Origin of the sequence: Amycolatopsis pigmentata (assembly GCF_042684065.1) — a bacterium.
GTDB lineage: Bacteria > Actinomycetota > Actinomycetes > Mycobacteriales > Pseudonocardiaceae > Amycolatopsis_E > Amycolatopsis_E pigmentata.
Window position 1 is genome coordinate 389,537 of sequence record NZ_JBHUKR010000020.1, and the last position, 57,671, is coordinate 447,207.

Annotated in this window: 42 protein-coding genes (2 of these 42 running past the window's edge); 23 read left to right on the top strand and 19 right to left on the bottom strand. The window is 68.8% G+C overall.

What is annotated here, in order from left to right; translation table 11 throughout:
* Both eccB and eccD read right to left on the bottom strand, forming a co-directional pair.
* Nucleotides 1-148, bottom strand: the 5' end (the start) of a protein-coding gene (gene eccB / locus ACFSXZ_RS31060) for a type VII secretion protein EccB (RefSeq protein WP_378269007.1). Its footprint begins 1,193 nt before the window's first position; 148 of the gene's 1,341 nt are visible here — the first part of the coding sequence; it begins with the start codon at nucleotides 146-148; the stop codon falls past the left edge of the window.
* A 59-nt stretch (nucleotides 149-207) separates the two neighbouring features.
* A complete protein-coding gene (gene eccD, locus ACFSXZ_RS31065) occupies nucleotides 208-1,569 on the bottom strand; it encodes a type VII secretion integral membrane protein EccD (protein ID WP_378269009.1) in 1,362 nt (453 codons plus the stop codon).
* Between the two features lie 280 nt (nucleotides 1,570-1,849).
* On the opposite strand from eccD, the gene eccCa reads away from it, so the two are divergent.
* The 8 genes from eccCa to ACFSXZ_RS31105 all read left to right on the top strand — a co-directional run bounded on the left by eccCa (nucleotide 1,850) and on the right by ACFSXZ_RS31105 (nucleotide 13,719).
* Nucleotides 1,850-5,797 carry a type VII secretion protein EccCa gene (gene eccCa / locus ACFSXZ_RS31070; protein ID WP_378269010.1) on the top strand — a complete coding sequence of 1,316 codons (3,948 nt, stop codon included), beginning with the start codon at nucleotides 1,850-1,852 and terminating at the stop codon, nucleotides 5,795-5,797.
* On the top strand, nucleotides 5,794-6,942 hold the full coding sequence (locus ACFSXZ_RS31075; RefSeq protein ID WP_378269011.1) for a S8 family serine peptidase: 1,149 nt from the start codon (nucleotides 5,794-5,796) through the stop codon (nucleotides 6,940-6,942). Before eccCa ends, ACFSXZ_RS31075 begins: the two co-directional genes overlap by 4 nt.
* Before the next feature lie 174 nt (nucleotides 6,943-7,116).
* Entirely contained in the window at nucleotides 7,117-7,623 is a 507-nt protein-coding gene (locus ACFSXZ_RS31080) for a sigma-70 family RNA polymerase sigma factor (protein WP_378269012.1), read from the top strand.
* A 144-nt stretch (nucleotides 7,624-7,767) separates the two neighbouring features.
* Nucleotides 7,768-8,283, top strand: coding sequence for a hypothetical protein (locus tag ACFSXZ_RS31085; RefSeq protein ID WP_378269014.1), 516 nt, complete (start codon nucleotides 7,768-7,770; stop codon nucleotides 8,281-8,283).
* On the top strand, nucleotides 8,280-8,615 hold the full coding sequence (locus ACFSXZ_RS31090; RefSeq protein WP_378269015.1) for a winged helix-turn-helix domain-containing protein: 336 nt from the start codon (nucleotides 8,280-8,282) through the stop codon (nucleotides 8,613-8,615). Before ACFSXZ_RS31085 ends, ACFSXZ_RS31090 begins: the two co-directional genes overlap by 4 nt.
* The gene (locus ACFSXZ_RS31095; protein ID WP_378269017.1) at nucleotides 8,608-9,744 is read left to right on the top strand and encodes an amidohydrolase family protein; all 1,137 of its coding nucleotides are present in this window, start codon (nucleotides 8,608-8,610) and stop codon (nucleotides 9,742-9,744) included. Before ACFSXZ_RS31090 ends, ACFSXZ_RS31095 begins: the two co-directional genes overlap by 8 nt.
* A gap of 365 nt (nucleotides 9,745-10,109) precedes the next feature.
* On the top strand, nucleotides 10,110-11,159 hold the full coding sequence (locus ACFSXZ_RS31100) for a methyltransferase domain-containing protein (RefSeq protein ID WP_378269018.1): 1,050 nt from the start codon (nucleotides 10,110-10,112) through the stop codon (nucleotides 11,157-11,159).
* A gap of 235 nt (nucleotides 11,160-11,394) precedes the next feature.
* A complete protein-coding gene (locus tag ACFSXZ_RS31105; RefSeq protein ID WP_378269019.1) occupies nucleotides 11,395-13,719 on the top strand; it encodes a hypothetical protein in 2,325 nt (774 codons plus the stop codon).
* A gap of 115 nt (nucleotides 13,720-13,834) precedes the next feature.
* Here the strand turns inward: ACFSXZ_RS31105 and ACFSXZ_RS31110 are convergent, their stop codons facing one another.
* Nucleotides 13,835-14,023 carry a hypothetical protein gene (locus tag ACFSXZ_RS31110; RefSeq protein ID WP_378269021.1) on the bottom strand — a complete coding sequence of 63 codons (189 nt, stop codon included), beginning with the start codon at nucleotides 14,021-14,023 and terminating at the stop codon, nucleotides 13,835-13,837.
* A gap of 122 nt (nucleotides 14,024-14,145) precedes the next feature.
* On the opposite strand from ACFSXZ_RS31110, the gene ACFSXZ_RS31115 reads away from it, so the two are divergent.
* On the top strand, nucleotides 14,146-15,501 hold the full coding sequence (locus ACFSXZ_RS31115) for an HNH endonuclease (RefSeq protein WP_378269022.1): 1,356 nt from the start codon (nucleotides 14,146-14,148) through the stop codon (nucleotides 15,499-15,501).
* 415 nt (nucleotides 15,502-15,916) lie between these two features.
* Entirely contained in the window at nucleotides 15,917-16,549 is a 633-nt protein-coding gene (locus ACFSXZ_RS31120; RefSeq protein WP_378269023.1) for a tyrosine-protein phosphatase, read from the top strand.
* Between the two features lie 34 nt (nucleotides 16,550-16,583).
* Here ACFSXZ_RS31120 and ACFSXZ_RS31125 read toward each other — a convergent pair whose 3' ends face one another.
* The 4 genes from ACFSXZ_RS31125 to ACFSXZ_RS31140 form a co-directional block, all read right to left on the bottom strand.
* Nucleotides 16,584-17,405, bottom strand: a complete 822-nt coding sequence (locus tag ACFSXZ_RS31125) for an alpha/beta fold hydrolase (RefSeq protein ID WP_378269024.1) — start codon at nucleotides 17,403-17,405, stop codon at nucleotides 16,584-16,586.
* Between the two features lie 223 nt (nucleotides 17,406-17,628).
* Nucleotides 17,629-18,156, bottom strand: a complete 528-nt coding sequence (locus ACFSXZ_RS31130; protein ID WP_378269025.1) for an IPT/TIG domain-containing protein — start codon at nucleotides 18,154-18,156, stop codon at nucleotides 17,629-17,631.
* Nucleotides 18,157-18,745: 589 nt separating this feature from the next.
* Complete coding sequence (locus tag ACFSXZ_RS31135; protein WP_378269026.1) at nucleotides 18,746-19,126, bottom strand: IPT/TIG domain-containing protein; 381 nt, start codon at nucleotides 19,124-19,126, stop codon at nucleotides 18,746-18,748.
* A gap of 141 nt (nucleotides 19,127-19,267) precedes the next feature.
* Nucleotides 19,268-19,921 (bottom strand): TetR family transcriptional regulator, encoded by a 654-nt coding sequence (locus ACFSXZ_RS31140; RefSeq protein WP_378269027.1) that lies wholly within the window; start codon nucleotides 19,919-19,921, stop codon nucleotides 19,268-19,270.
* 244 nt (nucleotides 19,922-20,165) lie between these two features.
* Here ACFSXZ_RS31140 and ACFSXZ_RS31145 point away from each other — a divergent pair, with 244 nt between their 5' ends.
* A complete protein-coding gene (locus ACFSXZ_RS31145) occupies nucleotides 20,166-21,497 on the top strand; it encodes an MFS transporter (RefSeq protein ID WP_378269029.1) in 1,332 nt (443 codons plus the stop codon).
* 61 nt (nucleotides 21,498-21,558) lie between these two features.
* Complete coding sequence (locus tag ACFSXZ_RS31150; RefSeq protein ID WP_378269030.1) at nucleotides 21,559-22,782, top strand: serine hydrolase domain-containing protein; 1,224 nt, start codon at nucleotides 21,559-21,561, stop codon at nucleotides 22,780-22,782.
* A 28-nt stretch (nucleotides 22,783-22,810) separates the two neighbouring features.
* On the opposite strand, the gene ACFSXZ_RS31155 is transcribed toward ACFSXZ_RS31150, so the two are convergent.
* From ACFSXZ_RS31155 to ACFSXZ_RS31175, 5 genes are all read right to left on the bottom strand, one after another.
* On the bottom strand, nucleotides 22,811-23,188 hold the full coding sequence (locus ACFSXZ_RS31155; RefSeq protein WP_378269031.1) for a VOC family protein: 378 nt from the start codon (nucleotides 23,186-23,188) through the stop codon (nucleotides 22,811-22,813).
* 119 nt (nucleotides 23,189-23,307) lie between these two features.
* Nucleotides 23,308-24,078, bottom strand: coding sequence for an ATP-binding cassette domain-containing protein (locus tag ACFSXZ_RS31160; RefSeq protein ID WP_378269032.1), 771 nt, complete (start codon nucleotides 24,076-24,078; stop codon nucleotides 23,308-23,310).
* On the bottom strand, nucleotides 24,075-25,046 hold the full coding sequence (locus ACFSXZ_RS31165; protein ID WP_378269033.1) for an ABC transporter permease: 972 nt from the start codon (nucleotides 25,044-25,046) through the stop codon (nucleotides 24,075-24,077). The genes ACFSXZ_RS31160 and ACFSXZ_RS31165 overlap by 4 nt, the downstream gene beginning before the upstream one ends.
* Before the next feature lie 5 nt (nucleotides 25,047-25,051).
* The gene (locus ACFSXZ_RS31170) at nucleotides 25,052-26,071 is read right to left on the bottom strand and encodes a substrate-binding domain-containing protein (protein WP_378269035.1); all 1,020 of its coding nucleotides are present in this window, start codon (nucleotides 26,069-26,071) and stop codon (nucleotides 25,052-25,054) included.
* Nucleotides 26,072-26,163: 92 nt separating this feature from the next.
* A complete protein-coding gene (locus tag ACFSXZ_RS31175) occupies nucleotides 26,164-26,577 on the bottom strand; it encodes a cold-shock protein (protein ID WP_378269037.1) in 414 nt (137 codons plus the stop codon).
* Nucleotides 26,578-26,838: 261 nt separating this feature from the next.
* Between ACFSXZ_RS31175 and ACFSXZ_RS31180 the strand changes: the two genes are divergently transcribed.
* The 5 genes from ACFSXZ_RS31180 to ACFSXZ_RS31200 are packed head-to-tail and all read left to right on the top strand — an operon-like array spanning nucleotide 26,839 to nucleotide 31,474.
* Nucleotides 26,839-27,627, top strand: coding sequence for an ABC transporter ATP-binding protein (locus ACFSXZ_RS31180; RefSeq protein WP_378269038.1), 789 nt, complete (start codon nucleotides 26,839-26,841; stop codon nucleotides 27,625-27,627).
* Complete coding sequence (locus ACFSXZ_RS31185) at nucleotides 27,614-28,471, top strand: ABC transporter permease (protein WP_378269040.1); 858 nt, start codon at nucleotides 27,614-27,616, stop codon at nucleotides 28,469-28,471. The genes ACFSXZ_RS31180 and ACFSXZ_RS31185 overlap by 14 nt, the downstream gene beginning before the upstream one ends.
* A gap of 31 nt (nucleotides 28,472-28,502) precedes the next feature.
* Nucleotides 28,503-29,615, top strand: coding sequence for an ABC transporter substrate-binding protein (locus tag ACFSXZ_RS31190; protein ID WP_378269042.1), 1,113 nt, complete (start codon nucleotides 28,503-28,505; stop codon nucleotides 29,613-29,615).
* 20 nt (nucleotides 29,616-29,635) lie between these two features.
* Nucleotides 29,636-30,814 (top strand): CaiB/BaiF CoA transferase family protein, encoded by a 1,179-nt coding sequence (locus ACFSXZ_RS31195; protein ID WP_378269043.1) that lies wholly within the window; start codon nucleotides 29,636-29,638, stop codon nucleotides 30,812-30,814.
* A gap of 51 nt (nucleotides 30,815-30,865) precedes the next feature.
* Entirely contained in the window at nucleotides 30,866-31,474 is a 609-nt protein-coding gene (locus ACFSXZ_RS31200; RefSeq protein ID WP_378269044.1) for a TetR/AcrR family transcriptional regulator, read from the top strand.
* Here the strand turns inward: ACFSXZ_RS31200 and ACFSXZ_RS31205 are convergent.
* Nucleotides 31,471-33,090, bottom strand: coding sequence for a long-chain fatty acid--CoA ligase (locus ACFSXZ_RS31205; RefSeq protein ID WP_378269045.1), 1,620 nt, complete (start codon nucleotides 33,088-33,090; stop codon nucleotides 31,471-31,473). The genes ACFSXZ_RS31200 and ACFSXZ_RS31205 overlap by 4 nt on opposite strands.
* A 202-nt stretch (nucleotides 33,091-33,292) precedes the next feature.
* Between ACFSXZ_RS31205 and ACFSXZ_RS31210 the strand changes: the two genes are divergently transcribed.
* Together ACFSXZ_RS31210 and ACFSXZ_RS31215 are read left to right on the top strand one after the other, a co-directional pair.
* Complete coding sequence (locus tag ACFSXZ_RS31210) at nucleotides 33,293-34,177, top strand: SMP-30/gluconolactonase/LRE family protein (RefSeq protein ID WP_378269047.1); 885 nt, start codon at nucleotides 33,293-33,295, stop codon at nucleotides 34,175-34,177.
* Nucleotides 34,178-34,215: 38 nt separating this feature from the next.
* Nucleotides 34,216-34,647 carry a hypothetical protein gene (locus ACFSXZ_RS31215; protein WP_378269048.1) on the top strand — a complete coding sequence of 144 codons (432 nt, stop codon included), beginning with the start codon at nucleotides 34,216-34,218 and terminating at the stop codon, nucleotides 34,645-34,647.
* Nucleotides 34,648-34,651: 4 nt separating this feature from the next.
* On the opposite strand, the gene ACFSXZ_RS31220 is transcribed toward ACFSXZ_RS31215, so the two are convergent.
* Complete coding sequence (locus ACFSXZ_RS31220) at nucleotides 34,652-35,518, bottom strand: NAD(P)-binding domain-containing protein (protein WP_378269102.1); 867 nt, start codon at nucleotides 35,516-35,518, stop codon at nucleotides 34,652-34,654.
* A gap of 161 nt (nucleotides 35,519-35,679) precedes the next feature.
* On the opposite strand from ACFSXZ_RS31220, the gene ACFSXZ_RS31225 reads away from it, so the two are divergent.
* Entirely contained in the window at nucleotides 35,680-37,230 is a 1,551-nt protein-coding gene (locus ACFSXZ_RS31225; RefSeq protein ID WP_378269050.1) for a S53 family peptidase, read from the top strand.
* A 41-nt stretch (nucleotides 37,231-37,271) separates the two neighbouring features.
* Here ACFSXZ_RS31225 and ACFSXZ_RS31230 read toward each other — a convergent pair whose 3' ends face one another.
* A complete protein-coding gene (locus ACFSXZ_RS31230; protein ID WP_378269052.1) occupies nucleotides 37,272-38,891 on the bottom strand; it encodes an arylsulfotransferase family protein in 1,620 nt (539 codons plus the stop codon).
* A 593-nt stretch (nucleotides 38,892-39,484) separates the two neighbouring features.
* Between ACFSXZ_RS31230 and ACFSXZ_RS31235 the strand changes: the two genes are divergently transcribed.
* A complete protein-coding gene (locus ACFSXZ_RS31235) occupies nucleotides 39,485-42,580 on the top strand; it encodes an ATP-binding protein (RefSeq protein WP_378269053.1) in 3,096 nt (1,031 codons plus the stop codon).
* 567 nt (nucleotides 42,581-43,147) lie between these two features.
* Entirely contained in the window at nucleotides 43,148-44,557 is a 1,410-nt protein-coding gene (locus tag ACFSXZ_RS31240) for an FAD-binding oxidoreductase (RefSeq protein WP_378269055.1), read from the top strand.
* 61 nt (nucleotides 44,558-44,618) lie between these two features.
* Here ACFSXZ_RS31240 and ACFSXZ_RS31245 read toward each other — a convergent pair whose 3' ends face one another.
* Together ACFSXZ_RS31245 and ACFSXZ_RS31250 are read right to left on the bottom strand one after the other, a co-directional pair.
* Nucleotides 44,619-53,894, bottom strand: coding sequence for a WXG100-like domain-containing protein (locus ACFSXZ_RS31245; RefSeq protein ID WP_378269056.1), 9,276 nt, complete (start codon nucleotides 53,892-53,894; stop codon nucleotides 44,619-44,621).
* A 235-nt stretch (nucleotides 53,895-54,129) separates the two neighbouring features.
* Nucleotides 54,130-54,969, bottom strand: a complete 840-nt coding sequence (locus ACFSXZ_RS31250; protein ID WP_378269058.1) for a TauD/TfdA dioxygenase family protein — start codon at nucleotides 54,967-54,969, stop codon at nucleotides 54,130-54,132.
* A gap of 197 nt (nucleotides 54,970-55,166) precedes the next feature.
* Between ACFSXZ_RS31250 and ACFSXZ_RS31255 the strand changes: the two genes are divergently transcribed.
* Nucleotides 55,167-56,168, top strand: coding sequence for a methyltransferase (locus tag ACFSXZ_RS31255; protein ID WP_378269060.1), 1,002 nt, complete (start codon nucleotides 55,167-55,169; stop codon nucleotides 56,166-56,168).
* A 7-nt stretch (nucleotides 56,169-56,175) separates the two neighbouring features.
* Here ACFSXZ_RS31255 and ACFSXZ_RS31260 read toward each other — a convergent pair whose 3' ends face one another.
* Both ACFSXZ_RS31260 and ACFSXZ_RS31265 read right to left on the bottom strand, forming a co-directional pair.
* Nucleotides 56,176-57,423: an FAD-dependent oxidoreductase gene (locus ACFSXZ_RS31260; protein ID WP_378269061.1), complete on the bottom strand. Its 1,248-nt coding sequence runs from the start codon at nucleotides 57,421-57,423 to the stop codon at nucleotides 56,176-56,178.
* On the bottom strand, nucleotides 57,420-57,671 hold the 3' portion of the coding sequence (locus tag ACFSXZ_RS31265) for a prenyltransferase/squalene oxidase repeat-containing protein (protein WP_378269063.1). The gene runs 1,404 nt beyond the window's last position; only the last 252 of its 1,656 coding nucleotides appear in the window; its start codon lies off the right edge, out of view; its stop codon occupies nucleotides 57,420-57,422. The genes ACFSXZ_RS31260 and ACFSXZ_RS31265 overlap by 4 nt, the downstream gene beginning before the upstream one ends.

The window sequence follows — 57,671 nt, forward strand, 5'->3', positions numbered from 1 at the left end:
GAATGGCGATGGCGACACCACCGAGCATCCCGGTGGAGGTCCGGCGCAACGGGCGTTCCGGCGCGTCCGGCTCGGCGCGCAGCACGGCCGCGACGAGCCTGCCGGCCAGGAACGCATGCGCGTCGGCCTGGTCACGCCTGTTGTACATCGCCAACCTCCCTTCTCTTCCGCACACGTGTCCGGTCGCGCGGACAGTTCACGAGGGCCTCACAGCCACGTACTCGCCCAGCCGTAGAGACCGGTCACCGCCAGCACGAGCGGCATGATCGCGAGCGCGCACGCCCAGTGGAGGATGTCGCCCCAGCGGCCCCAGCGCGGCACGAGACGGCGCCCGGGGAGCATCTGCGCGCCCGCGAGGCCGAGCCCGGCCAGTGCCAGCAGACCGACGAGTACGCACAGCCGTCCCAGCAACGGAAGAGCCATGCTCCAGCCCAGGGTGAGCGCGACCAGCGACGCCGCGGCGGGGACGAGCGCGGAAAGGCGGTGCCAGATCCCGGTGAACTCGCGTGCCTGCAACAGAAGCAGCACCGCGGTCACGCCTGCCAGCGTGCTCCGGTCCCATCGCGGCACCGGCGCGAGCACCAGCAGCGCGCTCGTGTTCACGGCGCCGAGCACCGCGAGGAACGCGGTGAGATGGACGTCGGCGAGCGCGGCGCGGTCGAGAACATCCTTGCTGGGAAACGGATCGAGACCCTGCTGGAACTCGTCCGGCGTGGTCGGGACCGGTTCCACGGACAAGCCGCCGAGCCAGGCGGCCAGTTGCGGCGCGAGTTTGGTGAGCGCGAGGCTCACGGCCATCACGACGGACGCCGTGGCGGGCGCGTCCAGTCCCGCCAGTACCGCCAGCAAGCCGCCCAGCGCGGTGAGCACGCCACCCGCGGCCAAGGCGAGGAAGACCGGCCGGGCCGAGCCGAGCAGCGCGCGGGCGAGGACGGCGGCCACCGCGACGGCCGTACCGGCGGTGAGCACGCCCGGACCGCCGGAGATCTCCGGCGGGGCCCCTCCGCTGGGCATCGCGAGCCCGGCGACACCGGCCGCCACCACCGCCACGGTGGCGACCGCGGCCGCGCCGCGCCGCTCTCCCGCCAGTTTGGCCAGCATCGCCGCGGCGGCCAGCAGCAGCAGGCTCAGGCCACCCGCGCCGCCCGCGATCATCGTTCCGGTCCCGGCGAGGGTGGTGATGAACACCGCGAGCAACCCGCACAGCGCCGCGACGACCAGGCAGGCCCGGCGGGTGAACGCGGGCCGCCACCGGTCGTTGCGCGCCGACAGTCCGGTGTGGACACCGTCGATGAGGTCGTCGAAATCGGCCAGCGGCAGTTGGTCGTCGCGGGGCCTCAGGTAGAGCACGTCGCCGTCGTAGAGCCCGGCCGCCGCGGCGCCGAGATCCTCGTCCAGCGGGACCTCGCCGAGCCGTTGCAGCACCCAGCCGTCGTGCGCCATGCCGGTGGTGGCCAGCGCCGGATCGAGATGCCCGAGCACGGTGGGCATGAGGTCGGCGATCGGCACGTGCGCCGGCACCGCCAGCTCGACCCGGGACGAGGGGCCCCAGATCGTGAGCCGGCACATCTCACCCGAACCGCCACCGGTGGCCGGTGGACTCGGAGCTGGTTTGGTGACCGCCATATTCCGTACACGCCGGACGCGGCGCCGGGAGTTCACTGGCCGGACGAGACGGCCGCCGGGGTGAAAAAGCCGTGCCGCCAAGGAACAAAGGGTGGGCGTAGGTGATCCGGTGACCGGCGGGAAACCCGGCATTACACCGGAATTCACGCATAAATGAACCGTGGAGGCCACCCGGCACCGTGTATTGGAGCGAGCAGAGGATCGACGAGGAGCGCTCGCGTAGATGACCACGACGTTGTTCCGCCGGCCGGCCAGGGAAAAGCCGCCGGAGATGCCGGCCGGGGAATTGTCCCTGCAGGAACCTCCGGCGTTGCCGGAATCCGTCGGCCGGGACTTCATGTCGGCGCTGATGATGCTGCCGATGATGCTCGGCAGCGGCGTGTTCATGCTGGTCTACCTCGGCCAGACCAAGCCGCTGCTGGGCCTGGGCATGTTCGGGCTGATGGCCGTGATGGCGGTCGGCATGTTCCTGACCCAGATGGCGCGCGGGGGCGCCGAGCGCCGTCAGCGCATGCGCGGAGAACGCCGTGACTATCTGCGTTACCTGGGACAGGTCCGGGCGCAGGTGCGCGCGGCGGCGGTGCAGCAGCGGGAAGCGCTGACCTGGCGTCACCCTGACCCGTCCGGGCTGTGGTCGGTGGCGATGACGGGACGCCTGTGGGAGCGACGGGCCTCGCACGCCGACTTCGCCGAGGTCCGCGTGGGCACCGGCCCGCAACGGCTGGCGCTGACCATGGGACCGCCCTCCAGCAAGCCGATCTCGGACCTGGAGCCGTTGTCGGCGCGGGCGCTGCGCCGGTTCACCAACGCCTACACCACGGTGGCGGGCCTGCCGACCGCGGTGTTCCTCCGTGGCTTCACCAAGGTGCGGTTCAGCGGGGACGAAGAGGCCATCCGCGGTGTGGTCCGGGCTCTGCTGGCCCAGCTCGTGATCTTTCATTCGCCGGAGGACCTGCGGGTGGTGTGCGCCGAATCCGGTCGCGTCCCGTTGTGGGACTGGGTGAAATGGCTGCCGCACGCGCAGCACCCGGTCGAACAGGACGGCGCGGGCCAGGTGCGGCTGCTGGCCGATGGGGTGGACGCGCTGACCGAACTGGTGGACGCCGAACTCGACGAGCGGGGCCGGTTCGAGCCCGCGGCCTCGCCGAGCCGCGAGGAGCCCTACGTGGTGATCGTGCTCGACGGGGTGACCGTGCCCGGTGAGTCGCGCCTGGCCGGTACGGGCTACCGCAACTCGATCGTGCTGGACCTTTCCGACGCGCTCGAAGGCAGCGTGGCCGGCAGTTCCGCGCTCCGGCTGGACGTCACGGCCGAGACGATCGAGATGGTGCGCACCGACCGCAACGGCCAGGAGATCCGGACCCTGCTGGGCGTGCCCGACCTGCTGAGCCTTCCCCGCGCGACCTCGCTGGCGCGGGTGATCTCGCCCTACCGGCTCGGCGGCACCTCCGAGGTCGCCGAGCCGATGGTCGGGGATTTCGAACTGCCGCGCCTGCTCGGGGTCGCCGACCTGGACACCTTCCAGCCGCAGACGCTCGCGCGGACCGCGCTGAACCGGGAGCGTTTCCGCATCCCGGTGGGCGTCGCCGAGGACGGCTCACCGGTCGAGCTCGACATCAAGGAGTCCGCGCAGGGCGGGATGGGCCCGCACGGGCTGCTCATCGGCGCCACCGGTTCGGGCAAGAGCGAACTCCTGCGCACGCTGGTGCTCGGCATGGCGATGACGCACTCCTCGGAGATCCTGAACTTCGTCCTGGTCGACTTCAAGGGAGGCGCCACCTTCCTTGGTCTGGACCAGTTGCCGCACACCTCCGCGGTGATCACGAACCTGGCCGACGAGGCGCCGCTGGTGGTGCGGATGCAGGACGCGCTCAACGGCGAGATGATGCGGCGGCAGGAACTGCTGCGCGCCTCGGGCAACTACAGTTCCCTGCTGGACTACGAAAAGGCCCGGCTGTCCGGAGCGCCGCTGGACCCCCTGCCGACGCTGTTCCTGGTGGTCGACGAGTTCAGCGAACTGCTGGCGTCCAACCCCGATTTCGGCGAGTTGTTCGTCATGATCGGCCGACTCGGCCGGTCACTCGGAGTGCACCTGCTGCTGGCCAGCCAGCGCATCGACGACGGCCGCATGCACAAGCTGGAAAGCCATCTGTCCTACCGGATCGGCCTGCGGACGTTCTCCGCGATGGAAAGCCGCGCGGTGATCGGTGTGCCGGACGCCTACCAGCTTCCCAGCGCGCCGGGCAACGGCTACCTGCGCAGTGACGTGGCGACCCTGATCCGGTTCAAGGCCGCCTACGTGTCCGGGCCGCATCGCCGCCGGACCCGCGAGCAACGGCAGGAGGAGGTTCGCCGTCAGGTCGTGCCCTTCGGCGTCGGACGGCTCGCCGCGCCCGCCGAACCCAAGGCCGAACAGGCCTCCGACACCCGGGAAACCGGCGAGTCGGTGCTTCAGGTCGCGGTCGAGCGGCTGGCCGGGTTCGGGCCGCCGGCGCACCAGGTGTGGCTGCCCCCGCTGGCCGATCCGCCCGCGCTGGACCAGCTTCTGCCACCGCTCATCCCGGACCCGCGACGGGGGCTCGTCGCGCTGGACTGGCCGGGCGCGGGGCGGCTCACGGTCCCGGTCGGCGTGGTGGACAAGCCGTTCGAACAGGCCCGGGACCTCTATCAGGTCGACCTGTCCGGACCCGGCGGGCACGTCGGCATCGCCGGCGGCCCGCAGTCGGGCAAGAGCACGCTGCTGCGCACCCTGATCACCGCGATCGCGCTCACCCACACCCCCGCCGAGGCGCAGTTCTACTGCCTGGATTTCGGCGGCGGCACCCTGGCCGTGCTGGAGAACCTGCCCCACGTCGGCGGCATCGCGGGACGGTTGCAGGCGGAACGAGTGGCCCGCACGGTCGCCGAGGTCCAGACCATCCTGCGGAGGCGGGAACGGGTCTTCGCCGAGCACCGGGTGGAGAGCATGGCCGCCTACCGGGAGCGCCGTGCGGCGGGCGAGTTCGCCGACGACCCGCACGGCGACCTGTTCATCGTCGTGGACGGCTGGGGCTCGCTGCGGACCGAATTCGAACAACAGGACCTCGCACTGCGCCAGCTCGCCCAGCGCGGCCTGTCCTACGGGGTGCATCTGGTGCTCACCACCAACCGGTGGTCCGACGTACACAGCGCGCTGCGCGACCAGCTCGGCACGCGGCTGGAACTGCGGCTCGGCGACGCGATCGACTCGGTGATCAACATGCGGAAGGCCGCGGAGGTGCCGCAGTCGCCCGGTCGCGGACTCACCCCCGACCAGACACACTTCCTCGCCGGAGTACCCCGGATCGACGGCGTCGCCGGCGTCGAGGACATCGCCGAGGCGACCACGGACTGCGTGCACGCGATCCGGGAAAGCTGGCCCGGACCCGCCGCGCCCGAGGTCCGGATGCTGCCGGCGGTGCTGCCCGTGGACGAGCTGCCCGCGCCCGGACCGGGCCCGAGGGTGGCGCTCGGCTCGGGCGAACTCGACCTGCAGCCGGTGTGGCACGACTTCGGCGATCGCCCGCACCTCACCGTGGTCGGCGACAGCGGCAGCGGCAAGACCGCGGCGCTGCGCCTGATCGCCCGCGCGATCACCCGGGTCCATCCCCCGGACCAGGCCAGGATCGTGGTGATCGACCCGCGCCGGACCCTGCTCGACTCGGTGCCGGAGGCCTACCGGCACGGGGTGGCGGTGTCCGGTCCCGCCGCGGCCCAGCTCATCCTCTCCGTCGCCGGGCCGCTCAAGGAACGCGTGCCCGGCACCGACATCTCCCCCAGCAGGCTCCGCAAACGGGACTGGTGGCAGGGCCCGGAGATCTTCATCCTGGTCGACGACTACGACCTGATCCTGGGCGCGCGGAGCGGGCCGCTCGATCCCCTCGTCGAACTGCTGCCACAGGCGGGAGACGTGGGCCTGCACGTGGTCCTCGCCCGCGCGGCCGCCGGGTCGGGCCGCAGCAGCATGGAACCGGTGATCCGGCGGTTGCAGGAGTCCAACACCCCCGAACTGGCGTTGTCCATGCCGCCCAACGAAATGCCGTTGCTCAACGGGGTGCGGGGCAAGCAGTTGCCGGCAGGCCGGGCGATCCTGGTCACCCGCCGCGACTCGACCGGTCTGCAGATCGGCTGGGTCGAGGAGACGACATCGTGACAAGACCGCGACCGCTCGCGGCGCTCGTCGTCCTGGCCGCGCTGGTGCTCGGCGTGCCGGTCCCGGCGAATGCGGCGGAGCCCACCGGCGCGTGCACGCCTCCGGCGGAACGCGCGGTGGACCACAAATCGTGGGCGCAGGTGCGCATGGCCGCTGACCGGGTGTGGCCGCTGACCAGGGGCGATGGCATCGTCGGAGTGGTCGACACCGGGGTCAGTGCCGCCGCGCCCGCCCTGGCGGGCGCGGTGCTGCCCGGCACCAACCTGGCCGGTGGCCGGGGTGACGACGACTGCTTCGGACGGGGAACGTTCATCGCGGGACTGATCGCGGCGCGCCCCGGCAGCGCGCCGTTCGCCGGGATCGCGCCCGGCATGCGGATTTTCCCGGTGCGGGTGACCGACGACCCACCCAAGATCATCGACCACGCCGCCCTGGCTCGCGCCATCGCGAACGGGATCCGGGCGTCGATGGACGCCGGTGCCCGGGTCGTCGCGGTCGGCCTGGTGGCCACGCTGGACGTACCCGAACTGCGGGACGCGGTGGCCGAGGCGGCACGGCGGGACGTGCTGGTCGTGGCGTCGGCCTCGGTGCCGAGGAAGGGGCAACTGGCCTTCCCCGCCAGGCTGCCCGGCGTGCTCGCGGTGGCTCCGCTCGGACGGAAGGGCCCGCTGTCCGATCCGGTGTACGGGGCGGATCCGGGCTTGGCCGCGCCCGCCGACGACCTCGTCAGCATCGCCCCGCGCGGCGCGGGTCAGCGCTCTGGGTCCGGTGCCGAACTCGCCGTGGCCTACGTCGCCGGCGCCGCGTCGCTCGTCCGCGCCTACCACTCGACGCTGTCCGCGCCCCAGGTCACCGCCCGCCTGCTCGCCACCGCGGACCAGCCGGCGAAACCCTTGCCGGACAAGCTGGTCGGGTACGGCGTGGTCGACCCGTTCGCGGCGGTCACCAAGATCCCCTCCACGGACGCGCCCAAACCGCCCGTAGCCGAGCACCTCGCACTGCCGGTGGTCAAGCAGCCGGACCGCGCGCCCGCTTACCGCGCGCTCGCCTTCGCCGGCGGTGCCGCCGCGCTCGGGCTGCTGATCGCCGGGCCGGTGCTGATGGCGGTGTCCGCGCGGCGCCGCGGCTCGTCCGGCGCGCCCTGACACGCCGGAGGAGGGTTATCCCTACCCGATCATGGACGGGACAGCCCGCCGGAATCAGCGGGACGGCACCCCGCGGGAGAGGGACAGACCCGACGACTTCGGCGGCTCCAGCGGACACGATGTCTGAGCGAAATCAACGTTCTCTCCCTCGAACGAAGCTGGAATTGGACCGAAATGCCTATCCTGGACGAAGTCATTCGGGCTCATGGCGCCGCCTTGCATTCCTACGCCTCCCGGCTGACCTCCGATCGGTATACCGCCGAGGACATCGTGCAGGAGACCTGGCTTAGAGCCTGGCGCAATGTCGACCGCCTCACCGAAGATCGCGGGTCGGTGCGCGCCTGGCTGATGCGGGTCGCCCACAACGTCGCCGTCGACCTCTATCGAAGCCGTCAGGCGCGGCCCACCGAGGTCGAACTGCCCGAGCAGGAACTGGAAAGCGTCGCGGTGATGCCGAGCCCGAGTGAGGAGGTGGAAACCCGCATCGTCGTCGGCAAGGTCCTGGACCACCTTTCCGCCGTGCACCGCGCGACCCTGGTGGAGGTCTATTTCGCCGACCGGACAGCGCTTTCCGCCGCGTCGGTGCTCGGCGTTCCGGTGGGCACGGTCAAGAGCAGGGTGCACAACGCCTTGCGCCTCATTCGCGAAGACCTGCGGGTCCCCCTGGCCGAGGCCGCCTGACGAGAGGTCACCCGCGCTCCTCCAGGCCTGCGACCAGGCTCGATCCACGCACCCCAGGCAAGTACTTGCCTCGACGGAAAGTGACATGGTACTTTCCTCTCAGGAAAGAGATTGCACGTCGAGAAAGCACCTGGGAGGGCACCGATGAACTCGCAACCGTCACCCGAAGAAGCCGCCGAAGCGCTGCGCACCGTGAGCCAAGGCCGCGAGCGGGCCTTGACCTCGGGGCAGCGCGAGGCGCGCTGGTTGGACGTGGTCGCGGGCGTGATCCTGTTCCTGTATTCCGCGTCCGTGGACTTCTTCCCCCAGAGCGCACCCTGGCGCGACATCGGCCTGGCCGTACTGGTCGTCGGTTACGTCGCGCTGCTGCGCACCCGGCGCGGCTCCGCGCTCCTGGGGCAGCACGCCCGGTTGTCCCGCCGGGACGTCTGGCCGCGGTTCGCCGTGGGCGTGTGGCTCGTCGGGGGCCTGCTCGTGGCCGGTTCGATGGTGGCCGTCTTCGTGCTCGGGCGGACGGGCACGAGCATCCACGTGCCCTACCTGAGCACGGCGCTCGGCGCGGTCATGGCCATCGTGCTGATCGCGTTCGGGCCGCAGCTGCGTGCGGGCATGAACCGGCTGGCCCGGCGGCGCAGTGGCACCGGAGACGTCCGGCCATGACCGGTCCCGGACTGTCCACGCTGCTCCTGGATCCCACCCGGCTGGCGATCGTGTCGCTGCTCGCGGCCACCGAATGGGCCGAGTTCGGCTGGGTGCGGGACTCGGTGGAGCTGTCGGATTCGGCGTTGTCCAAGCAGGTCACCACGTTGAGCAAGCCCGGTTATCTCGAGGTCAAGAAGGGCTATGTGGGCAAGCGGCCGCGAACCTGGCTCAACCTGAGCGAAACCGGCCACGACGCGCTGCGGGCCCACGTCGCGGCCCTCCAGGAGATCGTCGAGAAGTCGCACCAGACCAGCGAAGCCCACCGCGCCAAGGGAAAAACGGATGCGTGAGATCGAAGCCGGGGTCGGACAGATCTCCCTCGTCGACCATCACGTCCACGGCGCGCTTCGCGAGGACGTCGGCCGCGAAACCCTGGAAAGTTCCCTCACCGAGTCCGACCGTCCGATCCCGGGGTGGATGACCCAGTTCGACTCACCACTCGGGTTCGCCGTCCGGCGGTGGTGCGCACCCGTGCTCGGACTGGAGCGTCACGCCTCCGCCGAAAACTACGTCGCGCGGAGGGCGGAACTGGGAGCCCGCGAGGTCAACCGGCGGCTGCTTTCCGCCGCCGGTGTCGGCCATTACCTGCTGGACACCGGATATCGCGGTGACGCGATCCTGGATCTCGCCGGGATGACCGAAGCCGCCTCCGCGCCGGTCGGGGAAATCGTGCGCCTGGAAACGGTCGCCGAAGACCTGGCCGTCTCCGGTGTGACGGCACGGGACTTCGTGCGGCGCTATCCGGAGGTGCTCGCCGAGCGGACGGCCACCAGCGCCGGGCTCAAGAGCATCGTCGCCTACCGGCACGGGTTCGGCTTCGACCCGTGCCGGCCGGACGGCCCCGAGACCGAGGCGGCCGCCGGGGAATGGCTGCGCGCCGTCGAAACCACCGGCACCGCCCGTGTCGAAGACCCGGTGCTGTTGCGTTTCCTGCTGTGGTCCGGCCTCGATCGCGGCCTTCCGCTGCAACTGCACACCGGCTACGGCGACCCGGATCTGGCACTGGACCGTTGCGACCCGCTGCTGCTCACTCCCTGGCTCAAGCTGGCCGAACCGTCCAAAGTGGACGTCATGCTGCTGCACTGCTACCCCTACCACCGGCAGGCCGGCTACCTGGCACAGGTCTTCCCGCACGTGTACTTCGACGTGGGGCTCGCGGTGAACCACACCGGCGTGAGTTCGGCCGCCGTCCTCGCCGAATCGCTGGAACTGGCGCCGTTCGCCAAGATCCTGTTCTCCACCGACGCCTGGGGCCCGGCCGAACTGCACTACCTCGGCGCGCTCCTGTGGCGCCGTGGCATGAGCCGCGTTCTCGGCACCTGGGCCGCCGACGGGGACGTCTCCCCCGCCGACGCCCTCCGAGTCGCGCGCATGATCGGCGCGGGCAACGCGCGCCGCGTCTACCGGCTGCCAGGGTGAGGCGCCTGCCGCCGCGGGCACCGGCGGCAGGCGCCTTTCTTGGGCCACAGCAGAAACCCAAGCATCCGAACCGGGTCGAGCCCGCACAAACCGACCAGGCCTGACAGCGCTCACACGTATCGGCGCGCCAACCGGTTCATCCCTTTCCGTACCAGGCGGGTGAACGCGGGACCGCTTACCCTCACGGGCCCACATCCGGCTGCGGGCCACACCGGTGAAACACCTCGTCCGAGACTCCACGCCCCGGAAAACGGCCGCGACGCCGATTCCCATCCGCGGCAAGATTTCCGCAGGAATCCTTCGCCGTGCGAAGAGACGGTAAAGTTCGCGGCCGGCGCGCGACGGAAAAGTACGAGGAGCGACGGGTGAGCGGTAACGGCGAGTCCGGGCAGGGACTGGAAAAGCTGCAGGCCGCGCTGGCCGCACGGTCGATGGTGAAAAGCTGGGCCGAGGGCCTGGAACTCATCGAACTGGTCCAAGCCGCCCATCGCGGAGGCTGGTTCGAACGGCTCCTCGGCGGGCCCGCGACCGCCGCGCAGTTGGCGGACATCGCCGGTGTCCCGGCCGAGCAGGCCTCGGACGTCCTGGCGGTGCTCGCTTCGGCCGGCGTGCTGGAGTCGGTGGAGTCCGAGGAATCCGCTTTCCGGCTGAGCGCGCCCTTCGAAGCGCTCGCCGCCGGACCTTCCGGTGTCGACCTGCCCACCGTGCTCGACGCCGTGAAACTGGCACGAGCCGAGATGGCGCAGGCCCTCCAGAGCGACCGGCGGAATGGTCTGGACGGCCAGCGGGCCCTGCGGCTCGCGCGTGACTGGGGACTGCGGCCCGCGTCCGGGGCACGACAGCTCTTCGGCCTGATCTACCAGGCGATTCCCGAGTTCCGTGAGCGGCTCGAACGCGGTGGCCCGCTGCTCGACGTGGGCAGCGGGGTCGGTGGGGCGTTGCTGACCACGCTGACCCTCTACGAGGAACTCCGTGCCGTCGGCGTCGAGGTCGCCGGAGAAGTCGCCGCCGAACTCGGCCACCGCGCCAAGGAGGCCGGTGTCATGGACCGCGTGGACATCCGGACCGCCGATGCCCGCGACCTGCGCGACGAGTCGGTCTTCACCGCCTCCTACTGGGCCCAAGCCTTCTTCGTCGAAGAAGCCCGCGCCGCCACCCTGGCCGCGATCTTCCGCGCGTTGCGCCCGGACGGCCTGCTCGTGCTGCAGGAACTGTTCCCGCCGCAGGGTGGACAGGACAAGCCCACGACCCGCACGCTGCTCGATCGCCTGTCCTTCCGGCAGCGGCGGGCCGCTTTCGCGGTATCCGCCGAAGACCTCGCCGCCGAAGGCCGGGCTGCCGGATTCCAGGACGCCCGGATCGTCGAAAGCGCCGCCGGGGGAAGGCTCGTCGTCCTGCGCAAACCCGCGAATTGACGGCCGTTCCGTAGTCCGCGGCGACCCGAACCGGCCCCCGTAGCGTTATCCGGGTGTCACGCGATGGTCTTCTCCGATCCTCCGTAAAGGGTTACTCTGCCGTTCGTCACCAATCCGACGGCAGCCACGGCGGAAACGGGTGTCAAAAGCAGTCCGGCTGCGGACCGTTCCGCCTGCTTTCAGTCGGATTGGTAACGGCACCTCGGTCATCGGTGTTCTCACTTCAGGGGCGGGCATGGACGTGAAACCGGGAAGACGAGTCATGGGGCTCGCCGTCGCCGCGGCGCTGGCCGCCACGGGGGCGGCCGCGGCACCGGCGGCGGGCGCCACGGCGGCGGGCGGCTGCCGACTGGGCAACGGGGTCAAGCACGTGGTCAACCTCGTGTTCGACAACGTGCACTTCTTCCGCGACAACCCGGCCGTGCCCTCGGATCTGGAGCGGATGCCGCACCTGCTCGGCTTCCTGAAGGCCAACGGCACCGTCCTGTCCAATGTGCACACTCCGCTGATCGCGCACACGGCCGACGACAGCCTGAGCATCTACACCGGGCTCTACGGCGACCGCCACGGTCAGCCGGTGTCCAACTCTTACCGCACCTACAACCCCGACGGCACCACCGACCCGGCGGGCTCGTTCGCCTACTGGACGGATCCGGTCTACGACACCGCCCCTGCCCCGACCACCGGCCACGACACGGCGCCCACGATGGTCTATTCCGACGGGAAACCGGGTGATACCGGACGGCAGACGCCCGCGCCGTGGGTGCCCTTCACCCGCGCCGGGTGCTCGGTCGGCGACTTCTCCACCGCCAACATGGTGCTGGAGAACACCAAACTGGATCTGCCTTCGGTGTTCGGCGCGGGCTCACCGGAAGTCGCGCAGTACAACGCCGATCCGTCGAACTTCAAGGACGCCGAAACCGCCGACTACACCGGTGTCGCCGTGCACTGCGCCAAGGGCGACGACACCTGTTCCGCGGCGCGGGCGGTGAAGTTCGGCCAGACCACGCCGTCTCCCAGCGCGGTGGCCGACGCGCTGCCGACCGAGCCCGGCGGCTACACCGGTTACCAGGCCTTGTTCGGCGCGAGGTACGTCATGCCCGGCCTCGGTGCGGGAACGCCGTCGCTGAGCCGGAACGGTTACCCGGTGACCGACGCCGCGGGCACCCTCACCGACCTCGACGGCAACGCGATGACCAACAGTTCCACCGGGAAGCCCGGTTTCCCCGGCTTCAACCCGACCGCCTCGCAGTCCCTGGCCTACCTCGCCGACATGCAGGAAAGCGGCATTCCGGTCACCTACGGCTATATCTCCGATCTGCACGAGCGCAAGCCGGGCACCTCCGGTTGCACCACGGCGAGCGCCACCGGGACCGGCTACGCGATCGGACCGGGTGACAGCTGCTACGCCGACAACGCGAAGGCCTACGACGCGGCCTTCGCGAAGTTCTTCGACCGCCTCGCCAAGGACGGCATCACGCCGAAGAACACGTTGTTCGTGATCAGCGCAGAGGAGAACGACCAGTTCGCCGGGGCGAACGCCGGACGCGCGATGCAGCCCTCCCCCAGCGGTTGCGACGGGGTGAGCGTGCCCTGCCACTACGCCGCCGGTCAGGTCGGCGAACTCGCCACGAACATCAACGGTCTCCTGTCCGGCACCGCGAGCAGCGGCACCAAGTTCGACATCGAACCGCAGGGTGCGGCGATCTACGCGCACGGCATGCCCAAGCCCGACGACCCGGCGGTGCGGCAACTCCAGCGTGACACCGCGGCGATGACCGCCGACGACCCCTACACCGGCGTGAACGGCGAGAAGGTCGTGAACTACCAGGCCGGTGCGGTGGAACAACGCGTCCTGCATCTGGACGCCGCCGACCCGCTGCGCACCCCGACCTACACGGTCTTCCCGAAGCCGGACTTCTACTTCGCCACCTCCGGCCCGAACGTCAGCGTGCAGGGCCGCTACGCGTGGAACCACGGTTACTACAGCCCGAACATCGACATCACCTGGGCGGCCGTCGCCGGTCCCGGAGTCGCCGCGAGGGGCATCGACGGGCCTGATCCGGCTGGGGGCAACGAATCCCACGACCCGAACTCCACGCACACCGTGCCGCAGGCGAGCACCGTGGGCACCTGGGTCGAGGAAACCGATCTGCGGCCCACCCTGCTCTACCTCACCCACCTGAAGGACGACTATGTCTCCGACGGGCGCGTGATCAGCCAGATCCTCACCTCGCGTCCTCCCGCCCTGGCCGCGACCGAACGGCTCGCGGCGCTTTACCAGCAGCTCAATTCCAGCGTCGGAGCGTTCGCCACCGACACCCTGATCGCCGACACGGCCGCGCTCGCCGGCGGTTCGGCGGGTCACGACGAGGCGTTCCAACGGGAACAGTGGCTGCTCACCCGGTTGGCCGACGAACGGGACCAGCTGGCACGCGAAATGAAGGCACGCCTCGCCGAGGCGGCCGACGGACGAGCGCCCACGTTCGGCTCCCTGCGGTCGGCCCAGGCACGAGCGGAGGTGCTGCTCGACCGCGCACACCGCCTGACGGTGCGGTGATCTCGCGGGGCCATGCTGCCGCCGCACTGGTAGCGGAACGGAACCCCTTACGTGTACGGAGATGAACTACCCTGACGCGTCGTCGCGCGTCTTCTGTTGTTTCGACGATCCCGCTCTACGCGCCAAGATCGACCTCACGGTGACCGCCCTGCACCGCCACGGGGCATGTCGACGTGCCGCTGGCCGTGTACGCCCAACGTTCGCGAAGCAGCGTAGGTGACCCGGCTTCGGCTTCGGCTTCGGCTTCGGCTTCGGCTTCGGCTTCGGCTTCGGCTTCGGCTTCGGCTGACGGAAGCCCGTTCACTTGACCGTTTTCAAGCCCGGCCGCGCGGCGTCCGCGTGGTCACTACGGGCCGTTTTCACACTTTCCGGTGGTCTGGGTCTTTACCTAGCCAGCTGCGTTCATTCGTTCGATAAAATAGACGTATGAGCGCGCCCGACCTTCCCACGCTTCCCGGCTTCCCGGACCTGCCGGAGTTCCCGGACATCCCGGCCGGCCGGGAGGGCATGCTGGGTGAGCTGCGAACGGCGCAGGCGGTGGTGAATTGGGCGCAGGCACGGTATTTCGAGGTCCTGGCGCGCTTCACCCGTACCGCGGAAGAACCCGCGACCGTTCCGCAGGAACTGGCGCTCGCGCTCGCGATCGGGAGAAACACGGCGGAAAACCAGGTCGACCTTGCCCGGGCGTTGACCACCCGGCTGCCCCGCACGCTGGAGGCGATGCGGCGCGGCGAACTGGATGGTTTCAAGGCCTCGAAAATCCACGAACCCACCGCGACCCTCACCGACGAACAGGCCCGCGAAGTCGACACCATCATGGCCACCCGCTTGGCGGGCAAGGATCCCGGCGGTCTGCGCCGGTCCACCAACCTCGCCGTGATCAAGGTCGACCCCGACGGCTACGCCCAACGGTGCCGCGCCCGCCGCGCCCAACGGCGGGTCGAACTCATCCCCATGGACGAAGGCATGGTCCGGCTGTGCGGGGATCTCCCCGCCGAGGACGGCGCCGCCGCTTGTCGCCGTATCGACACCGAAGCCCGCCGCCGACGCCGCAAGGACAAAACCAAAACCTTGGAGCAGCACCGAGCCGAGGTGTACTCCGACCTGCTCCTCACCGACAACCACGGTGTCCGGGTAGGCCCCCGCGCCGAGGTGTTTGTCTATCTCGACTTCCACACCTGGCTCGGTCTCAATGACGAGCCCGGCAACCTGGCGGGTCACGGGGTGATTCCGGCGTGGCTGGCACGCAGGATCGCCTACGGCGACAACGCGACCGTCCGGCGAGTGATCACCGACCCCGAGACCGGGCAGGTGGTGTCGGTAGGGCGCAACGCCTACCGGCCACCGAAAGACCTCGCCCGGCTGATCCAGATCCGCGACCGCGAATGCCGCTTCCCCCAATGCCACCGACCCGCCCAAGCCAGCGACCTCGACCACAGCGAACAATGGATCGCCGACCACGGTGAAACAGCGGATGAAAACCTCATCGCCCTCTGCCGGAGACACCATCGACTCAAAGACCAGCCAGGATGGCGATTCCACCTCGACAAAACCACCGGCCGCCTCACCGTGACCACCCCCACCGGAAACCACCACACCACCGAACCCGAACCACTCCACCCACCCCGTCCACTCGAACCGGAAGAGGATCCCTCCCCAGGAGACGCGTCCACAATGGACAGTAGAGCCGGTGGTGAACCCAACGCCGATAACCCTGATACCGGCGACGGACCACCGCAGCCGAGCCCTCCTCCCGACCCCGATGAACCACCGCCATTCTGATATGGGGTGGGTGACTGTTCGTCAAGGGGCAGGATGATGTCCCCGGCCTCATCCAGACGCAACAGCCGCGCATTTGTCGTGATCCGATCACCGCCGGGTCGCTGGAGCTTTGACGGCGCCACGACAACCGAGCCCGAAACGCCTCGCCGGTTTGGCCATCGATTACCTGCGCACCACCGAACGAGCGTGCGCATCCAACCCAACACTCGTACGCTCACCAAACACCGGGGCCTCCTCGCACTTGTCGGCACTACCGGCGAGAAGGACCCCGGCCGGCAACCGACGCCAACGTGTCAGCAAGGCACCCGGCGATCTGCCCGGGAAAACAGTCTCTCGACCGGTGCGGCACACGACTGGTGGATCATTCAGCGCGGCAACTCGACCCGCGATCCGCAGTCGGCGAACGACGTTCCTCGTGGCCTTGGAGTTGCTGATGATATTGAATTGGGAAGGCTGCCTCAACGGCCGTGACGTCGGCGGGTTGCCCTCGTCCGACGGTCGGCGAATCCGCTTCGGCGCGCTTCTCAGATCGGACAGCCACAGCCGGTTGACCGCCGAGGGGACAGCGGCGGTTCGTGCCGTGGGGCTCAGTCGCATCCTGGACCTCCGTTGGGCGCACGAAACCGCGCAGGAGCCCAGCCCCTTCACAGACGATCCCGTGTACCGCGACGCGCCGTTGATTGCCGAACTGGCGGAACAAGGCACCACCATGCCGGACGCCTACCGGACCATGCTCGACGACAACCAACGTCAGATCACTGACGTCTTCATTCTGCTGAGTGACGCGCCGCCGGGCCCCCTCGCGGTGCATTGCGGCGCCGGTCGAGACCGGACAGGGGTGCTCGTGGCGCTCGCGTTGAGCATTGCCGGTGTGCCACCCGCGTCGATCGCCCTGGATTACGCGCTCACGGAGGGCTGCAGCGGCGACACCATCCTGCGGACCTTGGCCCACCTGGACAACCGCCATGGTGGCGTGCGGGCCTACCTGCTGAAGGGTGGAGCGAGCCACGCCCAGCTCGGGCAGGTAAGGGACCGCCTCCTTTCCTAAGACACCTCGCAGTTCACACCTCGCCGGCCGTCTCTCAGCCTTTGATGAAGGTGACGAGTTCGTGGTTGAAGCGAGTTTCGTGCTCGCCGACCAGGCCGTGGGGGGCGCCTTCGTGGATCTTGAGGGTCGCGTTGGGCAGGATTTCGACCGACTTGAGGGCGGAGGCCGCGATCGGCACGATCTGGTCGTCGTCACCGTGCACGATCAGAACCGGGATCTCGATCTTCTTCAAATCCTCGGTGAAATCGGTCTCGGAGAACGCCTTGACACACTCCAGAGCGGCGTTGAGTCCGACAGTCATGCTCCACAGCCAGAACTCCCGCCGTTTGCCTTCGGAAACACGGGCGCCTTTACGGTTGAAGCCGTAGAAGGGTTCGCTGAGGTCGTAGTAGTACTGCGAACGGTCGTGTGCCAGGCCGGAACGAATGTCATCGAAGACATCGATGGGCGTGCCCTCGGGGTTGGCGTCGGTCTTGAGCATGAGCGGCGGAACCGCACCGAGCAGAACAGCCCCGCCGACCCGGGAGGCGCCGTGTCGGCCGAGGTAGCGGACGACCTCGCCCCCACCGGTCGAGTGGCCGACCAGGACCGCGTCCCGCACGTCGAGTTGGTCGAGCAGCTCCGCGAGATCGTCGGCGTAGGTGTCCATTTCGTTGCCCTGCCACGTCTGGGTGGAGCGGCCGTGGCCGCGCCGGTCGGAGGTGATCGCCCGGTATCCCTGCGACGCGACCAGGTTCGCCTGGGTGTCCCAGGCGTCCGCGGTCAGCGGCCAGCCATGGGAGAAGACGATGGGACGCCCGGTGCCCCAGTCCTTGTAGAACTTCCGCGAGCCGTCTTTGAGCGTGATGAAAGGCATGAATTCTCCTGCTGTGACGCGCCCGGAAATCCGTCGGACGAAGTCGAGACCGGAAAGGGCAGGACATGGCTTCGATAACCGGAACCAGGCTCGGTCTATGAAATGAACAGCTGAAACAAGCAACCGAGCGCACCGTGGGTACGCCGTGGGTTTTCACTCGCCAGTGTCGCAGAGAATCCCGGTCCGTGCAGCCGGCCACGCGATGGTGACGCGTGGCCGGAAATCAGCTTCCCGGCGACGCCACGTAGGTGTAGCCGACGCCCGCACTGGTCCCGCCCGGCGTTGTCGTTCCCGTTCCGGGAGGCGCGGTCGCGATGATCTGCGTGCTCGACACCACCGTGAACGTCGCGGACGACGGACCGAAACGCACCGACGTCGCGGCGCTGAGGTTCGTTCCGGTGAGCGTCACGCTGTTGCCGCCCGACGACGGACCGCTGGTCACCGACAGGCTCGTCAGCGTGGGCGGGGGAAAGTAGATATAGGATAACGAATTGCTCGTGCCCGAGACCGTCGTCACATTGACCGACACCGTCCCGGAACCGGGAGGAGCGATCACGTTGAGCCGAGTGGACGGCACCTCGGCGAACGTGGCCGTGGAAGATCCGAAATGGACCGACAGCACCGCGCTCAAGCCGGTGCCCGCGATCACCACATCGTTGCCACCGGACGTGGGACCGCTGGACGGGGTGAGCGAACTGATGGCCGGGGTGGCGAGAGGGACCACTGCCGCTGTCGTCGGGCTCACGGGCATGGCGCCCACGCCGGTGAGCCGGCCGTGTGCTCGGTGGCGGGGCCGCGGGGGCGCGGGGAAATCGGCAGGGTCACGCCCCCGCGGCTTTCATCCGCCGGTGGTCTCCGGCTGATCGAGAAAGGCGAGGACGGCATGGTCTCCAGTCCTCGCGGACCCCCTTCCTCGGTTCAGCCGCCCGGCGGTGCCTTGGCGGAATTCGTCCCGGACACACCACCGAAATTTAGTCATCTTCGAATCGGAAGTAATCGGCCGTCCAGGTGTGCCGAGGGGGCCGTTAGGGTGTTTTCCCGCGACGAATCCCCCGACAGATGCGCCAACAACACCACGATCGTGGACATCGCTCGAAAAATCCTTGCCCCACAAGAGTTCTCTCCGCCGTCCCGGAGGACGATGGAGAGAACAGGATCGCTCTTCTCGGCGGTTACAGGCCGGTGCACTGTCCGTTTCGGAAACCGCCGACGACGTTGGGTTTGCCGTCGTTGACCGGCGGCGGGATATTGCCGTTCCAAACCCCGGAAGGTGTTGCCAGGACAGGGTGGGTTGCCGTCGTCGCCCGCATCGCTGATCACGATGACCCCGTGCGTGCCGTTCACCGTGGCGCCGCCGGTTGACCTCCCCAGGACGTTGCCCGTCGTCGTGTCGGTGAAGGTGACCGTCCCGCCTGCGGGGTTACCCGTTGGCACAGGTGACGGTCGCGGTCACCCGCGGGCGCCTTCACCGACACGGAGGTTGACGTCGGAGTCCCCTGGATCGCGCCGGTCCGCAGGCCGAACCTCACCTTGCTGGCATTGAGCAGGTTGGTCCCGATGATGGTCACCGTGTTGCCGCCCGCGGCCGTGCCGGAGTTCGGCGAAACGCTGATCCCGGTGGCGTAGGTGTAGCTCCCGAGCGTGCCCTTGATGATCACCGAGTTACCGCCGACGGTCGTGCCGGAACTCGGGTTGACACTGGCGATGGTAGGTATGGCCATGACGGAGTTGTCCCTTCGAACCGGTGAATGCCATCGGATTCATGACCCTGCCCTGGTGATCGTTTCGATCACCAGGGCGGATCGATCCGGTCCGAAAGAGCGCGCCCTTTTCAGGTCACGCCATTCACGGTATCGCCGGCCTCACGAACCGCAATCGGCCGTTGGAGTGTCGATTTCGCTGGCCAGACCGCCAATCAGCAGGTCGACGATCCGGCGGGCGAGGCGGTCCAGTTCACCGGCCGGCTGGCCTTCGACCGGACGGAACCACATGTCGACGGCGTTGAGATTGCTGAGCAGCGTCCGCGCGGCCAGTTTCTCGTCGACCGCGCGAAGGGAGCCGTCCTTGATTCCTTCCACGACAACGCCGCGGAACATTCGCTCGTAGTCACGCCGGAGATCGTTCAGGGCCAGCAGCGCGTCCCGCTGACGGGGTTTGAGTGCGGTCGAAGCCTCGCCGCGCACCGCCTGGTGAACGACGTGGTGGTAGGCGAGGTCCTCCATCAGGTTGACCAGGTGCCCGACCGACATGGCCGCCAACCGGTCCCGGCCGGTTTCGTGGCCCTGTGCCAGTGGTTCGACCCGCTCCCGGACGCGGCGCATGCCCTCCTCGTAGACGGCGAGGAAGATGTCGAACTTCGAGCGGAAGTGGTAGTAGACCAGGCCCTTGGTCGCGCCCACCTCGCGGGCGATGTCGTCGATCGTGGCGTTGGCGAACCCGCTGAGCATGAACGCCTCCGCCGCGGCGTCGAGAATCCTGCGCCGCACGTCGGCCACCACTTCGGGGCTCGCGCTCACTGGCTCCTCCTCCTCGCTGTCTTTCACCACCGCCGAGTGTGCCCCGGAGTGGGTCTCCGGTGTTCCGACGTGGGTTTTTTCCTGTCCTGGTCATCCGCGGCCGATGTGACGATTGACACCACAGGACCGCCACTCTACCGTGATACTCCGTAGTATTGCAGGTGGGAAGCCCTGACGCGAGGAACCGCGGCAGGGTCGAGCACCGGAGTCCCCCGTCGAAACAACCGAATCCGGAGGGCGTCCAATGGGGAACGCCAAAGATCTCCTGCACGAACTCGCGACCAAGAAGGCCATGACCCGGCTGCTGCCGGTGCTGGGCATCGCCTACTTCATGTCCTACGTCGACCGGACCAACGTCGCGCTGGCGAAGACGGCGCTGGCGGCCGATGTCGGGGTCGGCGCCGCCGCCTACGGGCTCGGCGCCGGGTTGTTCTTCGTGACCTATGCCCTGCTCGAAATCCCGAGCAACCTGGTCCTCTACCGCATCGGCCCGCGGGTGTGGATCACCCGCATCGCGGTGACCTGGGGCCTGGTGTCCGCCTGCATGATGTTCGTGCGGAACCCCGTTTCCTTCTACATCCTGCGGTTGCTGCTGGGCGCCGCGGAGGCCGGCCTCTTCCCGGCCATGATGTACATGATCACGCTGTGGTTCTCCCAGCAGCACCGGGTGAAGATGGTGGGCATCATCTACGTCGCCCCCTGTGTCGCGACCTTCCTCGGGTCGACCATGGGCGGGGCGCTCATGCAACTCCACGGCCTGGGCGGCCTGCACGGGTGGCAGTGGATGTTCCTGATCGAGGGTGTGGTCACGATGCTCATCGGCATCGTGGTCTGGTTCGCCCTGCCCGGACGGCCCACCGACGCGAAGTGGCTCACCCAGGAGGAAGCGGCCGAACTGTCGGCGCGCGCCGTGGCCAACGACGCCCCCTCGGCGACACGAGTGCGCGGAATCCTGCGCCTGGCTTTCGGTCGCCCGGTGGTGCTCTTCCTCGCCGCGATCTATTTCATCAACCAGGCGATCAGCTCCGGCGTCGGCTTCAACTACCCGGCGCTGTTGCAGACCCTCGGCATCAAGAACTCCGTCCTGATCGGACTCGTCGCGGGTGCGGGCGGCATCTCGGCGCTGGCCGGCGTTCTGTTCTTCCCCTGGGCCAAACGCCGCTTCGGCCGGGAGATCGAAATGATCGGCGCGTGCACCCTCGCCACGCTGATCATCATGCTCGTCTTCCTCTTCTCGAAGAACACGTTCCTGAGCATCGGCTTGATCTTCATCTCCAGCTTCTTCGCGCTGGGCACCCTGCCGTTGTTCTGGTCGGTGGCCATGTCGCGCATGTCGGGACTGGTGGCGGCGGCCGGGCTCGCGTTCATCAACATGGTCGGCATCACCGGCGGATTCGTCGGCCCGTACGTCTACGGTGAGATCGAGGAAGCCACCGGCAGCCTCCTCTCGCCGTACTACGTCGTCGTCGGCGCGGCCGTGGTCGGTGTCGCCCTGGTGCCCGGGCTCATGCTGGCGATCCGCCGGGAAAAGAAGGCCACCACGAGCGAAGACGCGAAGCCGGCGGTTGCTCTGTGACACCTCCGGCGTCGACGCGCGGCAGTCACGGCGACCACAGTGAGTTCGCGAGGGAAATACTGTGACACTCGGTTTGGACCACGGGCGGCTCAAGAGGCTGGACCAGTACTTCGCCCGCTACGTCGATGATGGCGAACTCGCCGGCTGGCAGCTCGCCATCACCAGACACGGAGAAGTGGCCCACCTCGCCGCCTGTGGTCACCGTGACCGCGAAGCCGGGCTGCCGGTCGCCGACGACACGGTGTGGCGCATCTTTTCGATGACCAAACCGATCGCCTCCGTCGCCGCGATGACCCTCTGGGAAGAGGGCGCGTTCGAACTCACCGATCCCGTCAGCCGGTGGATTCCCTCGTTCGCCGACGTCCGCGTCTACGACCGGGGTTCGGTCAACGACTTCGTCGCGGTGCCGGCGGTCGAGCCGGTCCGGGTGTGGCACCTGCTTTCCCACACCTCCGGCATCACCGCCCCCTTCCTCAACACCACCGTGGTCGACGCGCTGTACCGCCGGGCGGGTTTCGGGCTCGGCCAGCCAGGGCCGTCGAGTTTGGCTTCGCTGTGCGACGACATCGCTGGGCTGCCTTTGCTGTTCCAGCCGGGAACGGCGTGGGGGTACGGTTCGTCCACCGACGTGCTCGGACGGCTGATCGAGATCTGGTCCGGGCAGCCGCTCGACGTCGCGATCGCCGAGCGCGTGACCCGTCCGCTCGGGATGGACGATACGGCCTTCTACGCCGACGAAACCCGGGCAGGCCGCCTGGCCGCGTTGTATGTGCCCGGTGTGGAGACCGGTCAGGCCGTCCGGGCGGACGAACTCGGCGACCGGGCCCGGCACGCGCCGCGCGTGTTGTCCGCGGCCGGCGGACTGGTGTCGACGCTTCCCGACTACGTGCGATTCACCCAGATGCTCAGGGGTCAGGGGGAACTCGACGGCGTCCGGATCCTTTCACCCCGCACAGTGCGGCTCATGACGGCCAACCACCTGAGCGGTGACCTCGCGACACTGTCCACCGGAGGGTTCACCCAGGCCTTCTTGGACGGCGTCGGCTTCGGGCTCGGTTTCGCCGTCGTGATGGACCCGGTGAAGTCACACACCATCACCAGCCCCGGCGAGTACTACTGGGGCGGGGCGGCCAGCACCGTGTTCTGGGTCGACCCGGTGGAAGACCTGACCGTCGTGTTCATGACCCAGCTGTTGCCCATCCGGAACGGCATCCTCGTCCCGGGGGAGGCTTTTCCGCTACGGTCGAAACTTCGCCAGCTGGTCTACAGCTCCATTGTGGACTAGATCGGGGGTGACTTCGTAGCGGACGACGTCAGAGCGGGGCCAGGCGGCGCTTGAGCAGGCAGAACTCATTGCCCTCGGGGTCGGCGAGGACATGCCACTCTTCCTGTCCCGTCTGGCCGATGTCGGCCGGGCGGGCACCGAGCCCGAGGAGGCGTTCGAGTTCGGCGTCCTGGTCGCGGTCGGTGGCGTTGACGTCGATGTGCAGCCGGGACTTCCCCTTCTCCGGCTCGTCCCGGCGACTGAGGATGATCGTCGGCTGCGGACCGCCGAACCCTTCGCGCGGCCCGATCTCCACCATGCCATCCTCGCGATCGAGCACGACGAAGTCCAGGACCGCACACCAGAACCGTGCGAGCATCTCGGGATCGCGGCAACCGAGCACGAGCTCACTGATACGACATGCCATGAACGAAACCTACTCTCGGGTGCGGGCGACGATTTCAGGACGGTCGTGATCGGGGCCGTCATCGAGCGGTCTCCTCACGGTCCTTGTGAAGCACGCGCCTTTCGGAGCACAGTGGTGCGTCAGGGGCCGGGGGTCGCGCCGGTCATGAGCGCCACCACACCGCCGGTGTCGATCTCGCTGGTGCGCACGACCGCGACGCGGCGGCCGAGCCGTTGGATGTGTACCCGGTCCGCGACCTCGAACACGGCGGGCATGTCATGACTGATGAGGATCACCGGAAGCCCACGGTCCCGGACGCGGAGAATGAGATCCAGCACCATCCGGGTCTCCTTGACGCCCAGCGCCGCGGTCGGCTCGTCCATGATCACGACGTGCCGGGCGAAGGCGGCACTGCGCGCGACGGCGACGCCCTGGCGCTGGCCACCGGAAAGCGTTTCCACGGGTTGCCGGATCGAGCCGATCCGCATCCGCAGGGCGGCCAGATGTTCTCCGGCTTCCCGCTGCATGCGGCGGGTGTCGAGCACCCGGAACACCGAACCCAGGATTCCCTTGCGCCGGATTTCCCGGCCCAGGAAAAGATTGCTCGTGATGTCCTGCGCCGGCGCGACCGCCAGATCCTGGTAGACGGTCTCTATTCCGGCTCGCCGGGCGTCGGCCGGGCCGTGGAACCGCACCGGCTTGCCGTCGAGGAGGATTTCCCCCTCGTCCGGGACGAGCGCCCCCGAAAGCGCCTTGATCAGGGTCGACTTCCCCGCGCCGTTGTCCCCGACCACGGCGATGATCTCGTCGGGCAACAGCGCGAAGTCGGCGCCGTCCAGCGCGGTCACGTGACCGTACCGCTTGACGAGACCGCGGGCCTCGAGAACGGGCCGTACGCCGATGGCCGTCACTTGCGCCTCCTGCGCGCCAGCTGGTCCACCGAAACCGCCAGGATGACCAGCACACCGGTGATGAGCAGCTGATAGACCGACGAAACGCCGATCAGTTGCAGGCCGTTGCGGATCACGCCCACCAGCAAGGCGCCGAACAGCGTGCCGACGATGCTGCCGCGGCCACCGAACAGGCTGATCCCGCCGAGCACGACCGCGGTGATGCTGTCGAGGTTGTCCGTCTGCCCGGCGTTCGGATCCCCGACCCCGGACCGCGCGACCACCAGCAGCGCCGCGACACCGTAGAGCGCACCGGCCGCGGTGTAGACGCCGACCAGCAGCCGTCGGGTGGAGATCCCGGTCAGCCGGGCGGCTTCCGGGTTGTCCCCCACCGCGTAGATGTGGCGTCCGGTCGCGGTTTTCCGCAGGACGTACCACGCCACCGCGAAGGCCGCGAGCATCACGATCGAGCCATAGGCGATATGCGCGCCACCGAGCGGAAAGGTGTTGCCCAGCGCGTTGAGTTCGGACGGCAGCCCGGTGACGGTCTGCTGGCGCGAGTACAGGAACGTGAGCGCGCTCGCGATGTTCAGCATGCCGAGCGTGACGATGAACGGGGGCAGCTTGATCCGGGTGACCAGCGTGCCGTTCAGCGCGCCGAGCGCCGCGCACAGGCCGATCGCCAGCACGATCGCCAGGACCGGCGGGACGCCGTTGTCGACCGCGAGCCTGGTCATCACGATCCCGCCCAGCGCCATCACGGCGCCGTTGGCGAGGTCGATCCCCGCCGTGAGGATCACCAGTGTCTGGCCGACGGCGAGCGTGCCGACCTCCATGACCTGTTGCAGCACCAGGGAAAGGTTGCCGGTGGTCAAGAAACGGCTCGACTGGGTCGAGAAGAAGACGCACGCCAGAACCAGCGCGGCGAGCGGGCCGAGCGTCGGTTGGGCCAGCGCCCGCCTCAGCGCGGGGACGGCCGTGGTCGTCATGCCCGTCATCCCCAGCAGTTGTCGAGGCCGAACTGGATGTCCTTCGAAGCCACCCCCGGCTGCGCGTGCGCGGTGATCAGGTTGACGCCCGTGTCGGTGTAACCGGAAGGTTTCTTGCCCGTCTTGGCGAAAGTGACCACCGCGTCGAGGCCCTGTGCCGCCATTTTCAGCGGATACTGCTGCGAGGTCGCCGCGATCTGGCCGGACTGGACCGCCTTCACCCCGGTACACCCGCCGTCGATGGCCACGATCATCGTGCTCGCGTCCTTGCCCACGGCCTTCAGCGCGGTGAAGGCGCCCAGCGCGGCGGGCTCGTTGATCGCGTAAACCAGGTTGATGCCCGGATCCTTCTGGAGGCAGTTCTCCATCGCCGTCTGGCCCTTGGTCTGGTCACCGCTGGTGTCCTGCGCGCAGACGATCCGCGGGTCGCCTTCGGGAAGGCCGAAACCCTGAAGGAATCCGGTGTGGCGATCGACGCCGACGGTCACCCCTGGCGAGAGATCGAGCATCGCGATCTTCACCGGTTTCCCGCCTTCGGCGGCCTTCGCGTACGCTCCGATGAGCTTGCCCGCGTCGACGTTGTCGGTGGCGTACAAGGCATCCACGGAGGACCGCGGATTGGGCGGGGTGTCGAGCGCGATCACCACGACACCCTGCTGCCGGGCCTTGTCCAGGGTCGGGGCTATCGCCTTGGGGTCGTTGGGCGTGATCATGATTCCCTTGACGCCCGCCGCGACCATGTTCTGGACCGCGGTCACCTGCCCGGCGTTGTCCCCGTCGTAGGCGCCCGCAGCGGTCATCAGCCGGACCCCGGCCGTCTTCGCCGCCTGCTCGGCGCCGTCGCGCATCTTCACGAAATAGGGGTTGGTGTTGGTCTTGGTGATCAGCGCGACCGCGATCTCATCGTTCGAGCCGCTCGCGCCGCCGCTGCAGCCCGTGAGCGAAGCCGAAGCGGCGAGCGCGGCCGCGATGATCGCGGCACCTCGCCGGGTGTGAGCGCGAAAAAAGGCGTTCCGTACTGCCATCGGACGGACTCCTCGGTGAGAAAAGCGCGTGTTTCGAGCCTAGCAGTTTTGTCTAGACCTTTACTTTCTCTCACCGGTACGGTAAAGCCGAATCAGGTCGCCTCGACCCAGCCGTACTTCAGGGCCAGCACTTCCAGCTGACGGCGCACCTTGAGAATCTGCGCCGCGGTCAGGCCCGGGTCCGCTTCGAGCAGCAACTCGGTCAGCGTGCCCCGGAAATCGACCAGGTCGAGCACGTCACAGAACCCGTCAGCGGCGTCTTCACCGTCGTCCCCGGCCGGGACCGTCCTGACCTCGGCGGCGGTTTCGACGATCTTCACCGAAGACGCCTTCGGACCACGTTCGCCGCCCTCGACCCGGAACTCCACCAGCACGCCGGTGCGCAACCGGCTCTTCTCGTCGAGCAAATCGTTCACGTGCAGAAAAACGTCCTCACCACCGCTGTCCGGAGCGATGAAACCGTAGCCCCGAACCGGATCGAAACTGAGAACCTTACCCCTTGCCACGACCCCTGATTCCATCCTTGACCCCACGAAGATCGTCCACCATCGGTTTCTCCCGCTCCGGAACCGCGTCCTCACGCGCCGGCCGCCGGATGCCGGAGATCCTATTCCGCGCCGTCCGGCCGGATCCCGCGCCCCGGCCACGGGGCTCTGGCCTGGGGGCCGCCGAGGTCGAGCAAAGTGATGCTTGCCAGACGACACTACTAGCGTTACGTTACTAACGAAACGTTAGTTAGGGGCCGCCGTGGACGTGGAGGACACCCTATGTCCGGAATCGTGATCGAAGCGACCGGCGTCGAGCGGACGTTCGTCGCCCGCCGCCAGACGGTCCACGCCCTCGGTCCGGTCGACCTGTCCATCCACAGAGGACAGTTCGTCGCCATCGTGGGCCCGTCGGGGTGCGGTAAGTCGACCCTGCTCCGTATCGTCGCCGGGCTGGCCGCCCCGACCGTGGGCGAGGTGGTCATCGACCGGCACGATCCGCGGGCACCGCTGTGTTCGATGGTCTTCCAGGACTACGGCATCTTCCCGTGGAAGACCGTCCTGGCGAACGTCCGGCTGCCCCTGGACATCGCCGGCGTGCCGCGCCGGGAGGCGAACGCGGCCGCGCGCGACTGGATCGACCGGGCCGGGGTGAGCGGCTTCGAATCCGCTTATCCGGCAACCCTTTCCGGAGGGATGCGCCAGCGCGTCGCCCTGGCCAGGGCGTTCGTGGCCAACCCCGAAATCCTGCTGATGGACGAGCCGTTCGCCGCCCTGGACGCCCAGCTGCGCCTGGTGCTCCAGCAGGAGCTGCTGCGCGTGTGGGAAGCCCATCGCCGGACCATCCTGTTCGTCACCCATTCCATCGACGAGGCCCTGCTGCTGGCCGACCGGGTCGTCGTCCTCTCGTCGCGGCCCGGACGGATCCTCGACGACATCGAAGTCCCCTTCGCCCGGCCGCGCACGCGGGCCGTGCGCTCGGAAACCGAATTCGGCGCCCTCGAAGAGCGCATCTGGCGACTGTTGAAAGGCGAGGTGGAAGAAGTTGAGCGCGCTCATGACGTCGCGTGAACAACTCGGCGGAGGTCACCTCGTCCGCCGCAGGCCCGGCGCCGCCGAGCGCGCCCCGAAACAGCACGCCCGCCGCCGGCGCGCGGTGACCCTCGCACTCGCCTGGGCGACCCCGGTCCTGCTCGTGGCGGCGTGGGAGCTCTCGGCCAGGGCCGGCACGCTCGACACCCGGTTCTTCCCGGCCCCGAGCACCATCTGGCAGGCCGGTGTGCTCTCCGTCGGCGACGGCACCCTGACCGGCGCCGTCGGCGACACGGTCCGCAAACTGCTCATCGGGTACGGCATCGGTGTCGTGTCCGGCGTCGCGCTCGGACTGCTGCTCGGCCTGTCGTGGCTCGCCCGGGCCGCGCTCGAACACACGCTGGTCGCGCTCTACACGCTGCCCAAGCTCGCGCTTTTCCCGGTCTTCCTGCTCATCTTCGGGCTCGGCTCGCTGCCGCAGATCGTGCTGGTGGCGGTCACCGTCTTCTTCGTCGTGGTGCTGGCGTCGACCACCGCCGTCATCTCGGTCGAGCAGGGCTACCGTGACGCCGCCGCCGTCTTCGGCGCCAATCGGGCCCAGTTGCTACGGCACGTCATCCTCCCGGCCGCGATGCCCGCCATCGCGACTTCGGTCCGGTTGACCGCGGGCATCGCCATCCTGGTCATCGTCGGCATCGAGATGGTGTCGGGCGACAGCGGCCTCGGTTACCTGATCTTCCAGCGCTCCCAGGTGTTCGACCCGGCCACGATGTACGCCGCCGTGGTCGTCGCCGGCCTGATCGGCGTGGCCTTCACCGGCCTGGTCACCGGGGCGATGAAGTTCGCGATCCCTCAGCAACGCCCCCGGCTCCACCGTTCGTGACCGCCGCCCTCCCCTGCCCCAGGAGAAAACCATGTTCCCGAGATTCCAGCGACGTCCACTGTGGACCCTACTGCTCGCGACCGGTCTGGCGTTGGCCGCCGCTTGCGCCCCGTCCGGCAACGGTGCCACCGGAAGCCAGGCGGCCAACGCCAAACAGGTGCCGGTACTGCCCGCCGACGTGAGCCTTTCGGGCAAGCCGGGCACCCCGGCACCCAAGCCGCTGGCCACACGCGCGTCGCTGAAGGTCGGCATCCCGTCGAAGCTGGAGCTGGAGGCACCGGCGCTCCTCGCCCAGACCTACGGCGAGTTCGCCAAGGAGAACATCGACGTCACCTTCGTGACCGACACGGTGCCGAACCTGCTCACCCTCCTCGGCCAGAACAAGATCGATCTCGCCTACGCCGGGGCGCAGGCACTGGTGTTCAACGCACTCCGGCACGGCGTGCCCCTGCGCTGGGTTTCGGGCGTCGCCTCGTCCGCGCCGGACAGCGGGGTCTACCTGAGCACGAAGTACGGCAAGTCCGCGCAGGACTTCGACTTCTCGGTGTTGAAGGGCAAGAACATCGGCGTCAACCCGGGCGCGCTGGCGGCGCCGTCGGAATACGGGCTCTACGAGGCCATCACCAAAGGCAAGCTCAGCCCCGGCGACGTGAAGATGACGCCTTTCACCGATATCGCGGCGATGGCACAGGCCCTCAACAACGGCAGCATCGACGGTGCCACGCTCGGGCCGCCCTTCACCGCGAGCCTCAATCCGGGCATCGCTTTCCAGGCGACCCCGGGTTATCCCAAGACCATGCAGATCGCCGGGTATTTCGCGACGACCGACCTGCTCGACGCGCACCGCGCCGCGGGCACGGCGTTCTTCCGCGCGATGGAACGCACCGTGAACACCTACCTCAGCGGTGACTACCACGGCAACGCCGAAGTCATGGCGAAGGTGGCCGAAAACCTCGGCACGACCACGGATCTGCTGAAGGTCGCGCCTTCGGTTTCCTTCGACTTCAACGTGCCCGCCCAGTCCGTGGACAGCCTGCAACAGATGTACCGGGCGGTGCCGAACACGCTGCAGTACAACGACGCCGTCAAACCCGCCGAACTGCTGGACCTGTCGCTCGTCATCGACGCGGCGCAGGGCCGGTGACCAAGGAGGAAGACCGCACGATGAGCGACGCGCTGGCCGGCATCAAGGTCCTCGACGCGGCGACCGTTCTCGCCGGACCGGTTTCGGCCACGATTCTCGGTGACTTCGGCGCCGAGGTGGTCAAGATCGAAGACCCGAAGGTCGGCGACTTCACCCGGAGCGGCGGGCGGTCCCCCAGCTGGTTGCAGGAGGGCCGCAACAAGAAGTCCGTGGCCCTCGATCTCAGGACGCCGGAGGGCCAGGCGTTGCTCCACCGCCTCGTGCCGCACTTCGACGTGGTGGTGACCAACTTCCGCCCGCCGACCCTCGAGCGTTACCGCATGCTGCCGGAGCATCTGCAGCCGCTCAATTCCCGTGCGGTGTTTCTGTACCTGACCGGGTATGGCCTGGACGGGCCGTATCGCGACCGTGGCGCGTTCGACCGGATCGCCAGCGCCTACAGCGGGCTCACCTACGTCACAGGTGAGCCCGGGCGCCCGCCCGTGCGCAGCGGGTACTCCGTCATCGACTACATGAGCGCCTACCTCGCGGCGTTTTCGGTGATGGCCGCCCTGTACCACCGGGACCGCGTCTCGGGTTCCGGACAGGTCATCGACCTGGCGCTGTACGAGGCGGCACTGCGCGCGAGCGAGGATTCGGTGACCTCGTTCGGCCTCGAAGGCCAGGTGCGCGAACGCCTGGGCAACAAGAACCCGGCGATCGTTCCGGCTTCGGACTTCGAAACCGCCGACGGGCAGCGGGTTTCCCTGCATGCCGGCACGGACCCGCTGTTCCGCCGGCTGGCCGAGGTGATGCGCCGGCCCGGCCTCGCCGACGATCCCCGGTTCGCGACGCGCTCCTCGCGCGTCCGGCACGCCGACGAGCTGTATCCGCTCATCGGCGCGTGGGTCGCCGGGCTGACCGCCGAGGAGGTCATGAAGACGCTCAGCGACGCCGACATCCCCGCGTCGCCGATCATGAGCGTCGCCGACCTCGTCCGTGATCCGCACTGCCGGGCCCGCGCTTCGGTGATCACCGTCCCCGATCCCGAGTTCGGCGAGGTTCCGATGGTCGCACCGCTGCCCAGGATGAGCGCCACACCGGGCGCCGTGCGGTGGGCGGGCACCACGCTGGGCGCCCACACCGACGAGGTCCTGGGCGGGCTGGCCGGTCTCACTCCGGACGAACTCGAAGTGCTGCGGGGGCAGGGCGTCGTGTGAGCCGTTCACTACCATGCGACCTCGACGGCCGGACATCCCAGGGGAGATCGAGTGAAAGACACCGCGGAACAGGCGGCCCAGCGCCGGCGGCTGCGCGACCGGGCTCGCACCGAGGCGGACCTGCTCGAGGCGACCTTCGAGCTCCTCCAGCGCGACGGCATCTTCGCCGGGCTCAATCTGCAGGAGGTCGCCGACCGCGCCGGGGTCAACCGGGGCCAGATCTACCAGTACTTCGGTGATCGCCGGTCACTGCTGCGCTCGGCCGTCGCCTACCGGGCCCGGCAGTGGGCCGCCGGGGCGAAACGGCACTGGCAGGCGTCGTTCCTCCAGCGGCGCCGGGCGATGTTCCGCAGCGCCCTGGCCAACCCGGTGTCCACTTTGGTCGAGGCGCTGCTGGCGATCGACCGGGATCCGGACTACCACGTGCTGCCCGAGATCGAAAAGACCAGGGCCGCCCTGGAGCGCGACCAAGCCGTCGGCGATCTCCCCGCGGACGCCGACGCGATCGCCACGCACGCGTTCATGGTGGCCGCCTACAAGGGTTATCTCATCTTCCGCGAAGCGCTCGCGCGCGACACCGGAATCCCCCTCGACGAACTCGACGCCCGCGTGCTGAAGATCCACGACCAGGTGGCCGAGGCGATGGTGACGCGCCGCTAGGGCGCGCTCATCCCTTGTGCCGCCGCGAGTTTCCGGAGTGCCACCTTGGAGAACTTCCCGGTCGCGGTCTTGGGGATCTCGTCGGTGATCCAGAACCTTTCCGGGATCCACCAGGACGCCACCCGTCCTTCGAGGTGACGGCGAATGCCCTGGTCGTCGACCGTGCGTCCGGCGACGGGCACCACGCACGCCAGTGGCCGCTCGCCCCATTTGTCGTCCACGACGCCGATGACCGCCGCCTCGGCGACATCGGGATGGGCCATGATCTCGTTTTCCAACGCGACCGAGGAAATCCACTCACCGCCGGATTTCACCAGGTCCTTGGTGCGGTCGACGATCCGGAGATAACCGTATTCGTCGATGGTGGCGACGTCACCGGTGCGCAGCCAGCCGTCCTCGGTGAACTTGTCCGTGCCCGGGTCGCCGCCGAAATAGCCGGAGGCGATGGTCGGACCGGAAACCTGGAGTTCGCCGGGGGTTTCGCCGTCGTGCGCCACCGGATTCCCGTCGTCGTCGACGATCCTGAGTTCGGTGAGGGGGAGCGACGGGCCGGGCAGGCCGAGTTTGACGCGCCGGGCATCGGGATCGAGATCGTCGTGCACGCTGGAAAGGCGCCCGCAGGCCACGAGAGGGCTGGTCTCGGTCATGCCCCACGAACTGGTCAGCGGAATTCCGGTGGCTTCCTGCCACGCCCGGGAAAGCGCGTCCGGAAGCGCGCTTCCTCCGCTGACCACCATGCGGAGGCTGGACACGTCGGCCTCGCCGAGAAGGGGCTGTATGCCACGCCAGATCGCGGGAACACCGGCGGAGAAGGTGACCCGGTGCCGGGCCATCCGTTCGAGAAGGGCTTCCGGGCTCATCGCCGGACCGGGCAGGACCAGGTCCGAACCGGCCAGCATCGCGGCGTAGGGCAGACCCCAGGCATTGACATGGAACATCGGCACGATCGGCATGACCACGTCTCGCTCGCTGATGGCGAAGGCGTCCGCGCCGAGCAGCAAAAGGGCGTGCAGGACAATCGAACGGTGGCTGTAGAGGACGCCCTTGGGGTTTCCGGTGGTGCCGGAGGTGTAGCACAGGCAGGCGGCCTCGTTTTCGTCCGGCGTCACCGGCCGCGCCGGTTCGCCCACGCCGGCGAGCAATTCTTCGTAATCGACGATCCGCGGGTCGGCCGGGATTTCCCCGGTCGCGCCGTCGTCCATCACCACGATCCGGCGAACACTGCCGAAACCGTCCACCAATGGCCAGACCCGTGGCAGCAGGGAACGATCGACGAAGAGGACATCGTCGGCCGCGTCGTTGACGATATGGGTGATCTCGTCGGCGAACAGGCGGTGGTTCAGGGTGTGCAGCACGCGGCCGCTGCTCGGGACGGCGAGGTAAAGCTCCACGTAGCGCTGGGAATTCCAGCCGAACGCCCCGACGCGGGCCTGGTGCGGAACACCGAGATCGCCGAGCGCGGCGGCGAGCAGGCGGGCGCGGGAGACGACCTCCCGCCAGGTCGCGGTGACCTCCCCGGCCGCCGTCGCGGTGACGATCTTCTTGTGCCCGAACTGTTCCACCCGCCGCATCACCGCGGCGACGTCCAGGGGCCGGTCCTGCATCAACCCACGCATCGAACCTCCGAAACGGTGCCCGCTCGAAACAAGCTACCACGCGGATGACCCCGTGCTCGGACGCTGTTCCGGCCCCGGGTTTCTCCGGCCAATCCCGTTCTCGGGCGTGTGACCGGCCGCTTGACACCGGCCGCCACGCGGGCGACCATGCGGATTGATCACTGTTTTCGAGCTCACGGCATTGGGATCCGGAAAGAGGGACATGGCTGATCCGAGCACCACCCTGGCGACGGGTTTCTGTTTCCTGGAGGCGCCGCGCTGGCACGACGAGCGGATCTGGTTCTCCGATTTCTACACCTACCACGTGTATTCGGCGCGCGAGGACGGTTCCGGCCTGCGCGAAGAGGCCGAGATTCCCGGGCAGCCCTCCGGCCTGGGCTGGCTCCCCGACGGCCGTCTGCTCGTCTGTTCGATGCGCGACCGCCGGATCGTGCGCCGCGAAGCCGACGGCACGCTGGTCACCCACGCCGACCTGAGCGGGCACGCGGCCGGGCACGTCAACGACATGGTGGTCGACGCCCAGGGTCGCGCCTGGGTCGGCAATTTCGGCTTCGGCCTGATGGGCGGCGCTCCGCTGGAACCGGCCGCGCTGCATCGCGTGGATCCCGACGGCACGGTCACCGAGGTGGCCACGGATCTGTGGTTTCCCAACGGAAGCGCGATCACCCCGGACGGCACGCTGCTGGTGGATGAGACCTTCGGTGACCGCGTCACCGCGTTCGACATCACCGAGGACGGGCGACTGGCCAACCGCCGCGTGTGGGCGGAGTTCGGTCCGCTGCCCACCGACCGCGATATCGCGACGATCCTTTCTCGCGTCAAGGTCGCCGCGGACGGCTGCTGCCTCGACGCCGAGGGAGCACTGTGGATCGCCGACGCCAACGGCGGCCGGCTGGTGCGCGTCACCGAGGGCGGCACCATCACCGACGAACGGCGGATCGGAACCGGCGTCTACGCCTGTGCTCTTGGTGGCTCCGACGGAAAGACCCTTTTCGCCTGCGCCGCTCCCGATTTCGACGAAACGGCACGGAAAGCGGCACGTGAGGGCAGTCTCGTCGCGCTCCGGGTAGAGGTTCCCGCGGCCTGAAAGGCGGAGAAACCGCCGGCGCGTTCGGGGCGGGCACGGTGATCGGGTTCGCGGCGGGCGGTGTGCTGGCGCAGTACACGTCGTGGCGGATGATCTTCGCCCTCGGCGCGGTGCTGGTGTTCGTCGCGCTGTGGCTGGTCTGGCGCCGCGGGCCCGAGTCGGCCGCGCGTGCGGAGGGCCGGTTCGACACCAAGGGTGCCGTGGTGTCCTCGATCTCGGCCATCACGCTGCTCGGTGGTCTCACGCTGGCGACCTCGTCAGGCTGGACCTCCCCGGCCACCATCGGCCTGCTCGTCGTGGCCGCCGTCGCCGCGCTGATGTGGATCCGGCACGAACGGTCCACCGAGAACCCGCTGGTCGACCTCGGCGTCCTGGCCGACCGGCGGGTCGCGGTGGTCAACCTGCTCGGCGCCGCTCTGATGGCGGTCGTGATCCCGGCCCGGCACCGCAGTCCCGAGCACGTCTCCTGAGGGCTCACCCCTCCGTTTCCCGGAATGTGCCGAGCACTTCCGCCAGGGAGACGGTTCGGGGCACGTCCTCCGGATCCGTTCGTCCCAGCCGGGTTTCCGATGCTCGCTCGTACGCGGCGGCAACCCCCTCGAACAATTCCGCGGGCAGGCCCGCGGCGGCCTGAGCACGCGCGATCTCCCGCATTTCGCCGACGTAGCGCGCGGACTTGCTCGCGGCCAGCGCGATGTCGAGGGGCCAGCCCGGAACCTGCTCCGGCCAGGTACGGGAGACGTCCGCCAGGAACTCCTCCACCACGCCGTTCGCCGCCGCGGTCAGCAGCGCGTGCATGATCAACGCGTTGGTGCCCTTGTAGACCGACGCCGTGCACATCTTGAGCGCGGACGCCTGGCCCACCTCGTCACTCAACACGAACACCTCGGCCCACGGGTTCTCGATCGTGCCGACCTCCCGGGCACGCTCACCGCTGAGGTAGAGGCGGGTCGACCGGTGTCGTCGCGGACCGGGCGGCGGACCCGAAATCGAGCCGTCCACGAAGTCGAGGCCCGCCTGCCGCAGTGCTTCCCCGATCCGGACCGCCGTCGTGGGAGCGATCGCGTTGAGGTCGGCGACCAGCGGACGGACGCCTGCCGCCGTCGCGGCCTCCGCGATGCTCCGCGCCGCCGCCATCGCGTCGTCGGGCGGGACTATGGACACCACCAGGTCGGCGCCCACCACCTCGGCGCGCGGGACCGTACGCAGCCCGGCCTGCTCCACCAGCGCCCGGGTACGCGCGCTCCGGCCTTCCACACAGGTCACCACATCCGCGCCGCCCGCGCGCCAGCTCGCGCCCATGGCGCTGCCCATCGCGCCCGCTCCGACCAGTCCGATCATCACCACGCGAGGAGACAGTACGCGATTCGCGCCAGGCGGGCACCGGCGCAGGTTCGACGGACCGGCTCGAATCGTCCACATAGGACTCTCCGCGGAGGCTCACTCGCGCTTCACGACGTTATTGGTCTGGTGTCGTCACCCGAGAAGAAAGGTGCGCATCGATGGACCATGTCATTCCCGGCAGCGCTCGTGCGGAACCGGCGGGCGCCGAGGTCGTCGGCCCGGTCGAACCGAGTGGTACCGTCTCGGCGACGCTGGTGCTGCGGCGGCGCTCCGAACTGGACGAAGCACTGGTGACCGGACCGGAAACCGTTACCCCGCGGCAACTCGCCGAACGCTACGGCGCGAGCGACGACGATCTGCGGACGGTGCGTGAAGTACTTGTCGCGGCGGGCCTGACGATCACGGATGTCCATCCGGGATCGCGCCGGGTGACGATCAGTGGTCCCGCGCGACGGATGAGTGGTGTCTTCGGCACCGAACTCACCATGGTACGCAACGCGGATCCGTTCGGTCGCACGATCACGCATCGTGCCCGCACCGGCGAACTGCGCGTCCCCGCCGCGCTGGCCGGCATCGTGACCGCCGTGCTGGGGCTGGACGAGCGTCCGCAGGCCCGCGCCCGGTTCCGGCTGCACCCGGCATCCGCCGCGACGGGATCGTTCACCCCGGACCAACTCGGCGCCCTCTACGCCTTTCCGGCCGGGACGGACGGCACCGGCCAGACCATCGCGATCATCGAACTCGGGGGCGGCTTCCAGTCTTCCGACATCACGACCTACTTCGCCGGCCTGAAGATCCCGGCTCCCCAGGTCACGGCCGTCGGGGTGGACGGCGCCAAGAACAGTCCGAGCGGAGACCCCGGTTCGGCCGACGGCGAGGTGATGCTCGACATCGAAGTCGCCGGCGCGCTCGCCCCGCGAGCCGCCCAGCTCGTCTACTTCGCGCCGAACACCGACCAGGGCTTCCTCGACGCGGTTTCGACCGCGGTGCACGCGACGCCCACTCCGACGGCGGTCAGCATCAGCTGGGGACAGTCGGAGGACGAGTGGACCGCGCAGGCCCGCACCGCGATGGACCAGGTTTTCGCCGACGCGGCGGCACTCGGCGTGACCATCTGTGCCGCCAGCGGCGACAACGGCAGCGCGGACGCCCAGAACGACGGCAACCAGCACGCCGACTTCCCGGCTTCCAGCCCGCATGTCCTCGCCTGCGGCGGCACGAACCTCCGGGCCACCCAGCCCGGGACGATCGAAGCCGAGACGGTGTGGAACACCCCGGGCGGTGGCGCGACCGGCGGCGGAGTCAGTGACGTCTTCGGGCTGCCGGCCTTCCAGAGCACGGCGGGTGTGCCCGAACGACCCGGCGGTGGCCGCGGCGTGCCGGACGTGGCCGGTAACGCCGACCCCGCGACCGGTTACCGGATCCTGGTCGACGGCAAACGGTCGGTGATCGGTGGCACCAGCGCGGTCGCTCCGCTGTGGGCCGCCCTGCTCTGCCGCCTGGCCCAGGCCACGGGCCGCCGGCTGGGCCTGGTGCACACCCGGCTTTACCAGGGGGCGCGGGCAGGTACGCCCCAACCGGGTTTCCGCGACATCACCAGCGGCGACAACGGCGCCTACCACGCCGCCCCCGGATGGGACCCGTGCACCGGCCTCGGCACTCCCGACGGCACCGCGCTGGCCCGGATCCTGACCGGCGGTTCGGCCTGACGGCCGTGTCCGTCCATATCGGACTGGAAGGTTCCCGGGCCTTACTCACCGAGTTCGACCACGTTGGAGGTGCCGATGACCTTGCCCCTCGCGTCGAGGGCCCGTACCTGGAAGTATGGCCCTCGGCTCGGTGTCGGGATCACCGTCTCGAACCCGGATCGCCTGGCGTGTCGGACGACTACGGACAGCGAATCGGGCGTCGGCCCGGCGAGCACCTGCCAAGCCGCGGTTTCCGTCGAGCCGTTCCAGGACGCGTAGACGAGACTCCGCCCGTCGTCGGCCCGTGCCGCCGCACTCGGCGGGTAGTCCGGCAGGCCGGTCCATTCGTACCGGAAAGCGCGATAGGAAACGTTGGAACCCGGCATCATGACGTCGTAAAGCAGATTGCGCCGGCCATTGCCCTGGGTGTTTCCCGGCGCCGCGTATTCGGAATAGTACGATTCCTGGCCCCACCCGATGAACTGATCGCCGTTCGGGAGTGCCTGCACGTTTCCCTGTGATGCCGCGAACAAGGCCGGATCATGAAAGTAGGTGCGGTCGACTGTGGCTCTGCGGTGGCGATAGTCGACATCGAGGATGAGCCCGTGCGACTCCTGCTCGGGCGGGCTGGACGAGGTGGCGCAGCAGCCGTCGTCGAACATGCTGATCCGGTTGCCCGGCCGGAAGCGGGCGTCGTGCTGCCAGAAGAAGTCCGCGCCGGGCCCGAAGGTGAAGTCACTCTTCTTCCCGCCGAACTGCCAGTTGATCGTCCCGGTTTTGCGGGAAATATCGTAGAGTGCCCACATGTTCCGGGCCGAGATCAACAGGTCGCCGTCGGATCCCTCGTCGATCGAATTCATGTGGAAGGCGTCCCAGACTCCACCGGAAGTCACCGCGTCGGAGGCGGGCAGTTCGGAATCGGCCGGGTTCACGTGGTCCAGCATGTCCCAGAAGAAGACGAGCTTGCCCGTGGCGAGATCGACCTCCTGGACCTGATGGTCCTCGATGGCACCGTTCGCCGGTCCGCCGTAGGGGGTCAGGTCCATCGGCACCGCCTTCGACGCGATGAACAGCGCCGTCCCCCGGGAGGTGAGCAGGAATTCGTGGAAATCCGCGTCGAAGCCGTTGCGCGCGAAGACGGTTTTGAGCAGACGGTAGTGGTTGTCGTAGATGTAGTAGCACCCACCCGGTTGAGGCGCGCCCGCCGGAAGATTCGTGTACGCGGGCGGGATGGTGATGGTTCCCTGCCAGAAGGTCAGCACCGGTTGCCGCCGTCCGCTCCTGCGATCGCGGTAGGTCTGCGCCTGGATGTCGGCGTCTTGCAGGTTGGAGAACGGCAGCGGGCGGAAGAAGACCGGATCCCCCGAGTTCCGGTTCATCAGCGCGCCCGTCTGGCCCACCACCTGGGAGAAGTTGTACGGGCCGACGAAGATCCGCCCGGATGCCGTACCGGGTCGCCACGTCTTCACGTCGACCCGCATGGGATGCAGCCCCGGTTCGGAGACGAAGCTCCAGACGTCCGGGCCGGAGGTGATCGGAGGCGATATGGTCGCGCCGGTTGTCGGCGGGGCCGGTTTCGTGGCGCACAGGACGGGCGCCTCCTTCTGGCCGGCGACGGAGAACGGGCAGTTCGCCAGAACGAGGCCCAGCGCGACAGCACCTACCCCGGCGGTGCGAACCATCCTTCTTCCCGCACGGCCGACGGAGGTTTCCCACGCAGGAATCGAAGATCCGGAAAAGTCACGCACCGCGGTTTCCCTTTCACGTCAGTGAAAACCCTGCGGCACAAGACTGACCGTCAGCGGCGTGATCGGTGAAGGCGCGGCGACGCGGTTCATCCCGGCGACCGGGAACATTCACTCCACAAGCGGGCGAACCGCGCCGCGAACGGGCGTCACGCCACAGCCCCGTCACCGTCGCCTATCGGGAACGACCTCAGACAAGTAAGCCGTATTCGACCGCGGTCGCGGCCGAGGCGGCCGGAGCGATGACGAGCAGCAGGCCGGCACTCACGACCAAGGTGATCACCAAACGACGCAGAGTCCTCATCGCGGTCCTGCCTTTCCGGATTTCTCCACGGTTTTCCCGGTTGCCCGGTGTCGTCGATCGTATCCCGACCGGGTCCCGGTTTCCGCCAGGTCTACCCGGACGGCCGCATAGGTTGCATATTCATCAACCGCGCCGGAAAGCGCGTCAGCGAAAATCAGCTCCCGCTTCACGCGCGAGGTCGGGTCGGCCGGGACTAGCCTGTCGTCGGAGGAGGCCGAGAACACCGATGTTGCATGTCTCTCTTCTGGGGGAGCAGGCGATAACGGACAGTACGACCGGCACGGTCCGGCCGTGGTCACCACGGATGGCCGCGCTGGTCGCGTTCTTGGTCACGCACGCCGGAATGCCGCAGAGCCGGCAGCGGATCGCGGAACTGTTCTGGCCGGATTCCACGCCCGCCCAGGCGTTGACGAACCTGCGCCGCGAACTGCACCACCTCCGCAATGCCCTCGCCGACGATCCCGCACTCGTGGTGACCGCCAAGGATCTGTGCTGGCGTGACGGTGGAACGAGCCGGGTGGACGTGCGGATTTTCGAGGCCGAACACTCGGCCGCCCTGGCTTCGGCTTCGGCGGGCGAGGTCGGGTCGCTGGCCGCGCACGCGACGGCGGCGATCGCCGAATATCGCGGCGAGTTGTTACCCGGCGTGTACGAGGATTGGCTTTCCGAGGCCAGATCCGACCTCGAACGCCGGTGCATCGAGCTTTGCGACCTGGTGTGCCAGGCCCATTCGGCCGGGAACGACCTTCACGGTGCCATGGAGGCCGCACGCCGCCGCATCCGGCTGAGGCCGCTGGAAGAGGTCGGCTACCGCACCTTGATGGCCCTGCAGGCCGAGCAGGGCGATGGGGCTTCAGCGGTGAGCACCTACCACCACTGTGCGTCCACTTTGGAGCGTGAACTCGGCATCGTGCCGGATCAGGCGACCCGCGACGCGTTGCAGAGCGTGCTGAGCCGGATGCGACCGGAGGACAGCCCCGTCACGGTGAAACGCGAGCGCCCGGCGGCGCGGTCCGGCTTCGCCGTGGCCGAGTTGGTCGGGCGTGCGCGCGAACTCGGTTTGCTCGGCGAGTTGTGGCGGACGGCGGCCGGGGGCAGCCCGAGCGTGGTGCTGGTCCGGGGTAGTCCCGGCGTCGGCAAGAGTCTCCTTCTGACCGAGTCGGCCCGGCGGGCGCTGCGGCAAGGCGCCGTCGTGGCGGGCAGCCGGTGTTTCGGGACTCCCGGACGACTCGCGCTGGCGCCGGTGGCCGACTGGTTGCGCGCTCCCGCCACGCAGGCCGTCGTGGCGGCGCTTGATCCGGTCTGGCGCGCCGAGGTCGGGCGTCTGGTGCCACCGGGCGACGGGACCGGCGAAGGGCGGGAGGCGCGGCCCGGCCTGCGCACCCTCGCGGACTCCTGGCAGCGCCACCGATTCTTCGAAGGGCTGGCGCGGGCGCTTCTCGGTACCCGCCGCCCGCTTCTGCTGCTCCTGGACGACATGCAGTGGTGTGATCAGGAAACGTTGGCGTTCCTGACCTTCTGCCTCGGTTTCATGCCCGACGCGCCGTTGATGGTGGCCGGTGCGGCACGGGAAGAGAACCTCGGTGAGCAACCGGCGCTCCTGGACTGGTCGGCGCGCATGCACACGGCGGGCGTGTTCACCGAGTTGCGCCTGGACCCGTTGGCAGCAGGCGACACCGCCCGCCTGGCCGAGGCGATCGCTGGGCGGCCCCTCCCCGCCGAGGAGCGGGACCTGGTGCACGCCACCACGGGTGGCTTTCCGCTGTACGTCGTCGAGGCGATGCGCACGCGCGCCGACTCCGGCGGCGCTCCCCTGCCTGCCGGTGGCCTGACGGCCGTGCTCCGCGGCCGTCTGGAGCAGGTCTCCGGCCACGCGCGCGAAGTCGCCGGCCTCGCGGCCGCGGTGGGCCAGAACTTCACGCTGGACCTGCTGACCGAAGCGAGCGACCTCGACGCCGGCACCGTCGTCCGGGCGGTGGACGAGTTGTGGCAGCGCCGGATCATCCACGAACTGCCCGACGGCTACGACTTTTCCCACGATCTGCTTCGTGAGACGGCCTACGCCCAGGTCAGCCCACCGCGGCGATGGCTGATGCACCGACGTCTCGCCGAGGGCCTCGAACGCGCGCAGGCCGGTGACACGGACCGGGTTTCCGCCCGGCTCGCCGAGCAGTACGCCCGCGGCGGTCGTCCGGACCGGGCGGTGACCTACTACCGGCGCGCCGCCGAGATCGCGTCGAACAGGTTCGCCCACGGCGAGGCCATCCGCCTGCACGACGAAGCGTTGTCGATCGTGCGCGCACGAGCAGATGACGGGGAAGAGCTGGAAATCCTCGAAGCCCAGGCGGCCCCGCTCAACGCGGGACAGGGATTTTCTTCGCCCGAGTTGCAACGGGTACTCGAACGTTCGGTCGACCTCGCCGAGCGGCTTCACCGCACCGAATCCCTGCTGACCGCGCTGGTCGGACTGTGGGCGACCCGGTTCGTCCAGGGAAACAGCACCGACGCCTACGAGGTCGCCTCGCGGGCGCTGGCACTCGCGAAGGACGGGTCCGAACTGAGTGCGTCGGCCCACTTCGCCTTCGCCGGTTCGGCGCTCAGCCTGGGGAGGCAGGCGGAGGCGCTGCGCCATTTCGCGCGCGCCGTCACGCGCACGGGACAAGCGCATTCGCTGACCATCGGCACCCGGCCGGACGTGCACGGCACCGCCTGGGCGGCACACGCGCACTGGCTTCTGGGCCAGGACGACGAAGCCGAGGCGAGTTGCCGCCACGCGATGGATCTGGCGCGGAGCACCGGCCACCCCTACAACCTGGCGCTGGCGCTGGGCTACGCGGGCATCACGTATCACATGAGCGAGGACCTCTCCGCGATGACAGAAGCGGTCTCGGAACTCCGCACGCTGTGCGAGCGCTACGGATTCGCCTACTACCGCGAATGGGGGTTGATTCTCGACGGCTGGTGCCGTGGTGACGAGCACGGCATCGAACTCGCCCGGCGCGGCATCGACAACCTCAAGGCGGACGGCGCGTTCGCGAGAATGCCGTACTGGCTGTCACTTCTCGCCGATCTGGAGGCACGAAACGACCACCCCCAGGCGGCGCGAGCCACCCTCGACGCCGCGCTCGCCGCCGCCCACGCGCACGAAGATCTGTGGTGGCTGCCCGAAGTGATGCGTCTCCGAGCCGCCTACGACGGCCGGGAGGCGGCCACCGGACGGCTGCGTTCCGCCGCCCGCCTGGCCGAGGCCCACGGCAGCATCGCACTCCTGCGCCGCTGCGAGCGCGACCTGGCCGTTCCGGACGGCGTTCGTCGCCGCTGAGCCGTTCGGGCCGTTCGGGCAGTTCGCGGTCGTTGAGGCTGTGTTGTGGTCGTTGGGTTCAAAATGATGGGAGTTCCGTGTCGTCGTCGGGAAAGGCTTCCACCACGCGACATCCCCGCCACCGCCCACTTCCCCACCACATCACCCAGAAAGGACTCCAGACAGGACACCACCTCCTCACCCCCACCCCGATCGACAGCCGACGACGTCACGACACCACCCGGACGCGGCGGGGGCTGCCCCAACGGTCCCGACGGCACACGAAAGAGTGACATAGGAGTGTGCGGCACGGGGATGTTGCTTGAGTGGCAGGCAAAACAACGCCTAGCGATGGAGCAACTGCCGCGGAGACTGGTGCCGGAACAGCTCCATTCAGCCCCGCCACCGTTCACCGGGATACCACCGCCTGCCTCGCTCCTGCCGAGATCACCTGACATGCCTGACTGCACACATCGCGAGAACTTTCCCGCGGCGGGAACGCGCCGCGAACGCTCTCCGAACGCCCCGCTCCTAGCTTCGGTGTCAGACGCGCTCGAAAGCGAGTGCACGAACCCGAAGGAAACCGGTATGACTGCCACACCGACCCTCACCAGCAGGCCGTACGAGGACCTGGCCGCCCTCCTGCGCGGCGAGATGATTCTGCCCGGCGACACCGGATACGACGAAGCACGCGCGGTCTACAACGCCATGATCGACCGGTACCCGGCGGTCGTCGTCCGCTGCCGGGACGCCGCCGACGTGGTCGCCTGCGTGCGGTTCGCCCGCGAACACGGGCTCGAGATCGCCGTGCGCGGCGGCGGGCACAACGCCGGGGGGCTCGGTGTCTGGGACGATGCCCTGGTCATCGACCTTTCCCCGCTGCGGAGCGTGAACGTCGATCCGGTGAACCACACCGTGCGCGTGGACGGCGGGTGCACCTGGGGCGACGTCGACCACGCGACCGTCGCCTTCGGCATGGCCACCCCGTCCGGATTCCTCGCTTCCACCGGTGTCGGCGGGCTGACGCTCGGCGGCGGGATCGGGTACCTCTCACGGCGATTCGGGCTCACCGTCGACAACCTCCTCTCCGCCGACGTGGTGCTCGCCGACGGTTCCTTCGTCACCGCGAGCGACACCTCACACAGCGATTTGTTCTGGGCACTGAGGGGTGGCGGCGGGAACTTCGGCGTGGTCACCTCGTTCACCTTCCGCTGCCATGACATCGGGGAGAACGGTGTGATCATCGGCGGTCCAATCATGTACGACCTCGCCGACGTCGGCCAGGTCATGCGCTGGTACCGGGAACTCCTGCCGTCGCTGCCCGAAGAACTGAGCGGATGGCTCGGCCTGATCACGATTCCGCCCGCGCCGCCGTTCCCCGAAGCGCTCTGGGGCCGCAAGGCCTGCGCGATCATCTGGTGTTACACGGGCTCGCACGCGAACGCGGACGAGGTACTCGAGCCGGTCCGGTCGTACGGATCGCCGTTGCTGGACGGCCTGCAGGCGATGCCGTTCACCGTCCTGCAACAGACCTTCGACGCTCTGTACCCGGCCGGGCTCCAGTGGTACTGGAAGGCGGACTTCTTCCGCGAAATCTCGGACCCGGCGATCGCGGTGCACCGCGAGTACGGCGAGCGGTTGCCCACCGGGCATTCCACGATGCATCTCTACCCCATCGACGGGGCCACGCGCCGCGTGCCCGCCGACGCGACCGCCTTCCCCTACCGCGACGGCGGCTGGGCCGGGGTGATCGTCGGCGTCGACCCCGATCCGGCCAACGCGGAGGTGATCACGCGATGGGCACGGGACTACTGGAACGACCTGCACCCGACGTCGGCGGGCGTGGCCTACCTCAACTTCATGATGGACGAGGGCCAGGATCGCGTCCGGGCGTCCTATCTCGGCAACTACGACCGGCTGGCCGGGATCAAGCGGCGGTACGACCCGGACAACGTGTTCCACATCAACCAGAACATCAAGCCCGCCCCGAACTCGTGAGTCCACAGAGGAGGAATCCGGTCTCGCCCGGGGAGGAGGCGGGCGAGGCCGGGTTCCGGCGTCACAGCAGGGCCTGGACATCCGGTGGCAGGTCCTCACGTTTGACCGGCAGCGGGTGACCGGACGGCGGGAACAGCAGCCAGCGCGGAGGATCGTCGGCGTTCGGGCCGATCACCAGGGCGATCACGTCCCGGACGAGCGTCGCGGACAACTCGGCGACGAACGCCGGGGACGCCACGACCGAGGCCACCAGCCGGAGGCCGCCCAGCCACGGCGTCAGGCGGCCACCGATGCCGGGCAATGGGATGTCCTCACCGTTGTCGGCGGCCACGCGCATTCCGTGTTTGCGCTTCTCGTCCTCGTAAACGAGGAGATCGAAGGAATCGGCGTCCTTGCCGGGCGCGACCGGCGCTCGCGATGGCGCGATCGGAAGCGGACCCCCCTCGCCGTCGGACACGAGCGCGTAGACCGGGCCCGAATCGGCCCCCACTTCGCGCAGGTCGTCCAGCGTCATTCGCTCGACGGTTCGGGTCGGGACGTCCACAAGGTACAGATCGTTCCCGCTCCGCACCAGGTTGACCGCGCGGCCCGAGCGAAACCCGTCGTCGGACGCCTTGCCCGAAAGGACCCACACGACCGCCCTCGCACCAGGTTCGGTCAGGCGACCGGCGACCTTCACCAGTCCCTCACCGCCTCTGCCGGTGAACACCGGCGCACGATTCATCAGATGCCGGCCCGAACCGGGTACGGCGGCGGCGAGAGCACTCGCCACGGGCGGCGCTCCGTCCCAGGTCTCGTCGAAGGCCAACGCGTCAGGCAGCCCGTGAAGCTCGGTGAGCAAAGAACCGTCCGGCAACGACGCGACGACATCACCACCCTCTTCGGAAACATCCACACTGAAATCGGATTCTCCGTCGCTGGACATCAGTTCGGCGAGATCCGCTCCCGACAGCCCGCCACCGCGCAAGGTCACGGCCAGCTCGGATCCGGCCTTCTTCACGCCGTCGGAGGACCACACGTCACCGATTTCCGCAATTCCCATGCGCCGCGCCAGATCCTCGTGGATGCGCACATACAGGTCCTCCTTCGAGTGCACCACGGCCACCCGATCCGGACTGGAGAACAGGTCCGCCACCCGGTTGGACTTGTGCCGCGACGTCTCCACATAGATGTCCGCGTCCGCCTTGACCAGAAAGAACCGACCGGTGTATTTGGTGCCCTGTACCTGGAACGTTCTCCCCAAGGTCGCGTAGACGAGCCGGTCGTGGCTGGGCAGCCCGCCCGCGTAGGGAAAGGTGCGCACGGTGACCGGGTTGTTGTCCCCCACGTTGGGCGCGTCACCCGAGCCCATGGTGGGGTTCGTCTCGCCGAGCACGTGGCCCTCGACCTTGCTCGAACCGTACGGCCGGGAGGTCTCGACTTCGTGAATGATCTCCAGGTAGACCCCTTCGGGTGGCTCCTCGACGATCTCCAAGCTCCGGTAGTCGAGGGTCAGCTTGAGGTCGAAGAGCTTGTCGAACGGCACATGCTTGCTCGCCACGACATTGCGGGTCTGGTAGTCCTCGCCGGTGGCCATGGCATGCAAACCGCCGTGCAGAGAGGTTCCCGACGTCATCAGGTTCAGCACGTACTCCGCCGCGCCGCCTTCCCTGGTATAAGCGGACTTCGCCGCCACCGCCGCGTCCACGGCTCGCGGAGTGGCGATCCCGCGCGACAAGGGCTTGGCCGAAAACAGCGCGTACACCGCCTTTCGCACCGCCTCGATGGTGTAACGGCCGATCGCCTCCGGATGAAACCCGTCATCAGGCCGGAACAGGGGTTCGCGGCGCGGCCGGGTCGCGACCACTTCGATGGCCGGCCGGTTCGCGGGCGCGGGCAGCGGCGGTGCGACGGTGCGGTCCGGTGTGGAGAAATCGACCGCGCCGGGAAGGTGTACCGGCTGGGTCGTTTCCCTGTCCCAGTCAATGAGGTCCGGCACGCCGAGCGCCAGCGTCTCGAAACCCGGCATGGGCTTGCGGCGCCGCGAGACGCGCAGGGAATAGGTCACCTCACGGTGGTCCGAGGCGACCTTGTCGGATTTGAGCTGCGAGGTCGACTTGACGTTGAGACTCGTCGGTTCGATCACCTGTTTCCGGCTGGTGCGGCCGACGGTGGGACGCGGGGCGAACGAGCCTTGCGGGGCGCCGGTCCCCGGCTTCCCGGGAACCGGTGTGCCGTCGGGTCCGAGATGGCCGGGCGACACCGGCGCCTTGGTGCGGTCGGTCAACCCGGTCTCGAACAGGAACTCGCGTTGTTTGGTCGTAGTGGTCTGGTCCAGCTGGGTGGTGGTCAAGTACCCGACGTTGATCAGCGCGTCGGACTCCAGCGGTGCGACGGCGGGCGTGGCCGGGGGACGATCCGAGGGGGCCGCGGTCACGTCGACATCGACGACGTCGTCGAACAGGACATCCGACGCCGCCACCTGGATCGGCGTGCGGCCTCCGCCGAAGAGAACGTTCCGCAGGTCGACATAGCCGTGCGGGGTGGCCAGCAGTTCGCCGACCTGATCCAGGACCCGTTGCCGCCATTCGCCCTTCACACCCAGTTCGTCGAGACGTGCCCGGACACCGGCGAGCGGATCGTCGCCGTGCAGCACCGAGTTGATCACGTTGGTCCCGTTGTGCGAGGCGTACCCGCCGTCCGCGGGCATCAACGTCTGAGCAGGCACCCCCTTCTTCTCCGGCGGTTTCTCCGCGGGCACGGCCGCGGCGAGTTCGGGCGGAACCGGCAGGCCCAGCGACTTGTACAACTCGGCGGCATGCCGCGCGGGAAGCTGGACCACCGTCCCGTTCGGTTCGTCCACGGTGACCGGCAGTTCGTCGAACGTGCTGGTGTGGAAGAGATTGCGGATCTTCATATCGGCCGTGAAGGTCGACCGGGTGTCGAAGACGAGAAACGCGGTCGGGCCCTTGTATTCGTTGCTCTGCTTGTTTCCCGGCAACGCTTCGTCGACGTGGTTGCGCGCCCGGTCGTAGCTCCCGTTCGCGCCCGCACGGATGTTTCCACCCAGTTTCCCGAGGCGCTTCGGCACCACCGAGACGTTGAACCGGCCCCCGATCCCCTTGCTCCGGTTGAGGGCCGAGCTCACCACCGCTTCCCCGTTCTGGTTGCGTTGCAACCGGCCCATCGCGCGGACCGCGACCAGGCGTGGCGCGAAGTGGGCCTGTGCCACGTCGAGCCGCCCGGTGAGGTCGCTGATTCGCCCGCTCTGGACCATGTCACCGGTCCCCGACGACTGGCCGTTGAGACCGAGCGCGGTGATGCCCCGCGCGCTCACCCGCCCCAGCACCTGAGAAATCGCATGCCGCGCGGCATTGTTCAACCGCACCAACGACGACATCTTGTACCAGTAGGTGGTACTGGTCTCCCGGCCTTCCTCGGTGCGGGTTTCGGTGAAGCGCCGGGCGCCCGGCGCCGGCCAGGTACCCCCCAGAAACGGTGACTCCCGCGATGCCTTCCCTGGTCCGGAAATCGGGAAAACCCGCTTGGCCAATGCTATTTCCACCGCTTCGATGTGGTTACGAGACACATGAACGTCCTCGACGGCGGCGTACTCGCCGAGCGCCGCCGGATTGATCGGCACCGCGTCACCCGGGGGCCGCGGCGGCGCCCCCAGATAGAGACCCGGCTTCATCGTGCTCTCCGGCAGCGGACTGCTCGCCCAGTCCACCTTGTCCACCGGCACCGCCACCCGGATGGCTCTGGCGACCGTCCCCCGGACCACCCCGGCGGCCGATTGGTCCGAATCATTGGGCAACACCTTGATCGACGGCTCGCCCTCGACGGCGGCGAACGCCTTTTCGACCGCATCGCGCGGCGGCTCGGTGAGCCGGCGACCGGCCGAGCCCTCGCCGAAGCTCGTCATCATGCCACCCAGAACCCAGCGCTGGAACCGGTTCGGCTTCTTGGTCGTGCTGTGCACGGCGTAGACCGTCACGGTGCCGTCCCAGTCGCGGAACTCGCCCTCGTACGTGCTGACACGGGCGTCCTTGGCCAGACGGCCCGGCTTGCCGGCGCGCGTGTTGTCCCAGTTGGCCGTGATGGCCGCGGCGGGCAGGCTCCGCGACGACGTCGCCGCGCCCTGATAAGGCTCGGGATCACCCTCTTCCGGGTACGGCTTCCGTGCGTCCGGATTGTCGTCGAAGACGGGACGCACCTCGCCGCCGAAGCCGGCCTTGGCCGACCGGGCCGAGGTGGTGGTCCGGCGCCACTGGACGGTCGTCTTGTCTTCCAGCTTGAGCTTCATCAGCCCGGACGGCTTGGTGTCCTCCGGCGGTACCGGCACCAGGCGGACGTCCAGCGTGTGCTCGCGATCGCCCTCCGACCAGGTGATCTGGTGACCGCCGTACATCGCGTCGGAGACCGCGACGTGGGCCGCGTCCGGAGTGCCGAACTCGGCCTCGACCGCGGCCCGCCCGGTCTCGCTGAGACCTTGTGAAGCCACTCGGGCGATCTCCTTGGCCTTGGGTACCGCGGCGATGTCGTCGGTGCCGAACACATAGCGGCGCGCGCCGCTCCCGGACACCTTCGCGCGTCCCTGCAGGTTTTCGGGAAGCGGCAGTCCGGCGGCACGGGCCACGTGCACCGGCATCACCGCGTAGCCGGTTTCCCCGGCGTCGATCCGGTAGATCAGCATGTGGTGGACCGCGTTGTGGATCTGTTCGCGGTCGATGACCCGGTTGAGCCCGCCGGTGAGTCCGTTGCCGACCTCACCGAAGAAGCCGACGAACCAGGCACCCCAGTCGTGTTGCATGCCGCCGAACACGCCGACACCCAGCGTGCCGTCACTGCCGCCGCTGCTCGAGGCGTTCCGGGACTGTTTCGTGGTCGTCTTGATTTCCCAGCCGGGAGAAGTGCCGACGTAGCTGATCCGCGCCTTGCCTCTCAGGTCGTCCGGCACATCGACACCATGCTGTCGCAACGCGGCGACCGCCTCCTCGGTCAGCGTCCGGGATTCGGCGGTGCCGCGCACGACTTCGGCGATTCGCAGTCCCACGTCGACGGTCGCGACCACGGGTTTTCCGCCCTTGCGCCGGAAGGTGAGCGCCATCCTGGTGTCGAGGGCCGGACGGTCGGTGGAGGTGTGCTCGCGGGTGATCGAGCCCGACGAGTCGAACTTCCGCGTCCCGCGCCCGGTCGCGCCGATGAACGCGGAGGGGCGCACCACGCCGATCGGGATGGCCGCGCTGAGCGCCGCGGTGACCGGCTCGAAGACCATCAGCGGAATCCGCACGGGCAGGTTCCGGGACGAACCGTCGCTGTGTGGCTCCGTGTGCTCGCTGCTTTTCCGCAGGAACGCCGCGGGAGGAAGCGAAGTCGAAGGCTTCGTCCGGCTGTCCGCGGGGCGGTCCAGTTCGACCGCCGTCAACTCGATCGACACGGGCCCGTCCGGTCCCTGGATGGTGAGCTGCCGTTCGTTCATCGCGTCGACCAGGCCTTCGCCGCCCCGCGCCGAGATCTCGTCGAAGACGTGGCTGGGAGGCAGGCCGGTCGCCTCGGCGACGGCGGCGACGACTTCGTCCAGCGACCCGAGGTGTTCGATGCCGAGCAGCGAGCCCGGCGGCACACTGGACAGCAGGGTGAACATGGCTTCGGTCTGTCCCTGCTTGGCCGCGCTCTTGGCTTCGCCCTTGGCCTTGGCGGCGTCCGCGGCCGCGGTTTCCGCGGTGTCACGGCTGGTCTCGGCATCCGACCGGGCGGACATCGTGGTATCGAGGGCGGCAGCCGCCTCTCGGGCATAGCCCCGGACGGTCTCCCCGATCAGGTCGAGCTCTCGCCGGGCCAGCCGTGTTCTCTCGTCGGACTCGCGCGCCGCGATCCTCGCTCGGTCCAGTTCGCCCAGCTTCTCGTCCCTGATTTCGATGAGATCGGCACGTTCGCCGGCCGGATCCGCCCGGTGCCGGGCCGGCTGCTCCGGTTCGGTAAGGCTCGGCTCCTCGCTCTCGGGGACTTCCTTGTCCTCGGGGACTTCCTTGCCCTCGATGACGTTCGTGCCGTGATCGGTGGCGGCGGGCTCGATCCCCAGGACAGCGGAAACCTCGGCGGCGACGGTCTTTCCGGCGAACGCGGCCGCCGGGCGCGAGGAAGCGATCACGGTGCCGGCCGTCAGCTTCTCCCCGAGGAATTCGGGTTCGGCGAGCTGATCCAGGCCGGTGATCCGCCGTTCGAGCTCCTCGACCTCCCTGGCGAGCCGTTCGACCGCGGACCGGTCGGCTTCGAAGGCACGGATCGCGTCTTGGTATTCGGTGACCGCGTCACGCACCAGCTTCACCGTCGAGTCGACCGCGATCCGCGCCGCTTTGGCGGCCGCGTTGGCCGTCTTCAGGCGCTTCGCGGCCGCCGTGTGCGCGTCGGTGGCGCGGGTCACGGCACGCCGGACCCCCTCGACGGCCTCAGTGGCCGCGCGTTCGGCTTCCCGGGCCGCCTGCGCCGAGACCTCCGTGCCACGAAGGTAACGCTCGGCCACATCCAGCCGCCGCTGCGCTTCCTCGACCACCGCGACTTCCCTGGTCACGTCGATCCGCGGAGCCGGTGTGGACGGCCGGCTCGCCTCCTCACCGAACTCCCACCCTTCGGCGCCTTCGCTAAACCCGGCGTGGCCGGAACCAGCGATGGTCTCGACACCACCGGGGGTTCCGGAATCGGCGACATACCGGAAATCAACGACATCCCGGTCGCCGGCCCCAGAGGTGGCTTCGAGGCCGCTTTCCGAAATGGCACGTTCCGCGGGACCATTCCCCGAACCGATGACGTCCTCGAAAGCACCGATTTCCTCGGAAGCGCCGACGTCCTCGAAGCCGGCGATGTCCTCGAACCGGAAGCCCGTGACGTCCCGGAAATCGGCGGCCCCCTCGAACTCGACGGCGGCGGCTTCCGTGAACGCGGTGATTTCCTCGACCTGGAATGCAGAAGCTCGTTCGAAGTCGGCGACGATGTCGAAGCGGAAGGCGGCGGCTTCCTCGAAACCGGCGGGTTCCCCGGCGGCGGCGAAGGTCTGATCGCGCGGCGCCCGTGCGGCCTCCAGCGCTTGCTGGGCCGCTCCCAACGCGGTCCGGGCTTCCGCTACGCGCAGCACACCGGTCTCCCGCGCCGCCTCCGTGCCGATCACGCCGCCCGTGGCCACCCGCAGGGACTCGACGGCCTCCGTCAGATCACGCTCGGCCTTCGCGCGAGCGAACCGCGCACGCCCGACGGCCACTGCCGCGGCGTCACGCGCCGCCGCGGCGTCCTCGGCAGCCTCCGACGTCGCCTGGATCTCTTCGGCGTAAGCGCTCTCTTCCGGAACGGGGTCCTCATGGGACAGTCCGGCCGCTTCGGAGGAACCTCCGGGGAATCGAAGACGGCTCAACCACCGCGAACTGGGCACACCGAGGCCGGTCGCGGTATCGGCCGAGTACCGGGACACGGACTTCCTGTCCATGCCCAGGCGCCGGTAGGCGACCACCAAAGCGAGAGCGTCGAGCTGCTTCGCATTGAGCCGCCCCACCCGGAAGGTCTGTCGGACGATCTGCATCGCATCCTCCATCCGGGCAGTGCTCCGCGAGAGCTGTCCTCCCGTCTCCTTCTCGATGTGCTCGGCGAACTTGCCGACCTCCTCCCATGACTTCGGTGTACCGCCCGGCTGGTGTCCGGTGAAAGCCTGCTGCGCCGGAGTCACGAGCGATTGCCCGGCTGACGCGGTCACCGGCATCGCCTGCTGCTGCGACCACGACGGACCCGAGGTCAACTCCGGAGCGGTCGCCTTCGGTTCCAGTTGGGTCTTCCCGATCTCCGTCTGCGGGGGTCCTTGCTGCGCCAGACCCTGCTGAGCCGGTCCTTGCTGAGCCAGGGGTCGCTGCGCCAAGGGTTGCTGCGGCGGGCCCTGCTGCGGCGGTCCTTGCTGAACCAGAGGTTGCTGCGCCAAAGGTTGCTGCGGCGGGGCTTGCGTCACCCGATTGTCCACTGTGGATCGCTCAGACCGGGCCAGCGGCTCGTTCCGTCCTGCCAGGCCGCCGGCTGGCGTGGAGCCGAAGTCGCCCACCGTCCCTCGCGCCGGAGCGTGCCCGGTACCGGCGACCGTCGCCGGAACGGAAGTGCCGGCGATGAACGGACTCCGGTCGTACTCCCGAGGCCGGGGTACGGCCTCGTACCGGCGTCCGCCGTCGTCGTGTGGGCCATCGGCGGGTGCGTCATCGGCGGGTGCGTCATCGCGCGGCCCCTCGGACAGGTCGTTGTACGACCGAGGCACGGGAACCGGCTTGTACTCGATGTCGTCACCGTGCCCACCACCGCGGGCGAGCCGCTTCTTCACCGCCCGGTTCGTCGCGTGCGCGATCAGCGAGATGCCTGCCAGGTTCGCCAGCTTGAGGATGATGTGCCCGAAAAGATGACCGGCGACCCGCCCCACGCCGGAGGACGCTCCCGCGGTGAAGTCCGCCCAGTTCACCGCGAACTGATGGGTCAGGATGGCCGTCGAGATGGTGGCCGTCGAGCCCTCGTGCAGGGACTCGTGAAGGACATGGGCCAGGCCGTCGGCGAACGCCTTGTGCCAGTCCCGGAAGCTGTGTGCCCGGCCGAACACCGAGTCCAGCATGGTGGTCAGCGTCCTGCTGATCCGGTGGCCCAACGCGCTCACGGGCAAGGCCAGGAATCCCCCCACCGCACCCACGACAGCGGCATCGGAGAGGTATTCCTTCGTCCAGTGGTCCCGCTTGTGCTGAGCGAACTGGATCGCCTGGGCGCCCACCGCGACCACCATCTGGTTGCCCATACTGGTGACCATGCCGGCCAGGAGCGCCCGGCCGGCCCAGCCGATCTTGTCCAGAAACGCCAGTTTCGACCTGAACCACTTCATCAGCCGCCGGAAGAGGCGCCGCACCATCTGCAGGCGGGAGCTGAACCACACCATCGGTACCGGCCCGAAGAAGGCCGACATCGCCGTCGCCCAGGCGAATTCCGCGGCCAGCGTCGACAGTTCGAGGATGATCACGTACTTCATGTACTCGACATCCAGCGCCAGCTCGCACAGCATCTCGCCGAGCTCGTCGAAGAAGGCCGCCCCCGAATCGAGGTAGTTACCCTGCCCGTCCACGAAAGGACTCATCACCGCCGCGAAGGCCGCCGCGGCCTGCCCTTGGAAACCGTCCCGGATCGCCGCCACCGCACGACGCAGGTCCAAGGCCATTCCCCGTAGTCCGCTCGCCGCGCCACGCCAAGCGGCACACAGTGCGCGCAGCGAATCCTCGTTGGCGTCCGGGAACTCGTCACCGGTGACGATCAGGAACCACAGGCGTGCCTCGTCACTGACCATCAGGGCCATGAGTTACCTACGCCCGCACTCGCGCCCCGATGCCACCGCCGGTCAGCTACTTGCCCGCGTCGCCGCAAAAGCCTCCATGCTTTGTACACGCCGGGGATCGAGCGGACAGTTCACCAGCCGGAAAAGGCGAACGCGGAGATGAACCACCGCGGACCGGCAAGTGAATCTTTGCCGACAATAAGAAAAAGGCCCGCCACACAGTCCATAAAGGACCGTGTGGCGGGCCGGTTCGGGCTCAGCGACTGGTGGCCGCGCTCAGCACGCCTTCCTCGTGATGCGGCCAGCGGGCCGGCTCACCGGCCGGCTTGTCGCCCAGGATCGTGACGCGGCGGCCGACCCGGCGCTCGGTGTAGTCGTTGACCGCGTAGTGCTGGGTGGCCCGGTTGTCCCAGACGGCGACCGCACCGGGGACCCAGCGGTACCGGCAAACACGTTGCGGGCTCTCGGAAACGGTGAACAGCTCGTTCAGCAACGCGTTACTCTCGCTGGGGGTCAGCTGCGGGATGCGGCGGGTGAACATCCGGTTGACATAAAGCGAACGGCGGCCGGTTTCCGGATGTGTGCGCACCACGGGATGTTCGGCCTCGCTCCGGTACGACCCGTTCGGATGCTCGAAGACATGCACCGCGGTGAGCCCGTCGAGCATCTCCCGCATCGGCGCGGACAACGCCTCGTAGGCCAGATACTGGTTGCTCCACATGGTGTCGCCACCGGCCCTCGGGCACTCCACGAGCTGGAGCACCGACGCGATCGGCGGCGAGGGGCTGAACGTGACGTCGGTGTGCCAGACATCGGCACGCACCCCCTGATCGGAGTCCAGCACCACCATTTCGTCGTGCCCCGGGACCTTCGGCAGGAACGGGTGCACCTCCAGTTCGCCGAACCGGCGGCCGAACGCCTTGTGCGCCTCCGGTTCGAGTCCGGCGGCGTCCGGGAAGAACAGCACGAGGTGGGTCAGCAGCAGCTCCCGCACGACGGCGAAATCGGAGTCGGTCAGTTCCCCGAGCGGCACGCCCCGCACTTCCGCGCCCAGCGCCCCGGAAATCCGGACTACGTCGAAACGGCTACCGGTCATCGTTTTCCGCCTCTCCACAACGTTTCCACAGCGTATTGACAGCGTATTTTCGCGTTTTCACGGCACGACAGTAAAGCCGTTCTCCGGCCGAAGAGAAATACCCGCTCCGATTGACGCGGATTGTTTTCCGATGGCAGGCTGAAGCTGCCGGACATCGTTTCCGGCGGTGCCCGGTTCCCGACGCCGAAAGGACGCCCATGCCCGAAGACGCCGCCGCCCGGCTCGCCAGCCTGGTGGATCTGGCCACCCCGTTCGCCATCCGCGCCGCGGTCGCCCTGCGGCTGCCCGAGCTGATCGAGAGCGGCACCACCGGCCTGGCGGAGCTGGCCGTCGCGAGTGAAAGTCACGAAGACTCGCTCGCGCGGTTGCTGCGGCATCTGGTGAACGTCGGGCTGTTCGCCGAAACCGCGCCGCGTGTCTACGGGCTCACCGAGCTGTCGCGGGAGCTGCTCAGCGAGGACCAGCGCTGGCAACGCGGCTGGCTGGATCTCGACGGTCCGGGCGCGAAGATGGATCTCGCCTACACCCGGATGACGCATTCGGTGCGCACGGGCGAGTCCGCCTACGGCCGGGTGCACGGCATCGGGTTCTGGGCGGACTACCAGCGTGACGAACGGCTCCGGCTGTTCTTCGGCGCGATCATGGCCGCACACGCCTGGCAGACCGGGCCCGCCGTGGCCGCGGAATACGACTGGTCCGGGGTGCGGCGGGTGCTCGACGTCGGCGGCGGCATCGGCGCGCTGCTGTCGGAGGTCCTGCTCAAGCACCCCCACCTGAGCGGTGCCGTGCTGGACCTGCCGCCGGTACGACCGGAGGCCGAACAGGCGTTCGCCGAAGCCGGCCTGGGCGGGCGCGCGGAGTTCGTGGGTGGCAGCTTCTTCGATCCGCTGCCGGACGGCTACGACGTGCTGCTGGTGTCCCGTGTGCTGACCGACTGGAACGACGAGAACGCCACGAAGATCCTGCGCCGCTGCGCCGAAGCCACCAAGCCGGGAAGCCGCGTGCTGATCGTCGAAGTCCTCGCCGGTGACGAGCACGCGAAGAACAACGCGTCGTTCGACCTGCAGTCGCTGGCACTGCTGGGCGGGCGCGAGCGCACGGTCGGCGACTTCCACGCGCTGGCCGCGGCCGCCGGGCTGCCGGTGCGCGCCACGCACCACTGGCCGGGTGGCCTGGTCGTCGTGGAATGCGGGGAATGACAAGGGATCACGCCCAGGACGGGAGCTGCCGGGCCCGCGGGTCCGGCAGCAACCCGAACTGATGCAGCCGGTCCAGCGGGCTCAGCGGGTGGACGCCGAGACCGGCCATCGTGTGCATCACGGTGTAGCGGATCCGGTCGTTGCGGCCGGTTCCCCGCAGCGCCCGCCCGCCCGCGAACCTGCCCGCCCACGAAAGATCCGTGGTCATCCGTGCCGCGTTGTGACTCGTCCGGCCGATGTGCGCGAGATTTTCCCGGCGTGCGGCCGAATACCGCCCGAGCGCGTGATCGACGACGGCCGGGGCGAGCGAACCGCCCTGCCGGAGCATGGTGGCGAGTTCGTGGGCGTCGGCGATCGCGCTGTTCATCCCCTGCGCCGCCATCGGATGCACCGCGTGCCCGCTCTCGCCGACCAGCGCCAGTCCCGGAACCGCCAGGGACGGCGCGAGGAACCGGGAGACCGGCAGTACCTGCCGTCCACTGAGGTGCGCGCGGACGGCTTCCTCCAGCGGCGCGAGCGCGGGCGCATCCCGGATCACTCCGGTCACCCAGTGGTCCAGTCCTTCGGCGTTCAGGCCGCGTAACTCGTCCGGACCGGCCTGGGCGTAGAAACGCATCCGGCCGTCCGGCAACGCATAGCGCAGCAGGAGCCCGCGGACCGTGACATAAGCGGAAAAGTCCGGTTCGACTTCGGGACTGTCGTGGAGTTCCAGCGCCACCAGCCGGTGCGGGTACTCGACGCGGCGAACCTCGATGCCCGCCTCACGGCGCAACCGCGAAGACATGCCGTCGGCGGCGACCACGAGGGCCGCGTCGACGCGATCACCGTCCAGCTGTACTCCGGTGACCCGGCCACCGGCCGAAACCAGGCCCGTCACCAGCTCCCCGCGACGGAACTCGACGGTGTCCGGCAAGGATTTCGTGAGCGCTTCGAGGATCGCCGGATAGTCGTGGGCGAGCAGCCAGTTGTGCTGCGAGGGCAGGCGCGTGTAGTCGAGGACCATCCGCGGACGCCCCTGCGGATCGCGAGCGACCAGCTTTCCGAGCCGCAGCGCTCCGGCGGCCTCCAGCCGTTCGGTGACGCCCCACTCGTGCAGGATCGCCAGTGATCCCGGCTGGAACACCTCGCCCTTGGCCACCGGCCGCACCTGCTCCTGTTTGTCCAGCAGCAGAACGCTGCGTCCCAGCCTGCCCAGCGCGCAGGCCGCCGCCAGCCCGCCGACACCGGCACCGCACACCACGACGTCGTAACTCACTGTTCCTCCGCCGTCCGGAAGCGAGAAAGCGCTTTCAACGCCAGGCCGTGCGCCAGCGCGGGATTCGGGTACCGGCAGACATGCCGGACGTATTCGTTGACGCTCGCGGCGGGCCAGCCACCGTCGGGCAACCGGTGGACCAGCAGCCAGTCCACACCGGACCGCACGGAGTCCGGTTCCGCCCCGGCCGCCAGCAGTGCGGACACCGCCCAGCCGGTCTCCTCGACCGTGCCGGGCTCACCGTCGCC

What these genes read in the sequence shown, in the direction of transcription:
- eccD (WP_378269009.1), bottom strand. Translation starts at nt 1,569, where the DNA reads ATGTGCCGGCTCACGATCTGGGGCCCCTCGTCCCGGGTCGAGCTGGCG.
- eccCa (WP_378269010.1), top strand. Translation starts at nt 1,850, where the DNA reads ATGACCACGACGTTGTTCCGCCGGCCGGCCAGGGAAAAGCCGCCGGAG.
- ACFSXZ_RS31080 (WP_378269012.1), top strand. Translation starts at nt 7,117, where the DNA reads ATGCCTATCCTGGACGAAGTCATTCGGGCTCATGGCGCCGCCTTGCAT.
- ACFSXZ_RS31085 (WP_378269014.1), top strand. Translation starts at nt 7,768, where the DNA reads ATGAACTCGCAACCGTCACCCGAAGAAGCCGCCGAAGCGCTGCGCACC.
- ACFSXZ_RS31090 (WP_378269015.1), top strand. Translation starts at nt 8,280, where the DNA reads ATGACCGGTCCCGGACTGTCCACGCTGCTCCTGGATCCCACCCGGCTG.
- ACFSXZ_RS31095 (WP_378269017.1), top strand. Translation starts at nt 8,608, where the DNA reads ATGCGTGAGATCGAAGCCGGGGTCGGACAGATCTCCCTCGTCGACCAT.
- ACFSXZ_RS31105 (WP_378269019.1), top strand. Translation starts at nt 11,395, where the DNA reads ATGGACGTGAAACCGGGAAGACGAGTCATGGGGCTCGCCGTCGCCGCG.
- ACFSXZ_RS31115 (WP_378269022.1), top strand. Translation starts at nt 14,146, where the DNA reads ATGAGCGCGCCCGACCTTCCCACGCTTCCCGGCTTCCCGGACCTGCCG.
- ACFSXZ_RS31125 (WP_378269024.1), bottom strand. Translation starts at nt 17,405, where the DNA reads ATGCCTTTCATCACGCTCAAAGACGGCTCGCGGAAGTTCTACAAGGAC.
- ACFSXZ_RS31130 (WP_378269025.1), bottom strand. Translation starts at nt 18,156, where the DNA reads ATGCCCGTGAGCCCGACGACAGCGGCAGTGGTCCCTCTCGCCACCCCG.
- ACFSXZ_RS31135 (WP_378269026.1), bottom strand. Translation starts at nt 19,126, where the DNA reads ATGGCCATACCTACCATCGCCAGTGTCAACCCGAGTTCCGGCACGACC.
- ACFSXZ_RS31145 (WP_378269029.1), top strand. Translation starts at nt 20,166, where the DNA reads ATGGGGAACGCCAAAGATCTCCTGCACGAACTCGCGACCAAGAAGGCC.
- ACFSXZ_RS31155 (WP_378269031.1), bottom strand. Translation starts at nt 23,188, where the DNA reads ATGGCATGTCGTATCAGTGAGCTCGTGCTCGGTTGCCGCGATCCCGAG.
- ACFSXZ_RS31165 (WP_378269033.1), bottom strand. Translation starts at nt 25,046, where the DNA reads ATGACGACCACGGCCGTCCCCGCGCTGAGGCGGGCGCTGGCCCAACCG.
- ACFSXZ_RS31170 (WP_378269035.1), bottom strand. Translation starts at nt 26,071, where the DNA reads ATGGCAGTACGGAACGCCTTTTTTCGCGCTCACACCCGGCGAGGTGCC.
- ACFSXZ_RS31180 (WP_378269038.1), top strand. Translation starts at nt 26,839, where the DNA reads ATGTCCGGAATCGTGATCGAAGCGACCGGCGTCGAGCGGACGTTCGTC.
- ACFSXZ_RS31185 (WP_378269040.1), top strand. Translation starts at nt 27,614, where the DNA reads ATGACGTCGCGTGAACAACTCGGCGGAGGTCACCTCGTCCGCCGCAGG.
- ACFSXZ_RS31190 (WP_378269042.1), top strand. Translation starts at nt 28,503, where the DNA reads ATGTTCCCGAGATTCCAGCGACGTCCACTGTGGACCCTACTGCTCGCG.
- ACFSXZ_RS31195 (WP_378269043.1), top strand. Translation starts at nt 29,636, where the DNA reads ATGAGCGACGCGCTGGCCGGCATCAAGGTCCTCGACGCGGCGACCGTT.
- ACFSXZ_RS31205 (WP_378269045.1), bottom strand. Translation starts at nt 33,090, where the DNA reads ATGCGTGGGTTGATGCAGGACCGGCCCCTGGACGTCGCCGCGGTGATG.
- ACFSXZ_RS31210 (WP_378269047.1), top strand. Translation starts at nt 33,293, where the DNA reads ATGGCTGATCCGAGCACCACCCTGGCGACGGGTTTCTGTTTCCTGGAG.
- ACFSXZ_RS31220 (WP_378269102.1), bottom strand. Translation starts at nt 35,518, where the DNA reads ATGATCGGACTGGTCGGAGCGGGCGCGATGGGCAGCGCCATGGGCGCG.
- ACFSXZ_RS31225 (WP_378269050.1), top strand. Translation starts at nt 35,680, where the DNA reads ATGGACCATGTCATTCCCGGCAGCGCTCGTGCGGAACCGGCGGGCGCC.
- ACFSXZ_RS31230 (WP_378269052.1), bottom strand. Translation starts at nt 38,891, where the DNA reads ATGGTTCGCACCGCCGGGGTAGGTGCTGTCGCGCTGGGCCTCGTTCTG.
- ACFSXZ_RS31235 (WP_378269053.1), top strand. Translation starts at nt 39,485, where the DNA reads ATGTTGCATGTCTCTCTTCTGGGGGAGCAGGCGATAACGGACAGTACG.
- ACFSXZ_RS31240 (WP_378269055.1), top strand. Translation starts at nt 43,148, where the DNA reads ATGACTGCCACACCGACCCTCACCAGCAGGCCGTACGAGGACCTGGCC.
- ACFSXZ_RS31245 (WP_378269056.1), bottom strand. Translation starts at nt 53,894, where the DNA reads ATGGCCCTGATGGTCAGTGACGAGGCACGCCTGTGGTTCCTGATCGTC.
- ACFSXZ_RS31250 (WP_378269058.1), bottom strand. Translation starts at nt 54,969, where the DNA reads ATGACCGGTAGCCGTTTCGACGTAGTCCGGATTTCCGGGGCGCTGGGC.
- ACFSXZ_RS31255 (WP_378269060.1), top strand. Translation starts at nt 55,167, where the DNA reads ATGCCCGAAGACGCCGCCGCCCGGCTCGCCAGCCTGGTGGATCTGGCC.